Origin of the sequence: Flavobacterium aquaticum, assembly GCF_003259835.1 — a bacterium.
In the GTDB taxonomy this organism is placed as follows: domain Bacteria; phylum Bacteroidota; class Bacteroidia; order Flavobacteriales; family Flavobacteriaceae; genus Flavobacterium; species Flavobacterium aquaticum.
On sequence record NZ_QLMI01000006.1, the window covers coordinates 57,672 to 115,342 of the forward strand.

At 32.3% G+C, this 57,671-nt stretch carries 46 protein-coding genes and 1 tRNA gene (2 of these 47 cut by a window edge); 30 read left to right on the forward strand and 17 right to left on the reverse strand.

All coding sequences use genetic code 11. The features are described 5' to 3' along the window. From B0I03_RS10180 to B0I03_RS10205, 6 genes are all read right to left on the reverse strand, one after another. On the reverse strand, positions 1–661 hold the 5' portion of the coding sequence (locus tag B0I03_RS10180) for a glycoside hydrolase family 20 protein (protein WP_111567450.1). The gene continues 1,601 nt to the left of window position 1, outside the view; 661 of the gene's 2,262 nt are visible here — the first part of the coding sequence; its start codon is at positions 659–661; the stop codon falls past the left edge of the window. A gap of 81 nt (positions 662–742) precedes the next feature. Then, positions 743–3,322 carry a sodium-translocating pyrophosphatase gene (locus B0I03_RS10185; RefSeq protein WP_111567451.1) on the reverse strand — a complete coding sequence of 860 codons (2,580 nt, stop codon included), beginning with the start codon at positions 3,320–3,322 and terminating at the stop codon, positions 743–745. A gap of 114 nt (positions 3,323–3,436) precedes the next feature. After that, positions 3,437–3,967 carry an inorganic diphosphatase gene (locus tag B0I03_RS10190; RefSeq protein WP_073582210.1) on the reverse strand — a complete coding sequence of 177 codons (531 nt, stop codon included), beginning with the start codon at positions 3,965–3,967 and terminating at the stop codon, positions 3,437–3,439. Between the two features lie 92 nt (positions 3,968–4,059). Further along, the gene (locus B0I03_RS10195; protein WP_111567338.1) at positions 4,060–4,662 is read right to left on the reverse strand and encodes a DNA-3-methyladenine glycosylase family protein; all 603 of its coding nucleotides are present in this window, start codon (positions 4,660–4,662) and stop codon (positions 4,060–4,062) included. Then, complete coding sequence (locus B0I03_RS10200) at positions 4,662–7,145, reverse strand: DUF5686 and carboxypeptidase-like regulatory domain-containing protein (protein WP_111567452.1); 2,484 nt, start codon at positions 7,143–7,145, stop codon at positions 4,662–4,664. Before B0I03_RS10200 ends, B0I03_RS10195 begins: the two co-directional genes overlap by 1 nt. A gap of 60 nt (positions 7,146–7,205) precedes the next feature. After that, complete coding sequence (locus B0I03_RS10205) at positions 7,206–8,192, reverse strand: pyruvate dehydrogenase complex E1 component subunit beta (protein ID WP_317048054.1); 987 nt, start codon at positions 8,190–8,192, stop codon at positions 7,206–7,208. Between the two features lie 262 nt (positions 8,193–8,454). Between B0I03_RS10205 and B0I03_RS10210 the strand changes: the two genes are divergently transcribed. From B0I03_RS10210 to porT, 11 genes are all read left to right on the forward strand, one after another. Further along, a complete protein-coding gene (locus B0I03_RS10210; protein ID WP_111567340.1) occupies positions 8,455–9,201 on the forward strand; it encodes an electron transfer flavoprotein subunit beta/FixA family protein in 747 nt (248 codons plus the stop codon). Between the two features lie 25 nt (positions 9,202–9,226). After that, positions 9,227–10,195: an electron transfer flavoprotein subunit alpha/FixB family protein gene (locus B0I03_RS10215; RefSeq protein ID WP_111567341.1), complete on the forward strand. Its 969-nt coding sequence runs from the start codon at positions 9,227–9,229 to the stop codon at positions 10,193–10,195. 206 nt (positions 10,196–10,401) lie between these two features. After that, positions 10,402–11,025 carry a bifunctional nuclease family protein gene (locus tag B0I03_RS10220; protein WP_111567342.1) on the forward strand — a complete coding sequence of 208 codons (624 nt, stop codon included), beginning with the start codon at positions 10,402–10,404 and terminating at the stop codon, positions 11,023–11,025. A gap of 18 nt (positions 11,026–11,043) precedes the next feature. Continuing rightward, positions 11,044–12,303, forward strand: a complete 1,260-nt coding sequence (locus B0I03_RS10225; protein WP_111567343.1) for a nucleoside permease — start codon at positions 11,044–11,046, stop codon at positions 12,301–12,303. A 3-nt stretch (positions 12,304–12,306) separates the two neighbouring features. Further along, entirely contained in the window at positions 12,307–13,131 is an 825-nt protein-coding gene (locus B0I03_RS10230) for a thymidylate synthase (protein WP_111567344.1), read from the forward strand. 117 nt (positions 13,132–13,248) lie between these two features. After that, the gene (locus B0I03_RS10235; protein ID WP_111567345.1) at positions 13,249–13,584 is read left to right on the forward strand and encodes a hypothetical protein; all 336 of its coding nucleotides are present in this window, start codon (positions 13,249–13,251) and stop codon (positions 13,582–13,584) included. A 57-nt stretch (positions 13,585–13,641) separates the two neighbouring features. After that, entirely contained in the window at positions 13,642–14,163 is a 522-nt protein-coding gene (locus tag B0I03_RS10240) for a hypothetical protein (RefSeq protein WP_111567346.1), read from the forward strand. A 127-nt stretch (positions 14,164–14,290) separates the two neighbouring features. Beyond that, positions 14,291–15,244 (forward strand): Fic family protein, encoded by a 954-nt coding sequence (locus tag B0I03_RS10245; RefSeq protein WP_111567347.1) that lies wholly within the window; start codon positions 14,291–14,293, stop codon positions 15,242–15,244. A gap of 90 nt (positions 15,245–15,334) precedes the next feature. Next, the gene (locus tag B0I03_RS10250; protein WP_111567348.1) at positions 15,335–15,820 is read left to right on the forward strand and encodes a dihydrofolate reductase; all 486 of its coding nucleotides are present in this window, start codon (positions 15,335–15,337) and stop codon (positions 15,818–15,820) included. Between the two features lie 195 nt (positions 15,821–16,015). After that, on the forward strand, positions 16,016–16,747 hold the full coding sequence (ubiE, locus tag B0I03_RS10255; RefSeq protein WP_111567349.1) for a bifunctional demethylmenaquinone methyltransferase/2-methoxy-6-polyprenyl-1,4-benzoquinol methylase UbiE: 732 nt from the start codon (positions 16,016–16,018) through the stop codon (positions 16,745–16,747). A gap of 1 nt (position 16,748) precedes the next feature. Further along, positions 16,749–17,441 (forward strand): type IX secretion/gliding motility protein PorT/SprT, encoded by a 693-nt coding sequence (gene porT / locus B0I03_RS10260; RefSeq protein WP_111567350.1) that lies wholly within the window; start codon positions 16,749–16,751, stop codon positions 17,439–17,441. A 3-nt stretch (positions 17,442–17,444) separates the two neighbouring features. Here porT and B0I03_RS10265 read toward each other — a convergent pair whose 3' ends face one another. Next, on the reverse strand, positions 17,445–18,170 hold the full coding sequence (locus B0I03_RS10265) for a TrmH family RNA methyltransferase (RefSeq protein ID WP_111567351.1): 726 nt from the start codon (positions 18,168–18,170) through the stop codon (positions 17,445–17,447). Between the two features lie 36 nt (positions 18,171–18,206). Between B0I03_RS10265 and tamL the strand changes: the two genes are divergently transcribed. The 3 genes from tamL to accD all read left to right on the forward strand — a co-directional run bounded on the left by tamL (position 18,207) and on the right by accD (position 22,882). Continuing rightward, positions 18,207–20,756: a translocation and assembly module lipoprotein TamL gene (gene tamL / locus B0I03_RS10270; RefSeq protein WP_111567352.1), complete on the forward strand. Its 2,550-nt coding sequence runs from the start codon at positions 18,207–18,209 to the stop codon at positions 20,754–20,756. Between the two features lie 47 nt (positions 20,757–20,803). After that, the gene (gene fbaA, locus B0I03_RS10275; RefSeq protein ID WP_111567353.1) at positions 20,804–21,871 is read left to right on the forward strand and encodes a class II fructose-bisphosphate aldolase; all 1,068 of its coding nucleotides are present in this window, start codon (positions 20,804–20,806) and stop codon (positions 21,869–21,871) included. 156 nt (positions 21,872–22,027) lie between these two features. After that, positions 22,028–22,882 carry an acetyl-CoA carboxylase, carboxyltransferase subunit beta gene (accD, locus tag B0I03_RS10280; protein ID WP_111567354.1) on the forward strand — a complete coding sequence of 285 codons (855 nt, stop codon included), beginning with the start codon at positions 22,028–22,030 and terminating at the stop codon, positions 22,880–22,882. Between the two features lie 40 nt (positions 22,883–22,922). On the opposite strand, the gene B0I03_RS10285 is transcribed toward accD, so the two are convergent. Together B0I03_RS10285 and B0I03_RS10290 are read right to left on the reverse strand one after the other, a co-directional pair. Further along, on the reverse strand, positions 22,923–25,331 hold the full coding sequence (locus B0I03_RS10285; RefSeq protein ID WP_111567355.1) for a TonB-dependent receptor: 2,409 nt from the start codon (positions 25,329–25,331) through the stop codon (positions 22,923–22,925). 67 nt (positions 25,332–25,398) lie between these two features. Next, positions 25,399–26,649: an ABC transporter permease gene (locus tag B0I03_RS10290; protein WP_111567356.1), complete on the reverse strand. Its 1,251-nt coding sequence runs from the start codon at positions 26,647–26,649 to the stop codon at positions 25,399–25,401. A gap of 89 nt (positions 26,650–26,738) precedes the next feature. Here B0I03_RS10290 and B0I03_RS10295 point away from each other — a divergent pair, with 89 nt between their 5' ends. From B0I03_RS10295 to rodA, 7 genes are all read left to right on the forward strand, one after another. Further along, the gene (locus tag B0I03_RS10295) at positions 26,739–27,320 is read left to right on the forward strand and encodes a hypothetical protein (RefSeq protein ID WP_111567357.1); all 582 of its coding nucleotides are present in this window, start codon (positions 26,739–26,741) and stop codon (positions 27,318–27,320) included. A gap of 132 nt (positions 27,321–27,452) precedes the next feature. Continuing rightward, a complete protein-coding gene (gene purH, locus B0I03_RS10300; protein ID WP_111567358.1) occupies positions 27,453–28,985 on the forward strand; it encodes a bifunctional phosphoribosylaminoimidazolecarboxamide formyltransferase/IMP cyclohydrolase in 1,533 nt (510 codons plus the stop codon). A 144-nt stretch (positions 28,986–29,129) separates the two neighbouring features. Beyond that, complete coding sequence (locus B0I03_RS10305; RefSeq protein WP_026725280.1) at positions 29,130–30,158, forward strand: rod shape-determining protein; 1,029 nt, start codon at positions 29,130–29,132, stop codon at positions 30,156–30,158. A 10-nt stretch (positions 30,159–30,168) separates the two neighbouring features. Further along, positions 30,169–30,999 (forward strand): rod shape-determining protein MreC, encoded by an 831-nt coding sequence (gene mreC, locus B0I03_RS10310; protein ID WP_111567359.1) that lies wholly within the window; start codon positions 30,169–30,171, stop codon positions 30,997–30,999. A gap of 78 nt (positions 31,000–31,077) precedes the next feature. Then, a complete protein-coding gene (locus B0I03_RS10315) occupies positions 31,078–31,503 on the forward strand; it encodes a rod shape-determining protein MreD (RefSeq protein ID WP_317048053.1) in 426 nt (141 codons plus the stop codon). Beyond that, entirely contained in the window at positions 31,500–33,428 is a 1,929-nt protein-coding gene (gene mrdA / locus B0I03_RS10320) for a penicillin-binding protein 2 (RefSeq protein WP_111567361.1), read from the forward strand. Before B0I03_RS10315 ends, mrdA begins: the two co-directional genes overlap by 4 nt. After that, entirely contained in the window at positions 33,429–34,685 is a 1,257-nt protein-coding gene (gene rodA / locus B0I03_RS10325) for a rod shape-determining protein RodA (RefSeq protein WP_111567362.1), read from the forward strand. Here the strand turns inward: rodA and B0I03_RS10330 are convergent, their stop codons facing one another. Then, positions 34,686–35,477 (reverse strand): DNA/RNA non-specific endonuclease, encoded by a 792-nt coding sequence (locus B0I03_RS10330; RefSeq protein ID WP_111567363.1) that lies wholly within the window; start codon positions 35,475–35,477, stop codon positions 34,686–34,688. Between the two features lie 53 nt (positions 35,478–35,530). On the opposite strand from B0I03_RS10330, the gene B0I03_RS10335 reads away from it, so the two are divergent. Continuing rightward, positions 35,531–36,049 (forward strand): hypothetical protein, encoded by a 519-nt coding sequence (locus tag B0I03_RS10335; RefSeq protein ID WP_111567364.1) that lies wholly within the window; start codon positions 35,531–35,533, stop codon positions 36,047–36,049. 36 nt (positions 36,050–36,085) lie between these two features. Here B0I03_RS10335 and B0I03_RS10340 read toward each other — a convergent pair whose 3' ends face one another. Further along, positions 36,086–38,239 (reverse strand): carboxy terminal-processing peptidase, encoded by a 2,154-nt coding sequence (locus tag B0I03_RS10340; RefSeq protein WP_111567453.1) that lies wholly within the window; start codon positions 38,237–38,239, stop codon positions 36,086–36,088. 143 nt (positions 38,240–38,382) lie between these two features. Between B0I03_RS10340 and surE the strand changes: the two genes are divergently transcribed. The 3 genes from surE (at position 38,383) to B0I03_RS10355 (ending at position 42,366) form a co-directional block, all read left to right on the forward strand. Next, a complete protein-coding gene (surE, locus tag B0I03_RS10345) occupies positions 38,383–39,150 on the forward strand; it encodes a 5'/3'-nucleotidase SurE (RefSeq protein ID WP_111567365.1) in 768 nt (255 codons plus the stop codon). 17 nt (positions 39,151–39,167) lie between these two features. Next, positions 39,168–40,283 (forward strand): lipid-A-disaccharide synthase, encoded by a 1,116-nt coding sequence (gene lpxB, locus B0I03_RS10350; RefSeq protein WP_111567366.1) that lies wholly within the window; start codon positions 39,168–39,170, stop codon positions 40,281–40,283. 70 nt (positions 40,284–40,353) lie between these two features. Then, positions 40,354–42,366 (forward strand): ComEC/Rec2 family competence protein, encoded by a 2,013-nt coding sequence (locus B0I03_RS10355; protein WP_146603290.1) that lies wholly within the window; start codon positions 40,354–40,356, stop codon positions 42,364–42,366. Between the two features lie 2 nt (positions 42,367–42,368). Here B0I03_RS10355 and B0I03_RS10360 read toward each other — a convergent pair whose 3' ends face one another. From B0I03_RS10360 to B0I03_RS10380, 5 genes are all read right to left on the reverse strand, one after another. Continuing rightward, the gene (locus B0I03_RS10360) at positions 42,369–42,836 is read right to left on the reverse strand and encodes a thioredoxin family protein (protein WP_111567368.1); all 468 of its coding nucleotides are present in this window, start codon (positions 42,834–42,836) and stop codon (positions 42,369–42,371) included. Positions 42,837–42,886: 50 nt separating this feature from the next. After that, positions 42,887–44,368, reverse strand: a complete 1,482-nt coding sequence (locus tag B0I03_RS10365) for a peptide MFS transporter (RefSeq protein WP_111567369.1) — start codon at positions 44,366–44,368, stop codon at positions 42,887–42,889. A 1-nt stretch (position 44,369) separates the two neighbouring features. Then, entirely contained in the window at positions 44,370–46,028 is a 1,659-nt protein-coding gene (locus tag B0I03_RS10370) for a peptide MFS transporter (RefSeq protein ID WP_111567370.1), read from the reverse strand. Positions 46,029–46,108: 80 nt separating this feature from the next. Further along, positions 46,109–47,620 (reverse strand): peptide MFS transporter, encoded by a 1,512-nt coding sequence (locus B0I03_RS10375; protein ID WP_111567371.1) that lies wholly within the window; start codon positions 47,618–47,620, stop codon positions 46,109–46,111. A 26-nt stretch (positions 47,621–47,646) separates the two neighbouring features. Beyond that, positions 47,647–49,818, reverse strand: a complete 2,172-nt coding sequence (locus tag B0I03_RS10380) for a S9 family peptidase (protein WP_111567372.1) — start codon at positions 49,816–49,818, stop codon at positions 47,647–47,649. Between the two features lie 135 nt (positions 49,819–49,953). Between B0I03_RS10380 and B0I03_RS10385 the strand changes: the two genes are divergently transcribed. The 3 genes from B0I03_RS10385 to B0I03_RS10395 are packed head-to-tail and all read left to right on the forward strand — an operon-like array spanning position 49,954 to position 56,569. Beyond that, complete coding sequence (locus tag B0I03_RS10385) at positions 49,954–54,294, forward strand: PAS domain S-box protein (RefSeq protein ID WP_111567373.1); 4,341 nt, start codon at positions 49,954–49,956, stop codon at positions 54,292–54,294. 44 nt (positions 54,295–54,338) lie between these two features. Next, a complete protein-coding gene (locus B0I03_RS10390; RefSeq protein ID WP_111567374.1) occupies positions 54,339–55,655 on the forward strand; it encodes a hydroxymethylglutaryl-CoA reductase, degradative in 1,317 nt (438 codons plus the stop codon). Continuing rightward, positions 55,655–56,569 (forward strand): GYDIA family GHMP kinase, encoded by a 915-nt coding sequence (locus B0I03_RS10395; RefSeq protein WP_111567375.1) that lies wholly within the window; start codon positions 55,655–55,657, stop codon positions 56,567–56,569. Before B0I03_RS10390 ends, B0I03_RS10395 begins: the two co-directional genes overlap by 1 nt. A 53-nt stretch (positions 56,570–56,622) precedes the next feature. On the opposite strand, the gene B0I03_RS10400 is transcribed toward B0I03_RS10395, so the two are convergent. Continuing rightward, positions 56,623–56,695: transfer RNA gene (locus B0I03_RS10400), tRNA-Phe, on the reverse strand. A 122-nt stretch (positions 56,696–56,817) separates the two neighbouring features. Between B0I03_RS10400 and B0I03_RS10405 the strand changes: the two genes are divergently transcribed. Then, the gene (locus tag B0I03_RS10405) at positions 56,818–57,552 is read left to right on the forward strand and encodes a type III pantothenate kinase (protein WP_111567376.1); all 735 of its coding nucleotides are present in this window, start codon (positions 56,818–56,820) and stop codon (positions 57,550–57,552) included. Next, positions 57,545–57,671: the beginning of an outer membrane protein transport protein gene (locus B0I03_RS10410; RefSeq protein ID WP_111567377.1), read on the forward strand. It continues 1,130 nt past the right edge of the window; only the first 127 of its 1,257 coding nucleotides appear in the window; the start codon lies at positions 57,545–57,547; its stop codon lies off the right edge, out of view. Before B0I03_RS10405 ends, B0I03_RS10410 begins: the two co-directional genes overlap by 8 nt.

Here is a 57,671-nt window from a genome sequence, read left to right on the forward strand (position 1 = left end):
CAGTATAATGTCCAATCATGGAGCCGTTTCGCCAAGCGCCGACTTCGGTTAATTTGGGATATTTTTTGATTTCAATGCGCCAACCTTGATCATCGGTTAAATGCCAATGAAAGGTGTTCATTTTGTACATCGCTAAATAATCAATGTATTTTTTGATGAAATCTTTTGGAAAGAAATGACGACAAACGTCGAGATGCATGCCGCGCCATTGGAATTTGGGTTCGTCAGTTATACTTAAACAAGGTATTTTAATTTCGAGTGATTTCTCTAATGGAAGTAATTGAATTAATGTTTGAATACCGTAGAAAGTTCCGTGAGTTTCAGTTGCTTTTATAACCACTTCATTCTTTGAAATTGATAAATTATACCATTCCTTAAAAGACTTTTTCTCTTCAATAATTTTAGTTAAAAATACAATTTTAGATTTTGATTTAGAAGAAGTTGTAATTTCTAAATTTAAACCTAATTGTTGCTTTATGATTTGTTGTAAATACTTTGCTTCAAAAGAATTTTTATCGGCTTGAATCACTGTTTTCGAGTTCATAACAAAAGAACCAGAATGATATTCAATGTTTTGCGGCTTCGGAATTAAATTAAGATTCTGTTGTGCTACGCTAATTACAGAAATAAGCAACAACAAAGTCAGTATTTTGTATTTCATTGGAGTTGTGTTTGTTTCGCTAAAATTAAATAAAAAAACCGCACATTGCTGTACGGTTTTCATTATTTATGTTGAAAAAGATTATTTTCCTAGTTCAGCAATTTTTGCTTCTACTTCTAAATCGTCTCCTTCGAAAACTTTTTCTTCAGTAGTTTCTTTACCATCTACCATTTTAGTTAAAGTAACGGTTGCTTTTACTTTTCCGTTAGCATCTTTTACTTTTTTAACTTCCATGTTGATGATTTCTTGGTGCTCGTCGTGGTTGCAGTTTGGTCCGTGAACATGTTTTTCTTTACCAATGAATTTTCCGTTTTCGTCATACATTGACATGCATTTTTCTTTACATTCTTCAGAACAACCATTCTCTTCACACATTTTAGCGCATTCCTCTTTTGTCATGTCAGCACATTTAGACATGTCGCATTTTCCTTTGTCGCAACACATCATTTCTGTTTTTGCACAACAAGCACCTTTTTCAGTTGTAGCACCGTGACCTCCTAAGATTGGAGCGATTACTAAACCAATCAAACACGTTAATTTAATCAAGATGTTCATTGATGGTCCAGAAGTATCTTTAAATGGATCTCCAACTGTATCTCCAGTTACCGCTGCTTTGTGCGCATCAGAACCTTTGTATGTCATTTCTCCATTAATCATAACTCCAGCTTCGAAAGATTTTTTAGCATTATCCCAAGCACCACCAGCATTATTTTGGAAAACTGCCCAAAGTACACCTGAAACCGTAACTCCCGCCATATAACCACCTAACATTTCAGCGATTAATTGGTTGTTATCTGCGTAAACTAATTTACCTAATAATACAATTGCAATTGGGAAACCGATTGTTAAAATTCCTGGCAACATCATTTCGCGTAAAGCTGCTTTTGTAGAAATTTCAACACATTTTCCGTATTCTGGTTTGCCAGTTCCTTCCATAATTCCTGGAATTTCTTTAAACTGACGACGTACTTCATATACCATGTCCATTGCTGCTTTACCAACAGAATTCATTGCTAATGCAGAGAAAACTACAGGAATCATACCTCCAACGAATAACATTGCTAATACAGGAGCTTTGAAGATGTTGATACCATCAATACCTGTGAAAGTTACATAAGCAGCAAATAAAGCTAACGAAGTTAATGCAGCCGAAGCGATTGCGAAACCTTTTCCAGTTGCAGCAGTTGTGTTACCAACTGAATCTAAAATATCGGTTCTTGTACGAACTTCTTTTGGTAATTCACTCATTTCAGCGATTCCTCCTGCGTTATCTGAAATTGGTCCGAACGCGTCGATTGCTAATTGCATTGCTGTTGTTGCCATCATTGCAGAAGCGGCTAAAGCAACACCATAAAATCCTGCTAAAGCATATGTTGACCAAATTGCAGCTCCGAATAATAATACGGTTGGGAAAGTTGAAATCATACCCGTAGCTAAACCAGCGATTACGTTAGTTCCTGCTCCAGTTGAAGATTTTTGTACAATTGCTAATACTGGTTTTGTACCTAATCCTGTGTAATATTCTGTAACTGATGAAATAGCTCCACCAACAAATAATCCGATTAAAGTAGCGTAGAAAACACGCATTGCTGAAATTTCTTGTGCACCTTCTCCGAAGAATTCCATTGTCATTACTTCAGGAAGCATGAATTTCACTAAAAAGAAACAAGAAACGGCTGTTAAAGCGATAGAAACCCAGTTTCCAATGTTTAATGCTTTTTGTACTTGAGCTTCTTTAGCATCGTCACTTGAAATTTTGACTAACATTGTTCCAATGATAGAAAATAAAATTCCGAAACCAGCGATTGCCATTGGTAATAAAATTGGTCCAATTCCGCCAAAAGCGTCATCGATTTTACCACCCATATCTTTAATTACGTAATTTCCTAAAACCATTGCCGCTAAAACGGTTGCTACATACGAACCAAACAAATCGGCACCCATTCCGGCAACGTCTCCAACGTTATCACCAACGTTATCTGCAATAGTAGCAGGATTACGTGGATCGTCTTCTGGAATTCCAGCTTCTACTTTTCCTACTAAGTCAGCACCTACATCGGCAGCTTTAGTGTAAATTCCTCCACCAACACGAGCGAACAATGCGATAGATTCAGCACCTAATGAAAAACCAGCTAAAGTTTCAAGAACGATAGTCATGTCATCTGTTGATGTCCATTCTCCATTCATGAAAAATCTAAAAAATATGATAAAGAATCCTGTTAATCCTAAAACAGCTAAACCTGCAACACCTAATCCCATTACCGTTCCACCACCAAAAGAAACTTTTAATGCTTGTGGTAAACTTGTACGAGCGGCTTGCGTAGTTCTAACATTAGTTTTAGTTGCGATTTTCATTCCAATATTACCTGCATAAGCAGAAAATATAGCTCCGAAAATAAATGCGATTACGATTAACCAATGTGTTGTTGGAACAATAAATGAAATTCCCGCAAGAACCGCACTCGCTCCAAGAACGAAAAACGTTAATAATTTGTATTCTGCTTTTAAAAATGCTAAGGCTCCTTCGTAGATGTAATCTGAAATTTCTTTCATTTTTCCATCTCCGGCGTCTTGTTTAAGAACCCAAGCGCGTTTGGCAGCCATAAATGCCAATCCTAATAGTGCCATGACTATAGGAACATAAATCATCATTGATTCCATAAAATATAATTTAGTTTTGGTGTTTGTTAATTTTATGGTAATATTAAGAAAATAAAACAAAAAAGGCAATATTTTATTAAAAATACTGCCTTTTATTTATTTCAAAAAAAGAAATTATTTAATGCTAAATAATCCTTCTGGTTTATTTTCTAATTCTTCGAAACGCTTAGTACACTTCACTAAAATTTCTTTTGCTTCGTTAACATCTCCCCAACCTTCAACATCTACTTTTTTGTTTTCTAAATCTTTATACACTTGGAAGAAGTGTTCGATTTCTTTAATTAAGTGCGGATTTACATCACTTAAATCGTTTAATTTGTTCCAAATTGGGTCAGAAACGGGTACGCAAATTACTTTTTCATCTGGTCCTTTGTCGTCTGCCATATGGAAAACACCGATTGGCTTTACTTCCATTACACAACCTGGAAAAGTTGGCTCGTTTACTAAAACTAATACATCTAATGGATCTCCATCTAATGCTAATGTTTCTGGAATAAATCCGTAATCTGCTGGATACATCATTGACGAAAATAACATTCTGTCAAAACGCATTCTTTTTAATTCAAAATCGTACTCGTATTTGTTTCTACTTCCTCTTGGAATCTCAATCAATACATCAAATGTAGTAATTTTATCTGCTGTCATTTTTCTTATATTTTAAAGCGGGTGCAAAGTTACCACTATAAAACATTAGAAACAAAAGAGTTTTGCAAAAAAAGTATAGATTTTACAAAGATTTAATATGTGATTTTTCTTCCTCTTTTTTCAAGGTAATAGTGCCAAAGAAAATAAGTTGCTACTGAGCGATAAGGCTTCCATTTTTGAGCATAGATTTCCATTTCTTCTTTAGTATGAATATCTAACAACTCTTTCATGGTATTTACCACTGCAATATCACCAAGCGGAATAATATCCAACGAATTCAGGCAAAACATCAAATAAATATCAATTGTCCAATTACCGATTCCTTTGATTTTAATAAGTTCTTCTCGAACAACTTCAGAATCTTTGAAAGCCAAACTCTCTAAATCTAATTCTTTTGATAAAATAGCTTCTGAAAGCGCTTTTATGTATTTCGTTTTTTGACGACTCACTCCACAGGCACGAAAATCTTCATCTGAAAAAACAAATAGATTTTCAGTTGAAAAATCAGGAATCGCGTTTTTTAGCTTATTAAAAGTAGCTTTTGCAGAATCTATAGAAACTTGTTGTTCTAAAATTAAGAGTACTAATGTCTCAAATCCCTGAGCTCTTTTAGGCTGCACAGGAATTCCATATTGCTGGCTTATTTGTTTAAAAATAGTATCTTTTTTATATAAATATGCAATTGCCTCTTCCATTAAAAATAGAAACCAAATGAAGCTCTTATAGCAAATTTTCTAGCATCTGGCATTTCTAAGTAACTTCCTCTCCAAGCAAAATCAATACGCATCACTTTGAAAATATTTCCAACTCCTGCGTGGTATTCCCAATAGATATCTTCTGGAGCAACATAAGTTAACCCTGATGCATTTAACATTACATTTTCATCAGAAACTCTACCGTAAACGCCTTTGATACCAATAATTTCGCGAAGGTTTAGTTTTCTTAAAAGCGGCACTCTCGAAAACAATCTTCCGTTAAAATGATGTTCTAAATGTAACGAAGCATATTCATCTGCCACAAAATCGTAGTAATCTAACAAATTATATGTATTTTCGATTACAAACCATGACTGATTTCCAGGGATAACACCCATTAAACCAAGTGGCACTTCTCCGAAAATTTTACCCGTTTCAAAAGTGGTAAACAATCTACCAAAACCACCTATTAAAGCTGGTTGACGGTAATAAAGTTGTAATTTTTGATAATTAAAATCACTATTTAAAACTCCTTTTAAGCCCTGACTATAACTCAGAAAAACTCGAGCATAATTGAAATCTACGTCCATACGATCAACACCATAACCTACGGTTTTTCGTTTTGGAGTATATTCTGCAACTAAATTTATTTCTGATTGTTTTACTTCATTTTTTATTTCGGTTTGTGTTAAATCGGTGTAATAATCCAAACTAAATTCGTTTGAAGCCGATTTTAATGTTCTATAAGTTAGATTCGTTTGAAAAGTAAAATTCTTTGCTGGTTCAATTTCAAATCCTAAAGTTGTAAGATTTACAGAAGTTAATTGATTATTTACACCACTTGCAAATAATGCTGATGAGGCAAAACTTCGCCCTAAAACATCATTTGAAGTTGTTAAACTAACTCCCATTTGTTCTACATCGCGACGATTTCCTACTGATAAAATCAACCTTTTTTTAGGATTTACCATCCATCTACCCGAAATTCCGTATTTGAATTGATTATCTCTAAATCCGTAAGCCGTGTAGCCTTGAATACGCCACTTATCATGAGAACCAAAATAAGTTCTACCACCAACTCTTATTCTTTGACCTTCAACATCATTATATCCGAAGGTCGAAAAAATAGGTCCGTAATCCATTTTCCATTTAGGAATTTCGATATATCCACTTCCTAAAATTGAGGCAAGACTGTAAATTCGTTTAAAACGCGGTACTTCTTTTAAAGTATCGAGCATTTTATAAATGCCAGCTTCGTTTTTATTTAAAGCTTCAAATCGATTATCTTCCCAATACTCATCGGGTTTATTAAACACCGCATTATCGTAAAAATTAACCTCTTCTTTGTAAAATTTATCGTCTTTTTTAATGTCAAATTTATGATTTCTGGCAAGCGTTGTTCGTTTTCCGTAAACCCCTCTTGATTCTTCTTTTTTAGAAAAACTAAAATCAGACATCATATAATCTCTTTTCAACAAAAAAACAGAATCGTTCAATACTTCGTATTCTTGCTCAATATAAATTTCTTTTACCCAGTTGATATTAGCACTTTTACTGGCTTCTAAATTAATTTTTTTGATAGCAAAAGTGGTGTCGTTTACCCAAAAATCACCTTTAAAAGTCAATTCGTTTTTACGTCTTGGATAGTACACAATATTATAACACCATTTATTATCGATGTACATACTATCGTTTAATACATAATTATAAACATTGATTCCTGTTCTTGACAATGGACTTACGAAGTCTTTATCGAAAAATTTTAAGTAATTATCATAGATATCAAAATCGGCATATAAATCTTTGATGAATGTATTCACTCCATCTCCAGAACCAAATCCAGAGTTTTTATTAGCTTTTGTGATTTCTTTTGTTTTTTTCGCTTCATTATCACCATAAACTTCACTTAGTGTTTCATTTATAAAAATTGGCAAATAGGTTTTTCCAGAAATACTTGAAGTATCAATTTGATCAAAAACAAACTCCATTCCTTTAAACACTTTGCTGTTCATGAAAGCGGAATCTATCGTATTTAAATCAAATTCAACCTTTTCGTATTTGTCATACTCATATTGCTTGAACATTTTGAGTCCGTTTTTTCTTCTACGTTCCCAAATTTTTCGTAAAATATCAATTGCCGGATTGTTCTTTTTAGAAGTTTTTCCTGTATAAATTACAACTTCTTTAAGCTCGGTTCCCGACTTTAATTGAATTTTTAAACCTGAATTTAAACCAGGTTTTAATGATATTTCTTTCTTTTCAAATCCCACATAAGAAACCACTAAAGTGGAATAATTTTCTTTAGATTCGAAATAGAAATTTCCATTTTCATCGGTAATAACTCCTTCTTTTGAGTTTTTAAATATAACATTTGCAAAAGCTATAGGCTCACCAAATTCGTCAGTTACATTTCCACCAACCTTAGTTTGCCCAATAACTATTGAGCTCAGAAATAAAAAGAATAGTACTATTTTTGTCTTCATAGGAAAAAAAAACTTCATCAGAAAGTTACTGATGAAGCTTCAAATATAATAAGTTAATTGTTATTTATACATAACTTTTTTAACAGCTTTAATTACATCTTCAGAATTTGGCAACCATTCTTTTAATAAAGTTGGCGAATATGGAGCTGGTGCATCCGCAGTTGTAATTCTCTGAACTGGCGCATCTAAGTAATCAAATGCTCTTTCTTGAACCATATAAGTAATCTCAGAAGCAACTGAAGCAAATGGCCACGCTTCTTCTAAAACTACTAATCTATTTGTTTTTTTAACCGAATTAATAATGGCATCATAATCCATAGGACGAACCGTTCTCAAATCGATGATTTCGCAAGAAATATTTTCTTTTGCTAATTCTTCAGCAGCTAAATGTGCTTCTTTAATAATTTTTCCAAAAGAAACAATCGTTACATCTGAACCTTCTCTTTTGATATCGGCAACTCCTAATGGAATCGTGTATTCTCCTTCTGGCACTTCTCCTTTATCTCCATACATTTGTTCTGATTCCATGAAAATAACTGGATCATTATCACGAATAGCTGATTTCAACAACCCTTTAGCATCATAAACGGTTGATGGAACTACTACTTTTAAACCTGGAGTGTTAGCAAACCAGTTTTCAAAAGCTTGAGAGTGCGTAGCACCTAACTGACCAGCAGAAGCTGTTGGACCTCTAAATACCATTGGCATTGGAAATTGTCCAGCCGACATTTGACGCATTTTTGCTGCGTTGTTGATAATTTGGTCAATTCCTACTAATGAAAAGTTGAAAGTCATGAATTCTACAATAGGACGATTTCCGTTCATAGCCGAACCTACAGCAATTCCTGCAAATCCTAACTCTGCGATTGGTGTATCAATTACACGTTTTGGTCCAAATTCATCTAGCATACCTTTTGAAGCTTTGTAAGCTCCATTGTATTCTGCTACTTCTTCACCCATTAAATATATTGATTCGTCGCGACGCATTTCTTCGCTCATCGCTTCACAAATAGCTTCTCTAAATTGTATCGTTCTCATGAAAGTAATTTCTTTGAATTATGATTGGCAAAAGTAAGAAAAATAAAATTATTCCAATTCGATTACAAAAAAAATGGTATCACTTTCTACTAAAACGTTTTAGCGTTAAAAATATTCAATCAAAACACAAAACACAACTCTTAAATTAAACTATTCCTAAAAAAAAGCTAATTTATCTAAGAAAAACATATTTATTATGCGTGCATAGTTTTTATTTAGAAATTATTTTGTATTTTTGGGACTGAAATATTCACTAACAAAATACATAAAAATGAAAATATTAGTTTGCATCAGTCACGTACCTGATACTACTTCAAAGATTAATTTTGTCAATGGTGACAGCGAGTTTGACACGAATGGTGTTCAGTTTGTAATTAATCCTAATGATGAATTTGGTTTAACAAGAGCCATTTGGTTTAAAGAGCAACAAGGAGCAAATGTTACAGTTGTAAATGTTGGTGGCGCTGACGCTGAAGCAACTTTAAGAAAAGCATTAGCTATTGGTGCAGACGAAGCAATTCGTATTAACGCAAATCCAACAGACGGAATGTTTGTTGCAAAACAATTAGCTGAAGTTGTTAAAAACGGAGGTTATGATTTAGTAATTGCTGGAAAAGAATCGTTAGACTATAATGGTGGAATGGTTCCAGGGATGGTTGCTGGATTATTAGGTTTCAATTTCGTAAACGCTTGTGTGGGTATCGACGTAAATGGAAACGAAGCAAAAGTAACTAGAGAAATTGATGGTGGAAAAGAAATCGTTTCTGCAGGTTTACCATTAATTATTGGTGGTCAAAAAGGTTTAGTAGAAGAAAAAGATTTACGTATTCCAAACATGAGAGGTATCATGATGGCAAGAACTAAAGCCTTAACTTTAGTAGAACCAACTGGCGATGCAACTGCAACTAAAGCTGTTAAATTTGAAAAACCAGCTGCAAAATCAGCAGTTAAATTAGTAAGTGCTGATAATTTAGATGAGTTAATTAACTTATTACATAACGAAGCGAAAGTTATCTAATTTCAAACCTAAAAATTAAAGAATCATGTCGATATTAATATATGCTGAATCAGCAGAAGGAAAAATTAAAAAAGTAGCATTTGAATTAGCTTCTTACGCAAAAAAGGTAGCTGCTTCAATGGGAACAACAGTTACTGCTGTAACTATTAACAACTCTGACAATAGTGCTTTAGCGGCTTACGGAGTAGACAAAGTATTAAACGTTTCTAACGATAAATTAAACAACTTTAGCGCAAAAGCGTATGCTGATGTAATTGCTCAAGCAGCTAAAAAAGAAGGAACTCAAATTGTATTGGTTTCTTCAACTACAGATAGTTTGTATTTAGCTCCTCTTGTAGCGGTAGCTTTAGAAGCAGGTTATGCTTCAAATGTTGTAGCGTTACCAGAAAGTACTTCGCCTTTCCAAGTAAAAAGAACTGCTTTCTCAAACAAAGCATTCAACATTACTGAAATTTCAACTCCAGTAAAAGTATTAGGAATTGCTAAAAATTCTTTCGGATTAGTAGAAAATGCTGCTGCTATGACTGAAGAAAGCTTCGCACCATCATTAAACGATGCTGATTTCGGAATCAAAGTTGAAAACGTAGAAAAAGTAACTGGAAAAGTAACTATCGCTGATGCTGAAATCGTAGTTTCTGCAGGTCGTGGAATGAAAGGTCCAGAAAACTGGGGAATGATTGAAGAATTAGCTTCTGTTTTAGGTGCAGCAACTGCATGTTCTAAACCAGTTTCTGACATCGGATGGAGACCTCACAGTGAGCACGTTGGACAAACTGGAAAACCAGTAGCTTCTAACTTATATATTGCTGTTGGTATTTCTGGAGCAATCCAACACATTGCAGGTATTAACTCATCAAAAGTAAAAGTAGTTATCAACACAGATCCAGAAGCGCCTTTCTTTAAAGTAGCTGATTATGGTGTTGTAGGTGATGCTTTCACTGTAGTGCCTCAATTAATTGAAAAATTAAAAGCATTTAAAGCAAGCAACTCGTAACAAAATAGTTGTTTAAAAAATATATTAAATTAAAATTAGAGTTATCTTTGTTTAGATAGCTCTTTTTTTTATTTTTGGAGCGACCCGAGTGGTAACGAATTGACGAAGTAATGGCTAACCGTTTTTCCGTTAGCCATTTTCTGACTTTGTGATGATGTTTAAAAATCCAAATCAGGCATCAAAGAAATGATAATTTACAATTTGAAATGAGTTTAGTAAAATTAACTATAAAAGGTATTTCCTACAGCCAAACGCAAAACGGAGCTTATGCCTTAATCTTAAATGAAGTGGATGGTGATCGAAAACTACCTATTGTTATTGGTGCTTTTGAAGCGCAATCCATAGCAATTGCTTTAGAAAAAGAAATCAAGCCACCTCGCCCACTTACACACGATTTATTTAAAAGTTTTGCCGACCGATTTGACATCGTGGTAAAACAAGTGATTATCCACAAGTTAGTCGATGGTGTTTTTTACTCAAGCATTATTTGCGAAAGAGACAAAATCGAGGAAATCATCGATGCCAGAACTTCGGATGCTATTGCATTAGCTTTACGTTTTAATGCTCCTATTTTTACTTACAAAAACATCTTGGACAAAGCCGGAATTTACTTAAGCATTAATCCTTCTGAAAATGCAGAAAATCAGGAAAACGATGACATTCTTTCTACTCCTGAAACTTTTGGACAAGAAGATGTAGTGGTTCCTGCGGATAGTTATTCAGGATATTCGTTAAAAGAATTATACGAAAAATTAGACGAAGCTGTGCAAAACGAAGACTACGAAAAAGCAGCAAAAATTAGAGATGAAATCTCAAAAAAAGAATCTTAATACTTTAACAATAACAGTATGAATGTAAAATTCAGATTAACGATAATGAACTTTTTCCAGTTCTTCGTTTGGGGAGCTTGGCTTATCACAGTAGCAAATTATTGGTTCGGAACCAAAAATTGGGATGGAGCACAATTCGGAGCTATTTTTTCTACTATGGGAATTGCTTCGATTTTTATGCCAACCCTTTGCGGAATTGTTGCCGACCGATGGATAAACGCTGAAAAACTATACGGAGCTCTTCATATTTTAGGTGGTTTAACACTTTTATATGTTCCACAAGTTAGCAATCCATCTGATTTCTTTTGGGTGATTTTAGTGGCGATGATTTTCTATATGCCAACTATTGCACTTTCAAATTCAGTTGCTTACAACGCTTTGAAAAAAGGAGGTTTAGATGTGGTGAAAGATTTTCCACCTATTCGCGTTTGGGGAACTATTGGTTTTATTGTAGCCATGTGGATTACCAACTTAACCGGAAATAAAGCTTCTGAAAATCAGTTTTACATTGCTGCGATTGCTGCTATTTTCTTAGGATTATATTCCTTTACATTACCAAAATGTGAACCAGAAGGAAATACTACAGAAAACAAGTCTTTCATGGAACTTATGGGATTAAGTTCGTTTAAATTATTTGCCGATTATAAATTAGCCTTATTCTTTGTATTCAGTATGTTCCTTGGAGCTGCTTTACAATTAACGAATGATTATGGTGATGTGTTTTTAGATGATTTTAAACACGATCCAGTTTATGCTAATTCATTAGTAGTAAAATATTCGACTTTAATTATGTCGATTTCTCAAATTTCGGAAACCTTATTTATTTTAGCGATTCCGTTTTTCTTAAAACGTTTTGGTATTAAACAAGTAATGTTGTTTAGTATGATTGCATGGGTTTTACGTTTCGGATTATTCGCTTACGGAAATCCTGGTGATGGATTATGGATGATTATTTTATCATGTGTGGTTTACGGAATGGCATTTGACTTCTTTAATATTTCAGGTTCGTTATTCGTAGAAACCTCAACCGATTCTAAAATTCGTTCATCTGCACAAGGATTATTCATGATGATGACGAATGGATTTGGTGCGGTTTTAGGAAGTGTTGTCAGCGGACAAATCATCAGCATGTATTTCACCGATGCTGCAACAGGAGAAAAAGACTGGCACAACATCTGGTTAACTTTTGCTGCTTATGCTGCAGTAATCGCAATCGCATTTGCCATTTTATTCAAACACAAACACAATCCAAAAGACGTAGCTAACATTTCACATTAAGCCATGAAACAATATCACGATTTAGTAAAACACGTATTAGAAAACGGCAACCAAAAAGGCGACCGAACAGGAACTGGAACATTAAGTGTTTTTGGTTACCAAATGCGTTTTGATTTAAGCGAAGGTTTCCCAATGGTAACCACTAAGAAATTACACTTAAAATCGATTATTTACGAATTGTTGTGGTTTTTAAATGGTGACACGAATATCAAATATTTACAAGAAAACGGAGTGAAAATTTGGGACGAATGGGCAGATGAAAATGGCGATTTAGGTCCCGTTTACGGACACCAATGGCGCAATTGGAACAACGAAGAAATTGACCAAATTACCGAATTAATCGAAACGCTAAAAACCAATCCAAACAGCAGAAGAATGTTGGTTTCCGCTTGGAATCCTAGTGTTTTGCCGGATACTTCGGTTTCGTTTGCGGAAAATGTTGCCAATGGAAAAGCCGCTTTGCCTCCATGTCATGCCTTTTTTCAGTTTTATGTTGCCGATGGAAAATTAAGTTGCCAGTTGTACCAACGCAGTGCTGATATTTTCTTAGGCGTTCCATTTAATATTGCGTCTTATGCTTTGTTTACGATGATGATTGCGCAAGTTTGCGATTTACAAGTAGGTGAATTCATTCACACTTTTGGAGATGCGCATATTTATAATAATCACATGGAACAGTTAGAATTACAACTATCACGCGAATGCCGACCTTTACCAACGATGAAATTGAACCCAGAAATTAAAAATATTTTCGATTTCAAGTTTGAAGATTTTACGTTAGAAGGGTATGATCCGCATCCACATATTAAAGGTGTTGTGGCGGTTTAAAAAATCAATAAACACAATTGAGTAGTGGCAATCTACCAAAATTTGGATGTATGTGCGATATAACATTTCAAATATAAACGAGTTAATGATGAGTCTAACAGAACTCTATAATTAAAAATGACTTCAAGATATATTTATTTTATTAGTAAAAGCTCAACTGTTATCTACAAACTATGTATCGGAAAAGGTACAGCTAAAGAAAGATTAAAAGAATGTGAGCTTGAAATTGTAAGTATGTTACTTGCGCCTGTTCCAGAAAAGCTTTTACCCTTAAAAGAAAGAATTAAAAAGAATTTATTTTATTCAGGATTTAGAAGTTCTAATGAAAAAGGCACAGCTTCTTTGACTAAATCTTTATATGGGAAACGAAATACAACAGCTTCAAAATTCATTAAAGACATATATAATTTACATACAGAAGTAAAATCATTTATTGATTATCCCGAGGAATAGTCAATCCAAACACCAGCCTATAACAACCGTTTGACGGAACTTAGAAAAAACTAATAAATGGATAATAATATTAAATACAGAACATATAGAACTAGTATAAATATCTTTTTATTTTCTTATTACGGTAATTCAAAAGTTTATGAAATTCCAAATGGAAAAAGCACAATTTTACCAGGAATTAAATATTCGATTTTGACAATTTTATTTGGTTGGTGGGGATTTGAATTACCATGGAAAGGGTATCAAAAAATCAAATATTCGTTAACAGTTTTACACATAAACTTTCACGGTGGAGACGATTACACCAAAGCTTTTTCTGAAATGGATTATGAAGAAAAAACTATTTGGGTATATAATAATCTAAAGCGAGAACTTTTTGAAAAGACAAATATTGAAACTATCGACATAATTATTGACTTACAAAATGAATATTTACAATCTGAATCAAACATAACTATTGAAAGCAACATTATCTTCTTAACTCATAAATTAAAAAAATTGAATATTATCAATTTAAGAAACTCTGATTTGGAAGAAATAATAAATAAAACAAAACAATTTGAATACAGAGCTAAATAGAAAATAATCAATTTGCAAGACACACTTTGTTAAGACTCATAACGTTTTTCGTAAAATTCCTCAACAACCCCACAAAATACCGAATTAAATCATTACTTTTGATACTATCAAATGATAGTATCAAAACATGAAACCACCATACGAAATAACTTCTCAAATCTTAAAATACATTGCTTCCATTTCAGAAAAAATTGGAGAAGTTAATGCCAAATATTTAGTTAAAAGCAACCCTAGTTTACGAAAACAAAATCAGATAAAAACGATACATTCTTCGTTAAGCATTGAGGGAAATACTTTATCAGAAGAACAAATTACTGCAATCTTAGAAAACAAAAGAGTTGTTGGACCTCAAAAAGATATCGTAGAAGTGCTGAATGCTCTAGAAGTGTACAAAAACATAAGTAGTCTAAAACATCATTCCGAGAAAGATTTTTTAAAAGCACATAAAATGCTAATGAAAGATCTTATTGAAAATTCTGGGAAATATAGAACAAAAGGTGTCGGAATTGTAAAAGGTTCAAAAGTGGAACATGTGGCACCTCCTTTTGAAAATGTTCCTTTTCTAATGAAGGATTTATTTCAATATCTAAAGGATAAATCAGAAATTTCATTAATAAAAAGTTGTGTTTTTCATTACGAAATGGAGTTTATTCACCCCTTTATGGATGGAAACGGAAGAATGGGAAGAGTATGGCAAACCTTAATTTTAATGGAAGAATATCCTGTATTTGAATTTTTACCTTTTGAAACTTTAATTTCCAAAAATCAAACCGCCTATTACCATGCGCTGTCTGCTTCTGACAAGGAAGGAAAATCCACAAAATTCATTGAGTACATGCTCAGTATTATTGACCAATCTTTAGATGAACTTTTGAAAAACACTACAAAAAAACTTTCTAATGAAGATAGAATTCAAATTTTCATCGAAAATCATGTTGAAGAATTTACAAGAAAAGATTATCTCAATTATTTCAAAGATGTATCAACAGCAACAGCTAGTAGAGATTTGAAAAAAGCAGTTGAAATGGGAATTATTTTCAAGAATGGAGATAAAAAAACAACAACATATAAAAAAATTTAATACTTGAACAACCTGTGAATTTGTTGGTATATAAATAACACTACGAATAATTCCCCACAAAACACTACCTTAGCGTTTCAAATAATTTCTATGTTAACCATAATCGCAGCAGCATCCGAAAACAATGCTTTAGGAAAAGACAATCAATTGATTTGGCATTTGCCAGATGATTTTAAGCGTTTCAAAACCATTACATCAGGACATTATATTGTGATGGGAAGAAAGACTTTTGAAAGTTTTCCAAAACCGTTACCAAATCGTACACATATTATTATTACGCGACAAAAGGATTATGAAGTTCCAGAAGGTTGTATAATAGCGAGCAGTTTACAAAAAGCGATAGATTTGTGTCCAAAAAATGAAGAAGTTTTCATCATTGGAGGTGGCGAAATTTACAATCAATCCATAGAAACTGCCGATAAAATCGATTTAACTCGCGTGCATACTACCATTGAAGCGGATACTTTTTTCCCAGAAATTGATACTGATAAATGGAAATTAGTCTTTGAAGAATTTCATTCTAAAGACGAAAAACACGATTACGATTTTACTTTTTTAACGTACGTTAGAAAATAGTTTTTTTAGAACGCGGATGACGCAGATTTGACAGATTTCAACGGATTTTTTAATTTTCTTAAATCAGTGTTCCTAAAAATAGGCTCTTAAATCAAAATTGACATTGAATTTGAATTTTGAAGTTGCTATTGAAATTGAATTTTGCAATTGTATTTGATTTTTTATCAGTACTTTTGTGTTCCAAAAAATTGCAAAATGTCAAAAAATATTACGCCATATCAAGATTCTGAATTAGGAAAAAAAGAACAGGTTGCTCAAATGTTTGATACCATTTCTGAAAACTATGATGGTTTAAACCGAGTTATTTCTTTTGGAACTGATGCCAAGTGGAAGAAAAAAATCTTAAAAATGGTGGCGGCAAAACAACCAAAATCTATTTTAGATATTGCTACTGGAACAGGTGATTTAGCTATTTTATTTGCCAATACTTCTGCAACCGAAATCATTGGTTTAGATATTTCTCAAGGTATGTTAGACATTGGGAAGAAAAAAATTGCAGCGCAAAATTTAGACGCAAAAATTAAAATGGTTTTAGGAGATGGTGAAAACATTCCGTATCCTGATAATTATTTTGATGCGATTACAGTTGCGTATGGTGTTCGTAATTTTGAAAATTTAGAAAAAGGCTTAACAGACATTTTAAGAACACTAAAACCGGGCGGACAATTGATTATTTTAGAAACTTCGGTTCCTACGCAATTTCCTTTTAAACAAGGATATTATGTGTATACCAATTTCATAATGCCAACTATTGGAAAATTATTTTCAAAAGATAAAAAAGCGTACCAATATCTATCAACTTCAGCACAAAATTTCCCTTTTGGAGAAGCCTTAAACAATATTTTGAGAAAAATTGGGTTTATAGACGTGAAGCACTTACCTCAAACATTTGGAGTAGCTACTATTTATCAAGCATCTAAAAAATAATATGAAGAAGTTACTGTTTTTATTACTTTTTTCACCCCTACTTTTTGCTCAGGAAGGCATGTTTAGTAAAGATCCTATTATCAATAAGGAAAACTGGAACAAACAGCGCGTTCACTGGGGCTATTACCTTGGATTCAACAGCTTAGATTTTAAAATTGACTACACTAACGTTACCGAAGATATTGAAGTAGGAACTACAACAGGTTTTAATGTAGGTTTAATTGGAAATTTAAGATTAGCAGAATATTTTGATTTACGTTTTGAACCCGGATTAATTATTACCCAACGTAATTTAACCTTTCCTAACATTACCGATACTGGAGACCGTTTAAGAGAAGTGAAATCTACTTATGTTTTCTTTCCATTACTTTTAAAATATTCGGCTTTACGAACGGGAAATGTTAGACCTTATTTGCTTGGAGGTGTTTCTACCGCTTTAAATCTTAGTAGTAATGCAGCTTCTCCAGATGACAATTTCAACAATCGTTTTAGAATGACTAAATGGTCAAATTTTTACGAAGTTGGTTTTGGAATTGATTTGTATTTAGAATATTTCATTTTTTCACCGTCTATCAGAGGTGTTTTTGGTATGAACGATGAGTTAATTCGCGACAACGACCCAAATAGTCCTTGGACAGGAAATGTACAAGAAATGAAAACTCGTGGTTTCTTCATCAATTTTTCATTCCACTAAGAATTAACTTCGTTTAAATTCGCTCAAAATAATAGCGGTTGCAGTTGCTACATTTAAACTTTCTGTAACTTGAAGATTTCCAAAACGCGGAATGGCAATTCGTTCCGAAACTAATTTTTCAACTGAAGGCGAAATTCCATTAGCTTCATTTCCCATGATGATGACACCTTCTTTTGGCAATTTTTCTTGGTAAATATTTTTCCCATCCATGAAAGTTCCAAAAACCGGTAATTTAGTTTGTGATAAAAACAATTCTAAATTTCCATATACCACATTTACTCTACTAATAGAACCCATTGTTGCCTGAACCACTTTAGGATTATAAATATCCACCGATTCATCTGTACAAAACAACGTTTCAATACCAAACCAATCACACAAACGAATAATCGTACCCAAATTCCCTGGATCGCGAACATCATCTAAGGCAACGATTAATCCTTTTTCAATCATTTCTTTTGCTTTCGGAATTTTAAAAACTGCTAAACAAGTATTAGGAGTTGTTAAAGCGCTAATTTTTTTTAATTCGGCTTCAGAAATGGCATGAACTTTGTTTTTTGAAACTGTAAGAAAATCTTGCTTTGTAGTAAACAAATCTTGCAATTCAAAGTTAGAATTTAACAATTCTTGAACTACCTTTACGCCTTCGGCAAAGAAAAGTTGTTCTTGTTTTCTATATTTTTTTTGTTGTAAACTCGTTATTAGTTTAATTTGGTTTTTACTAACCATAAAAATTGTATTTTTGACTAACTTTTAAAAAGTGCTTTGAGAAATAATTTATCAAAAATAACATTATTATTTGTAATCGGAACAATAATTTATTCGTGTTCGTTAGTTAAACGTGTACCCGAAAGTGAAAAATTATTGACTAAAAACGAGATTTACATTAATGATAAAATCAATAAAGAAGAACGAATTAATAATTTATTAGTTCAGCAACCCAATACTAGATTTTTAAATTATCCTTTCGGGCTAACACTTTACAATCTTGCTAAGCCAAATCCAGATTCCTCTTATAAAGCTTGGTTGAACCGAAAACCAAATCGCATCAAAAGATTAAACCGATTTTTATCTGCCAAACAAGTAAACCGATTGGGAAAATCATTTTTTGTTAGTGGTTTGTCTAATTTCATGAAAGAAACTGGAGAAGCTCCCGTAATTATTGACGAAAAAAAAGCGGAACGCTCTAAAGAAAGATTGAGTGGGTTTTATTACAACAATGGTTTTATTAGAAATAAAGTAACCATGTCTATCGATTCGGTTGGCGATAGAAAAGGAAAAATAGTGTACAAAGTTGACACTGGAAAACCTTATTTTATTGATTCTATTTTTAAATTTATTGAAACTCCTGTTGTTGATAGCTTATATTCACTTGAAGAAAAAAAGAGTTTTATCAGGAAAGGTGACCAATATAATTTTACCAATTTTGATATCGAACGTAAAAGAATCACACAATATCTAAGAAATAATGGTGTATATCATTTTCAGGAAAGTAATGTAAAATATGACGCCATTTACAATGATTCTACTCAAAAAATGAATGTCAACATAAAAATTGATGATAGACTAGTAAAAAAAGGAGATACATTAGTAAAAAAACCTTTTTCGGTTTATAAAATTAGTCAGGTTAATATTTTTACAAATAATACTTCAAAAAAAGAGCGAAATCAGTTTAATGATAGTGTAACATATAGAAATTTCAACATTTACAGTGCTGGAAAATTAAAATACAAACCAAAAGCTATCACAAACGCTATTTTCATAGAAAAAGGAAAACTTTTTAGTGATAATGATAGAACGTTAACTTCTAAATCGTTAAGTAATTTAAAAGTATTTAACTATCCAAACATCGAATATGTTGAAGATCCGAGCGACAGCACTAACTCTTCGCTAATTGCTAACATTTATTTGATGAGTAAGCCAAAATACATTTGGCAACCTTCTGTAGATGTTACTACTTCTGATATTCAACAATTTGGAATTAGCGGAAGAATGGCTTTTACTTGGCGAAATTTATTTAAAAGAGCAGAAACATTTGAACTTTCGGCAAGAGGAAACATTGGTTCTTCTAAAGATTTAGCAAATCCAAACAATGTATTTTTTAATATTTCAGAATATGGTGTGGAAGCAAAATTGAGTTTTCCAAGAATTGTTTTTCCAATTGATACCAGAAGAATTATTAAAAAAGAAATGCTTCCAACCACTACAGCTACAATTGGTTTAACAAGTCAGCGAAATATCGGTTTAGACAAAGAAAATTTAACAGGTGTTTTCAATTACAATTGGACTCCAAAACAAAACAATACCATTCGTTTCGATTTACTAAATATTCAATTTATTAAAAACTTAAATCCTGAAAATTATTTTAATGTTTATACTTCTTCTTACAACACATTAAACGATTTAGCTCAGGATTACAACGTTGACCCAGCTAACCTTGAAAACGGAAATTTAACAACATCTGGAGCTGTAAATTTCATTAATGATGTTGAAAACGGAAGCACTTCATTGAATCCAAACGACCAAGATTATAAAATCATACGAAGTATTGGAGAAAGAAGAGAGCGTTTAATTGAAAACAACTTAATTGTTTCTTCGGGAATTACATTTTTTAGAAATACGAAAGCAAATCTACTAGACAACAACTTTTACTCAATTAGAACAAAAATTGAATCTTCCGGAAATGTATTATCGTTATTAGCGGGAACAAAAAACGAAGATTTGAATCAAAATGGCAACAAAACCATGTTCGGAATTGAATATTCGCAATACATAAAAGGAGAAGTCGATTTTATCAAGCATTGGGATTTTGGCAAGAAAAACACCTTAGCGATGCGCGCATTTGCTGGTTTAGCTGTTCCTTATGGAAATGCACAATCGATTCCTTTTTCACGAAGTTATTTTTCTGGTGGTTCTAATGATAACAGAGGTTGGCAAGCTTATAGCCTTGGACCTGGACGAAGCGGAGGAATTAATGATTTTAACGAAGCCAACTTTAAATTAGCCTACAGTTTAGAATACCGATTTAGAGTGGGAGGAAATTTCTACAGTGCCGTTTTTGCTGATATTGGAAATATTTGGAATGTATTTGACAATATTACAGATGAAGACTATACTTTTAACGGATTTAGCTCTTTTGAAGATTTAGCTTTTGGCTCTGGAATAGGTTTACGATACGATTTTGACTTCTTTGTTTTCCGTTTCGATTTAGGTTACAAAGCCTACGACCCAGGAAGAGAAGTGGGCGACCGATGGATGAAAGGAGTCAACTTTAGCAAAACAGTGCTAAATTTTGGTATTAATTATCCGTTCTAATTTTTTAAATTATTATTTTTGCACAACTATACTAAAAACATACAACTATGAGTCACAATATTAAACCTGGTGTTGCTACCGGAGATCAAGTTCAAGAAATCTTTAACTATGCAAAACAAAAAGGGTTTGCATTACCTGCTGTTAATGTTGTAGGATCTAGTACAATTAATGGGGTTTTAGAAACTGCGGCAAAATTAAATGCACCCGTTATCATTCAGTTTTCTAATGGTGGAGCACAATTTAATGCTGGAAAAGGATTATCAAACGAAAATCAAAAATCCGCCATTTTAGGTGCTGTTGCTGGAGCAAAACACATTCATACATTAGCAGAAGCTTATGGTGCAACTGTTATTTTACATACTGACCACTGTGCAAAAAATCTTTTACCATGGATTGATGGTTTATTAGATGCTTCTGAAAAACATTTTGCTGAAACTGGAAAACCATTATACAGCTCTCACATGATTGATTTATCTGAAGAACCAATCGAAGAGAACATAGAAATTTCTAAAAAATATTTAGAAAGAATGAGTAAAATGGGCATGACATTAGAAATCGAATTAGGAATTACAGGTGGTGAAGAAGATGGCGTTGACAATTCTGATGTAGATAGTTCAAAATTATACACGCAACCAAGTGAAGTGGCTTATGCTTACGAAGAATTAATGAAAGTAAGTCCAAGATTTACAATTGCTGCTTCTTTTGGAAATGTACATGGCGTTTACAAACCAGGAAATGTGAAATTGACTCCAAAAATCCTTAAAAATTCACAAGAATACGTTCAAAATAAATTCAACACTGGAAATAACCCAGTTGATTTTGTTTTTCACGGAGGTTCAGGTTCTACTTTAGAAGAAATCAGAGAAGCTATTTCTTACGGAGTAATTAAAATGAACATTGATACCGATTTACAATTTGCTTTTACAGAAGGAATTCGCGATTATATGACGTCTAAAATTGATTATTTAAGAACTCAAATCGGAAGTCCAGACGGAGCTGATAGTCCAAATAAAAAACATTACGATCCAAGAAAATGGGTTCGTGAAGGAGAAGTAACGTTCAACACAAGATTAGAACAAGCTTTTGCCGATTTAAATAATGTAAACACTTTATAGGCTGGAAGCTCGATGCTGGAAGCTGGAAGCTGGAAGTTTTCCTTAATTCTGCATCAATCTTCTCACTAGAATTTTAGAAAGAAAAAAATATTAATTGAAATTAGATAAAGTTAAGGTCTTCCTTCCAACTTCTAACTTCTAACTTCTAACTTAATTATGGCTTGGTTTAAAAGAAAAGAAAAAGGAATTACAACCGCAACTGAGGACAAAAAAGATGTTCCTAAAGGTTTATGGTACAAATCACCAACAGGAAAAATTGTTGATCAAGATGAATTGGCAAGAAACTTATGGGTAAGTCCAGAAGACGATTATCACGTAAGAATTGGTAGTAAAGAATATTTCGAAATTTTATTCGACAATAACGAATTCAAAGAATTAGATGCGAATTTAACTTCAAAAGATCCATTAAAATTTGAAGACACTAAAAAATATAGTGATCGTTTAAAAGATGTAATGGATAAAACGAAATTAAAAGATGCTATTCGTACAGGAGTTGGAAAATCTAAAGGAAAAGATTTAGTTGTTTCTTGTATGGATTTTGCTTTCATTGGTGGTTCTATGGGAGCTGTTGTAGGTGAAAAAATTGCAAGAGCAATTGATTATTCTATCAAACATAAAATCCCATTTGTAATGATTTCAAAATCAGGTGGAGCTCGTATGATGGAAGCTGCAATGTCTTTAATGCAATTAGCAAAAACATCTGCAAAATTAGCACAATTGGCAGAAGAACAAATTCCTTACATTTCTTTATGTACTGACCCAACAACGGGCGGAACAACTGCTTCTTATGCAATGCTTGGTGATATCAATATTGGAGAACCAGGAGCTTTAATTGGTTTCGCAGGACCGCGTATTGTAAGAGACACCACAGGTAAAGATTTACCAGAAGGTTTTCAAACATCAGAATTCTTATTAGAGCATGGTTTCTTAGATTTCATTGCTCACAGAAAAGAATTGAAAAACAAAATTAACTTGTATTTGGATTTGATTCAAAATCAACCAATCAGATAAAAACAAAAATCCCGATATCACTATCGGGATTTTTTTTTGTTTAAAACTTAGCTCGCAAAGCCAAAATAAAATTCTTTCCTGGCGCTACAATTCCTGAACTGTAAGGACGATAGCGTTGGTCTGTGATATTTTCTAAACCTGCGGTTACTGTAAAATTCTCAGTAAGTTTGTACATCGATTTTAAGTTTAATGTGTACCAACTTGGAGAATATGGATTTCCATTGCTGTCAATTGCATAAATTTCTGGTTTACCTTTTTCTTCTTCGGCTAAATTATCATACGAAACTTCATCGCTGAATTGTGCATTAAATTGTAAATCTAACTTAGAATTGGCATATCCCAAACGACCAATTCCAAAAAATGGCGCCGCATGACGAGAAGGACTTTTCTCTCCATTATCCAATTCTTCTTCTCCTTTTTGAAAATTCAAATCGCCATGAAAATAAAACCCACTTGCTGATTTCACTTCAATTCCAGCTTGAATTCCGTACACTTTTGCATTTGCTGCATTTTGAATGGCTTGCACATTACTTAATTCGCCATCGTATAAAATTTCAGTTGCACCATTCAAAGTAAAATCTCTTCTTACCATAGCATTTTCGAGCAAAGTATAATAAGTAGAAACATCTACTTTTACATTCTTTCCAAATAATTTCGCCACATTCAAATCTACATTATAAGCATATTCCGCTTTTAAATCTGGATTTGGAACTACAACCGAACCTGGTTCAGAATCAAATACTTTTCCTAAATCATCCACATTGGGAGAACGGAAAGCAGTTGCTACATTAGAACTAATTACCCATTTCGCTGTTGGACGATACACCAAACCGAAACTTCCAGTTAAAGCGCCGTCGTTAATTTTTGCTTCAGTAAAAGGAAACGGATAAAAAGTAGTATCAAACTCCGCATCCAATACAAATTGATTGTATCTTAATCCCGCTTGAAGCAACATTTTTTCAGAAAATTTATATTGGTCGTTGATATAAATTCCATAAGAATTCCATTTAGCTTGTGGATAACGAGCTGGTCCTGCTTGACTTATTCCAGTAACAATATTCTCATCAATTCCTTCCGAATTTACATCATTCGTTACGAATTCAACTCCGTAAAAAACCGCATTTTTAGCACTTGTTTTCTTGGTGAAATCCGCATTTACTGAAATAGCATTTACTTTTTCAATTCGCGTAGCACGATTTGGGTTGTTCATGTTACGACTAATTCTACTTTCCTCAAAAAACTGATGCGCCACTCGAATGGAAAGTTCATCGTACAATTTAGTAGCTTGCATATTCGAAATCGACAAATTGTTCATTATCCATTTTTGAGGACCGTAATCGAATTCACCATATCGAGGTAAGCCGGAACTATTATATCTAATATGTCTGTCGTAGCGCGAATAACTAGAGGTTTCCGAAAAATGAAAACCATATTGAAAATCCCATTTTTCATTAGGTTGAAAACGTACTTTTTGCATCAAATTGATTTGAGAATAAGCCGTTGGTTTCTGTATCAAAGGATCATCATTCGTCACAACGACATCTACTCCATTTTGTCTTTGTACATAAAAAGGACGTAAATATTCATCTGGACCACGACTTCCCATTTTCAAATCGCCAAAATCATTAGAACTGATACTGGTTACCGATGCCCATTTTTTCCAACCTACATTCACATCAAAATGACCTGTTTTTTCGTTATTTGCTGATGAATATCTTGTAAAAGCACTTCCGGTTACAAATGGTTTTTCTTCTGTTGTGAATTGTGGCGTTAACGTTTGAAAACTCATTACGCCACCAATAGCATCACTTCCGTAAATAACAGAGCTTGGTCCGAACAATACTTCCGATTTTTCAATAGCAAATGGATCTAACGAAATAACATTTTGAATATTTCCACCTCTAAAAATAGCGGTATTCATTCGCACACCATCAATAGCATAAAGCAAACGATTGGTCGCAAAACCACGAATCATAGGACTTCCTCCGCCCTGCTGACTTTTTTGCATGAACACTTTCCCGGAAACCGTTAATAAATCGGCTGCCGTTTGTGGATTTTGCAATTGAATATCTTTTTTGGAAATTGAGGTGATTTTTACTGGAATATCTCGAGTATGTTGCTTCCATCGATTAGCAGAAACTATAATTTCATCCATTGCTAATAATGAAGGCGCTAAACTTAACTGAAAAGAAGCTAATTCCAATTGGTTATAACTCACAATTTGAGTTTCATATCCAAAAGATTGAATGATGATTTTATTAAACCCAACAAAATCAGAAACATCAGCCTGACCTTTATTATTAGTAACAACGTAAACTTTTTTATCCTCAGAAGCCAGCGTAACCGATTCTAAAGGGTCACCCGATTCTTTGTCTTTTATGGTTATAGTTTGAGAAAATGTTATAGTGGTAAAACCGAAAAATAGGATTCCTAATAATTGCTTTAGCATTATTTCGAACTGTTTTAATAATTAATGTGAACAAATTTACAAAATGATTGTCACTTATTGCCACAAATTACATGCCACTTCTAATAGCTTCTACAGGATCTAACTTAGAAGCTGAAATTGCAGGAATAATTCCAGAAATTAAACCGATAAATGCTGCTAATCCTGAACCTAACAACATATTGGAAGCACTTAACACAAATTCGAAATCCAAAGCACTTGACAATATTAAAGCAATAATCCATACTAAAAACATACCGACTATTCCTCCAATTAAAGACAAAATAATAGCCTCAAACAAAAATTGAAATAAGATGAATTTATTTTTAGCACCTAATGCTTTTTGAATTCCGATTAAGTTGGTTCGTTCTTTTACTGATACGAACATAATATTAGCTATACCAAATCCTCCCACTAAAAGCGAAAACGCACTGATAATCCATCCAATCATGTTCATTTGTCCTACAATGTTATCAATAAAATCGGTAAAACCAGACAACACATTCATAAAGAAATTATCAATTTCACCTGTTTTTACGCCTCTAAAACTTCTTAATTTTTGCGACAATTCGGCTTTGAATTCTTCAATATCAATCCCTTTTTCAGGTTTAATCAACATAGCTGGAGTTAAAGCTTTACTATTATCACCATACATTTTTCTTAAGAAATTCACAGGAAAAAATACAGCAACGTCGTTACTATCTCCAAACATACCTTGACCTTGCTTTTTCAAAACACCAATAACGGTAAAACGCTGACCATACAAACGAATTTTTTTGCCGATAGGATCACTATTTTCAAATAAACCAGTTGCCACTTCACTTCCTATTACAATAACTGGACTACCAGAGTTGGATTCCGATTCGGTAAACAAACGACCTTTCTCAATTTTAACGGGTTCAATATCAAAAAATTCTTCGGTAGAAGGTTTAACTCGAATAGAATTAACCGTTTTTGAATCGTATTTGATGCTTTCGTTACGTGTAAATAAATTGAAAGATATTTTATCTATTCCATTAACATTACGTCTTAGATATTCGTATTCCTCATAAGTTACATCAGGAAATTGTTCGCGTTTCCAACGAGGTACTTCAGACGGGCCAAATGAAAAACGCATTAAATACACAGTATTCATATCCATATCACTCAAATCTTCCTTGATTTTTTTATCCATAGAATCTACCGCAGCCAACACCGCAATAATGGAAAAAATACCAATGGTAACGCCTAACAACGATAAAAGCGTACGCAATTTATTGTTGCGCAACGCATTGATGGCAAAACTGAAACTTTCTGAAAGTAATCGTAAATATAAAAGCATAATACTGAGCTATTACTAATAAGTAGAGCAATGAGAGAAAATGTTACAGTTGGAGGGAATTTATTTATATTTGAGTTTTTAAAACCAATATGAAAAAAATTATCATAATCCTGATTTTAATTTCAGAAATTACTTTTGCTCAGTCATCATTATTTGAAAATGATAGCATTCTGATTTGGAATGAAAACAGAAAAATAACTTGGACCGATTTTAAATCTCAAAATAAAGTCCATAGTTACGAGAATGCATCTACTGTAATGGCTCCAGGTTTGATAGCATATCCGAAAAACATTGAAGCATCAAAAATCAAAGAAGTTAAGATAATCGCTACTGTCAACAAAAACCAATCTTGGTATAAAATTAAAGAAGATTACATATTAAATCATGAACAAATGCATTTTAATATTACTGAAATTTACGCAAGAAAATTCAGAAAAGAATTAGCCAAAATTGAAGAAACTGGTGCTAAAATTAGTCCAAATATCTTTTTATCATTATTCAACAAAATTGATGAAGAACACTGGAATTTCCAATCTCAATATGAAGATGAAACTCAAAGAGGAACTAATTTCAATCAACAAAAAAATTGGAATGAAAAAATTCAAAAATTATTAAACGATTTAGATGATTTTAAACTGGATGTAAAAATTGAAGAATTGTTAGAAAATTAATTCTCACGCTCGTGCTCACAAAGAAAAAATATAAAACAATAAAGTTTGACTATTTTAAGAAGTATAACTACTTTTGCACCACGAAAACAACAACATTTATCTGAGACTATTCAGATACAACAACACAACACCATGAACACAACAAAAAAAATTGCTTCGGCATTGATTTCTGTATTTGACAAAAACGGTTTAGAACCTATTGTTAAAGCCCTTCACCAAAACAATGTAACCATTTATTCTACCGGCGGAACCGAAACTTTTATTAAAGATTTAGGTATTCCAGTAGTAGCAGTAGAAGATATTACAGCTTTCCCTGAAATTCTAGGTGGAAGAGTTAAAACCTTACATCCAAAAATCTTCGGTGGTATTTTAAACCGTCAAGATCATGCTGGTGATGTGGAGCAAATGAAAGAATTCAACATTCCGCAAATCGATTTAGTGATTGTGGATTTGTATCCGTTTGAAAAAACCGTTGCTTCAGGAGCTAGCGAACAAGATATTATCGAAAAAATCGATATTGGTGGAATTTCGTTAATTAGAGCAGCTGCTAAAAACTTCAAAGACACGGTAATTGTTCCTTCAGTTGAACAATACGTACCATTTTTGAATTTCTATACCGAAAACAACGGAGCTACAACATTAGAAAACAGAAAATTATTAGCTTCAAGAGCTTTTAATGTTTCTTCACATTATGATTCGGCGATTTTCAACTACTTCAACCAAGTGTTTGAAGAACCAGTTTTAAAAATCAGCGAGCAAAACGGAAATGTATTGCGTTATGGTGAAAATCCACACCAAAAAGGATTTTTCTATGGTGATTTCGATAAAATGTTTACCAAAGTTCACGGAAAAGAATTGTCATACAACAATTTATTAGATGTTGATGCAGCTGTGAATTTAATGAACGAATTCAAAAACGACAATCCAACTTTTGCGATTTTAAAACACAACAACGCTTGTGGTTTAGCTACAAGAAGCACAATGAAAGAAGCATATTTAGATGCTTTAGCAGGTGATCCAACATCTGCTTTTGGAGGTGTTTTAATTGCGAATGGAAAAATTGATGTCGCTACAGCGAATGAAATTAACCAATTGTTCTGCGAAGTAGTAATTGCTCCGTCTTATGACCAAGAAGCAATTGATATTTTAGAAGAAAAGAAAAACAGAATTATCTTAATTTTGAACGACGTTGAATTACCTCAAACAACTGTAAGAACTTGTTTAAATGGAGTTTTAGTTCAAGATAAAGACAACGTTACCGATTCAAAAGACCATTTAAAAACGGTTACAACGGCTGTTCCAACAGCAGAAGAAATAGAAGATTTATTGTTTGCTTCAAAAATTTGTAAACACACAAAATCAAACACAATTGTATTTGCAAAAAACAAACAATTATTTGCTTCTGGTACGGGACAAACTTCAAGAGTAGATGCTTTACGTCATGCTATTGAAAAAGCAACTTCATTTGAATTTGATTTAACCGGTGCAGTTATGGCAAGTGATGCGTTCTTCCCATTCCCAGACTGTGTTGAAATCGCAAACAAAGCTGGAATTACAGCGGTGATTCAACCAGGAGGTTCAATAAAAGACGAATTAAGCATCAACTATTGCAACGATAATAACATGGCAATGGTGTTCACTGGAATTCGTCATTTCAAACATTAAAATTTCACTTACAAAACATATTTTGGAAGCGCATTAAAATATTTTTTTTAATGCGCTTTTTATTTGTATTTATTCCAGATTATTTTTATAATTTTGCGAGTTGAATACTATTATACAAAAAAACGCTAAACCCTTATCAAACTTATGGGATTTTTTGATTTCATGACCGAGGATATCGCAATCGACCTTGGTACCGCAAATACTCTAATCATTCACAACGATAAAGTCGTGATTGACAGTCCATCTATCGTTGCAAGAGACCGAATTACTGGCAAAATTATTGCTGTAGGTAAAGAGGCCAACATGATGCAAGGTAAAACTCATGAAAACATCAAGACCATTCGTCCTTTGAAAGATGGGGTTATTGCTGATTTTGATGCATCGGAACAAATGATAAAAATGTTTATCAAAAGTATTCCAGCGCTAAAAAAGAAATTGTTTACGCCAGCGCTTCGTATGGTAATTTGTATTCCTTCGGGAATTACAGAAGTGGAAATGCGTGCGGTAAAAGAATCGGCTGAGCGTGTTAATGGTAAAGAAGTATATTTGATTCATGAACCTATGGCGGCTGCAATTGGTATCGGTTTAGATATTATGCAACCAAAAGGAAACATGATTGTAGATATCGGAGGTGGTACAACAGAAATTGCAGTTATCGCATTAGGCGGAATTGTTTGTGATAAATCGGTTAAAATTGCCGGAGACGTTTTCACAAATGATATCATTTATTACATGAGAACGCAACACAATTTATTTGTTGGAGAAACTACCGCTGAAAAAGTAAAAATTCAAATTGGTGCTGCTACTGAAGATTTAGATAGTCCACCAGAAGATATGGCAGTTGACGGAAGAGACTTATTAACCGGAAAACCAAAACGTGTTGATGTATCATACCGAGAAATTGCAAAAGCATTAGACAAATCGATTCAACGTATTGAAGATGCGGTAATGGAAACCTTATCACAAACGCCACCTGAATTATCTGCCGATATTTACAACACAGGTATTTACCTAGCAGGTGGAGGTTCGATGTTAAGAGGTTTAGACAAACGAATTTCGATGAAAACAGATTTACCTGTTTACATCGCAGAAGATCCTTTAAGAGCCGTTGTAAGAGGAACGGGAATGACCTTAAAGAACATCAACAAATACAAAGGAATCCTGATTAAATAAAAAATAGTCCATGCAGCAAATAATTAATTTTATCATAAAAAACAGCCATCGTTTGCTGTTTTTGCTGCTTTTGGGCATCTCATTTTCTTTGGTTGTAAAATCGCACTCCTATCACCGAAGCGAGTATGTAAATTCGGCTAACGCTGTTACTGGTGCATACTATGAAAAAGTGAATGAAGTAAATGAATATTTTAGTTTAAAGCAAAAAAATAAAGATTTAGCTTCTGAAAATGCTTTACTTAAGGAATTGCTTTTTAACAAAAAAGACACCATTTTAACTTCTAAAACATTATTTAGAAACGACCTTAACAATTACAATGTTGTGGTAGCAAAAGTGGTAAAAAACAGTTTCAATACAAGAGAAAACTACATTACCATTAACTCAGGAAAGAATTCAAAAATTGAAGTAGACATGGGAGTGGTTAATGATAAAGGAATTGTTGGAATTATAGAAAAAACATCTCCAAATTATTCTACCATTCAAAGTGTTTTGAATACTAAATCGAAGATTAATGCTAAAATTAAGAATTCAAACCATTTTGGTTCGTTAATTTGGGATGGAAGAAATGTAGGTTTTGCCCAACTAATTGACGTTCCTCGATTAGCCTCATTAAGACATGGAGATTCTATTGTAACAGGTGGTAATTCAGATATTTTCCCTGAGAACATACCGATTGGAAAAATTGATAAAATCTTTATTGATAAAAAGACAAATTATTACACAATAAATATTCGTTTGTTTAATGACATGACATCTCTAGGCTATGTTTATGTGATTGAAAACAAAAGAAAAAAAGAAAAAAGACAACTCGAAACAGCAACCACAGCACCAAAAAAATAAGTGAACAATAGCGTTTTAAATAGCATCCGATTTGTAGTTTTTTTACTCTTACAGCTTTTAATATTTAATAATATTAATATGTTTGGGTATTTAAACCCGTATCCGTATGTTTTGTTTATTTTATTATATCCTGTAAATAGCAACAAGAGTGTTTTGCTTTTAGGAAGTTTTGCTATGGGAATTCTTTTGGATATGTTTTGTAATTCGGGTGGAATTCACACGATGGCTTCTTTAGTTTTGGCTTACATAAGACCATCGTTATTTAAATTCGCTTTTGGATTAAGTTATGAATATCAAACGGTAAAAATTGCTGATAAAATTTCGCCAGAGCGCATTACTTTATTATTATTAGCCATTTTTATTCATCATTTTACCTTATTCTTTTTTGAATATTTTAGATTCGATTTATTATTTACGATATTGACGCGTACACTTTTCAGTACTATTTTTACGTTTACTATATGTTTACTAATTCTATATATAATTAAGCCAAGTAAGCGATGAGAAAAGCTTTATTACCCGCCGTAATTATAATTACTTCGGTTATCCTGATTGCTCGAATATTTTACCTTCAGGTAATTGATGAAAATTTAAAACTACAATCCGAAAACAATGCCATTAAAAAAGTATTTGATTTTCCGGAGCGAGGTTACATATATGATAGAAATGGTAAATTATTAGTTGCCAATCAACCATCATATGATATCATGGTGGTACCAAGAGAAATTAAAGACATCGATACTACCGAATTTTGTTCACTTTTACACATCACTAAAGCCGATTTTATCAAAAAAGTAGAAAAAGCAAGAGTGTATAGCCCAATGTTACCTTCTGTTTTTTTATCTCAATTGAACAAAGCTGAATACGCGGCATTTCAGGAAAAAGAAAGAAAATTTGAAGGTTTTTATACGCAGAAACGTTCTTTACGTGATTATCAAGTTAAAGAAGGTGCTAATATTTTTGGATTCATAACACAAGTAAATGAAGCTATTCTGAAAAAAAACAAATACTACAACAGTGGTGATTTGATTGGAAAACAAGGAGTTGAACAACAATACGAAGAAATTTTAAGAGGAGTAAAAGGAGTAAAATATTTACTTCGTGACAAACACAACAAAATTATTGGTCCATACAAAGAAGGAAAGTTTGATACCATTGCACAACAAGGCAAGGACCTTACACTAACCATAGATCATGCACTGCAACAATATGGTACAGAGTTAATGATTAACAAAAGAGGTGGAATTGTTGCAATTGAACCTAAAACTGGAGAAATTTTAGCCTTGGTTTCTGCCCCAACATACGATCCTGCACTATTGGTGGGAAGACAACGTTCAAAAAACTACACAACACTTTATAACGACTCCATTGCAAAACCTTTATATGACAGAGGACTTCAAGCTGCGTATCCTCCTGGCTCTCCATTTAAAATTATAACAGGATTAATTGGCTTACAGGAAGAAGTTATTGACGAACAAACTACCTTTTATTGTAATCATGGAGCAAACTTTGGTCGTTTCATGAAATGCCACTGTGGTCTTCACACCTTACAATTAAATAACGGAACCTATAAATCATGTAATAGTTATTTTGGTCACACTTACAAAAGAACTATAGAAAAATACAAAGATTCTTATTATAGTGTTGACAATTGGGCAAACCACGTAAAAAGTTTTGGTTTGGGTCAATTCTTAGGAACTGATATGCCTATTGGAGCAAAAGGTTTAGTTCCCGATTCTAAATTATACAAAAGAGCTTATAACGGTGCAAAAATTAGAAGTTCATACATTATTTCAAATTCAATTGGTCAAGGTGAAGTTTTAACATCACCAATTCAATTAGCAAACATGATGGCTGCTGTTGCAAATGAAGGATACTACTTTACACCTCATATCGTTAAGAAAATTAAAGGTCAAAATTTAGATAAAAAATTCACAACAAAGCATTATACAACAATTGACAAACAATATTTCCAACCTATAATTCAAGGAATGGAAGATGTGTATAATTTTGGTACCGCTTCTGGATTAAGGGTAGAAGGAATAAAAATTTGTGGTAAAACAGGAACAGCTGAAAATAAAATTAGAGTAGCTGGGAAAACATACCAATTAAAAGACCACTCTATTTTTGTGGCTTTCGCTCCAAGAGAAAATCCAAAAATTGCTTTAGCTGTTTTTATTGAAAATGGCTATTGGGGAAGTCGTTGGGCCGGACCGATTGCGACCTTAATGATTGAAAAATATTTAAACGGGAAAATTAGTCGAAAAGATTTAGAAGATAGAATGCTAAACGGTAGCATTGAGGACGAATATAGAAAAATTGAAAATATTATTTTCCAGAGAAAAGTAGATCCAACAAGAGTTCAAGATTCATTAAACAAAATTAATGTTGAAATTAGCGAAGCCAAAAAAGAAGAAGAGGAAAACTAAATGAAAAATCAAAGCGTAGGAAATAGAATCGATTACATCAGCATTTTGCTTTACATAGCATTAGTAATAATGGGCTGGATGACTATTTATTCCGCATCATTACCCTTAGAAGAAACTTCTATTTTTGACATTTCACAAATCTATGGTCGTCAAATGCTTTTTATTGGGTTAACCATCCCTTTGATACTGATAATTTTATTCAGTGATGCCAAGATTTTTGAACGCCTTTCATTTGTATTCTATGGCATTGGAATCATACTATTACTCGGTTTATTTGTTTTTGGAGTTACCAAGAAAGGTCAAACCAACTGGTATCAATTTGGAGGATTTGGATTTCAACCTTCCGAATTTGTTAAAACAGCGACTGCTTTATTATTGGCAAAATATTTAAGTTACTCCCAAATTAACTTAAAATACACTAAACATCAAATAATTGGTTTAGCAATCGTTTTTATACCTGTTTTGTTAATCCTAATGCAACCCGATGCTGGTAGTGCCATGATTTTCATATCACTAATCTTTGTTTTAAATCGTGAAGGATTGCCAAGTTGGTACTTTTTTTCGGGTATAATTGCCATTGCATTGTTCTTTCTATCATTAGTAATTCAACCCATTTATTTAATTGGAATTGTATTTGTAATAATGGTAATTCATTACATATTTAATAGAAAAATTTCTAGAAATCCTATTGTTTACGGATTACTTTACTTAGTTATGGCGGGATTTGCTTTTTCTGTAAGTTATGTATATGATAGTGTTTTAGAACCGCATCAAAAAGACCGTATAAACGTTTTAATTGGTGATGATGTCGACATGAAACGAGAAGGTTACAACCTAAATCAGTCGATGATTGCCATAGGTTCTGGTGGTTTAATAGGTAAAGGATATTTAGAAGGAACACAAACAAAAGGAGGCTTCGTTCCTGAACAACATACCGATTACATTTTTACAACTGTAGGTGAAGAATGGGGTTTTATAGGAAGCACCGTTGTTATCTTACTATTCGTTGCTTTATTTTTAAGAATAATTTATTTAGCAGAAAACCAAAAAACTAAATTCAGTAGGGTTTATGGATATTGCGTAGCAACATATCTGTTTACGCATTTCTTTGTAAATATTGCCATGTTGATTAAATTATTCCCAACAATTGGAGTACCTCTACCCTTTTTCTCTTACGGAGGTTCGAGTTTATGGGCATTTACTATTCTACTTTTTATTTTTATAAAGCTAGATGCCAATAAAGTTAATGAGTGGTAATTAAAAACTCCAATCCTTATAATCTGATTTCGATTCTAATTGATTTTCGATTGCATCTTCTAAATTAGGATAAAAATCAATACCTGTCATCTTTTCTATTTCGTCAACAGAAACGACAAACTCATATAAAGGCTGCTTCGAATTTTCATGAGGAACAAGAAAACCAATCATTTTAGAACCATCTTTAGACAATAGTACTTTGTAGAAATATTTAGGTACCGAAACACTTTCTTTACCAATAGTTTCTAAATTATCACTCAAAACACCGCCTGTTACTACATATAATCCATCATTTTTTGTTGCCCAATATCTTACTTTTTCCTCTAAACGATTCCAAACTCCCGAATTAAACTCATGTTCTTGCGGACTAATATTAGAAGTAAAAAAAGTTTCTGTATAATCATCAAATGATATTTTTCTATCTCCCGCTGGACACAAATGCCCTTTATCGTAACCTGACTTTTTATAATTTCTCCAATCAGCAGATTCTGTTTTTACTATTGGATCTTGTTCAAAAAAAGGTCGTTCAAAATTAGTATTTACTATATCATCGTTATCTAAATAATAGGCAACCCATTCACTTTGTTCATGCTCTTCAGAATATGAAAAAGAATACGAATTGCGACTGTAAACATCACTTGTAGTTGAAGTTGGCAAAAAATCAAAATTATCTGAAAGAGCATTATTCTGATTTAGGTTCTGATTAACATCAATATTTTTTTCATTAATATCATTAAACTCTCTACATGAAAATAAGGAAACAATTATAAGGAGATAAATAAATCTATTCATACTTTGGCTTGAATTTTGTTACATTTGTAAAGATAATTTTAAAATCCAAAATCATGAAAATTAAATTTTTAATTTTAGTAGGTTTATTTAGTTTACAAGCCACATTAGCCCAAGAAACTGTAATTGACAGTGTAAAAGTAAAGCAAGAGAAAATGCTTCTTGAACAACAAAAAGCCGAAAAAGAAAGAATCAAAGCAGAAGAAAAAATAATTAAAGAGCAACAAAAGGCTGAAAAAGAGCGTCAAAAAGCTTTAAAAGATGCTGAAAAAGCAAAAAAAGAAGCTGAAAAAGCTCAGAAAAAAGCTGAAAAGGAACTAAAACAAGCTGAAAAAGCGGTAGCCCAAAGGGAAAAAGCTAAAAACAATATCGAAAAAGCTAAATCTAAAATTGATAACAACAAAAAAGATTTAGAAAAAGATAAAGAAAAATTTGAAAAACTTAGAAGAAAAGGCAAACTAACTCCAGAAGACGAATTAAAATGGAGAGAGAAAATTCTTAAAAAGGAAAACAAAGCTTTAGAACTACAATTAGATTTAGAAAAAGCAGAAAACAAATTGAAAAAACTAGAATAAAAAAACCCGATTCTCACGAATCGGGTTTTTTTATGATTAATTCAAACTCAATTTCTGAGTTAATCCTTTTCCTTTAGTTAATAATTTCATATCAGAAATAACATTTAAAGTTTCTTCAATGTAAATATCTTTTTGCATGTCTTCGTGCCAACGCTCTCTTTTTTGTTTTAGTAAAGTATCTTTTTCAAACAAAGCAACTTCGTCTGGCAAAGAGGTAAACACAAAATTATTTTTATAATCAGTAATTGCTTTAAACTTCTTAATTTTTGCATCGGTTGTTTCAATTTCTCTGTTGAATTCATTTAAATTCAAGCTGAAATCGTTTTCATCTTTACGTTCAAAAATCCATTTTGCATTTTCATCAATAAGATTAAAAGTAGGATTAGATGCAATTCTTCTCTTACTATTTGCAATTACATTATCATAGTTAATGTTAAGTGGTTGATATTTTGCAGGTGCAATTTTATCCCACGGCAAAGCACTTTCTTCATCACGCTCTCCCATATCTAAATAGGCAAAACGATCTGGAAATACAATATCACTTTTTACACCTTCGCGTTGTGTTGAACCTCCATTAATTCTATAAAACTTCTGAATAGTTGTTTTTAATGCACCTAAGTCACCATAAGAATTTCCTCTGATAAATTGATTCAAATCAATCATATTTTGAACCGTTCCTTTTCCATAAGAATGTTTACTTCCTACAACAATACCGCGTTTATAATCTTGAATAGCTGCAGCAAAAATTTCAGATGCTGATGCCGAAAAATTATTAATCATTACAACAAGTGGCCCATCATATTGTACTCTTTTGTCAGGATCTGGCAGAATTTCCGGATTTTTTTTAGGCGCTTTTACTTGAACAACCGGTCCTTCGGGAATAAACAACCCAACCATTTTAACAACCGTTTCTAAAGAACCACCGCCATTATCGCGTAAATCCATGATAAGTCCATCAATGTTTTGTGCTTTCAATTTTTCAATTTCAGCCGCAACATCTTTAAAAGCGTCACGATTTTCTTTATTTTCAAAACTAATATAAAATTTAGGTAAATAAATAATCCCAAATTTCTTTCCATCTTTCTCTACAATACTCGATTTAGCAAAGGTTTCTTCTGTTTCTACTTCATCTCTAATTATCGTAATCACTTTTATAGTACCATCAACTTTTTTAACTGTTAAACGTACTTCAGTTCCTTTTGGACCTTTAATTTTCTTCACTACATCATCTAAACGCATTCCAGCAATGTCAAGAGGTTCTTCTTTACCTTGACCTACTTTTAAAATTAAATCGCCAGCTTCTAATTCTTTTCCTCTCCAAGCCGGACCACCTGAAATTAATTCCGATACTTCAACTCCAGATTCTTTCTTTTGTAATCGAGCTCCAATTCCTTGGAAGGTTCCGCTCATACTTACATCAAATTTTTCTTTATCATCTGGTGAAAAATAGAATGTATGTGGATCAAAACGTTCTACAATTGAATTTAGAAATATTGCAAACCAATCATCTCTTTCCAATTCTTTCTCAATAAAATCAAAATATTCATTTAATGATTTCAATGAATTTTCACGAGCTTCTTTTTCAATAGTTTCAAAAGATTTTACTTTGTAATTAGCGTCATCTTTCTTTTTATCTTCTTCAAGTTTTTGCTTATCTGTAATCGAAGAAAGAGCAGATAATTTCAATTGCTTTCTCCATCTGTCTACTAATTCAGATTTGTTTTTACTGAAAGGTAATTTTTCGTAATCTACATTGATTCTCTCTTTTGCATTAAAATCAAAAGGTTTCTCTAAGATAGACTCATAAATTTCTCTAGATTCTTTCATTCTTTTTAACAAACGAGCATTTGTTAAGTTAAAGAAAGTTAAATCTTTATTTTTAATCATGTCATCAATTTGAGTTTCATATTTACTGAACTCATCAATGTCACTTTGAAGAAAAAATCGTTTTGTAGGATCAATATTATTTAAATATTTACTGTACACTTTTTTAGAAAAATCATCGTTTAACTCAACCGGACTATAATGTCCTTTTTCTAAAACAAAAGACAACAACTCCAATAAAAGTTTGTCTTTCTCTGGATCCTCTTTTTTTTCTCTAGGAATAAAACTCCACAGTATTGCTGATAAAGCAGTTACCAACAATATAACCTTATAATTTCTTTTCATAAATTCCACTATTCGTTTCATTGAAAAATTTTCAACTAAATTACACAAAAAATCATGCCATAAGCATGCAAAATACTATAATTTTTTGTTAAACCAACAAAAATTGTCATTCAAAAAAAAGGTTTCGGCATAAATTATTTAATTTAGCAAAAAATGTATGAAGAATGTCAAAACCACTTATATTAGTAACCAACGACGATAGTATTGTTGCGCCAGGAATTCGCGCTTTAATTGAAGTTATGAAAGAACTTGGCGATGTGGTAGTTGTAGCTCCTGATAGCCCGCAAAGCGCCATGGGTCACGCCATCACAATCAACAACACATTAAAACTAGAAAAAGTACATTTAGACAAAGACCTTGAACAAGAATACAGTTGCAGCGGAACACCCGTAGATTGTGTAAAAATTGCTGTAAACGAAATTCTAAAAAGAAAACCCGATTTATGTGTTTCAGGAATTAATCATGGTTCAAATTCATCGATTAATGTAATTTATTCAGGAACGATGAGTGCCGCAGTTGAAGCTGGAATCGAAGGAATTCCCGCTATCGGATTTTCGTTGTTAGATTATAGTTGGGATGCCGATTTTAATCAAATCAAAGCTCACGTTAAGCAAATTGCTTCCGAAGTTTTAAAAAACGGTTTGCCCGAAGGTGTGATTTTGAATGTGAATTTCCCAAAATTAAGCAAAGAAGATATCAAAGGAGTGAAAATTTGTCGCCAAGCGAAAGCCATGTGGCAAGAAGAATTTGACAAAAGAACCAATCCACAAGGAAAAGAATATTATTGGTTAACTGGAAAATTTGTCAATTTAGATAAAGGAACTGACACCGATGAATGGGCCTTAGAAAACGGCTACATTTCGATTGTGCCCGTGCAATTTGATTTAACTGCACATCACGCAATGCATCAATTAAATTCTTGGGAATTATAAATTTAGACGATTAGAAAATGAAATATTATATCATAGCAGGAGAAGCTTCGGGCGATTTACATGGTTCTAACTTAATGAAGGCTTTGTATGAAAAAGATCCATCAGCCGAAATTCGTTTTTGGGGTGGCGATTTGATGCAAAATGTAGGCGGAACTTTAGTAAAACATTATCGCGAATTGGCTTTTATGGGATTTATTGAAGTCATAATGAACTTAAAAACGATTTTGAATAACATCAAAATCTGTAAAAAAGACATTGAAACGTTCAAACCTGATGCAATTATTTTTATTGATTATCCTGGATTTAACATGCGAATTGCGACTTGGGCAAAAGAGCGAAATATTCCAACGCATTATTACATTTCGCCACAAATTTGGGCTTGGAAAGAAAATCGTATCAAAGCTATTAAGCGCGATGTAGATTTTATGTATGTAATTCTTCCGTTTGAGAAAGATTTCTACGAGAAAAAACACCATTTCCCAGTTCATTTCGTCGGACATCCATTAATTGATGCAATTGCTAGTAGAACAGAGGTTTCAGACGAAATTTTTAGAAAAGAAAACCAATTATCTGAAAAACCAATAATTGCACTTTTACCCGGAAGTAGAAAGCAAGAAATTGCTAAAATGCTTTCGATTATGCTCTCGGTAACCAACGATTTTCCTGATTATCAATTTGTGATTGCTGGTGCTCCAAGTCAGGAATATGAGTTTTACAAAACGTTTTTAACGAATGAAAATGTGAAATTTATTTCGAATAAAACTTATGATTTATTGAGCCATTCACACGCTGCTTTAGTAACTTCTGGAACGGCTACTTTAGAAACCGCTTTATTCAATGTTCCTGAGGTGGTTTGTTATAAAGGAAGCTACATTTCGTACCAAATTGCCAAACGCATCATCACTTTAAAATACATTTCACTTGTAAATTTAATCATGGATAAAGAAGTGGTTAAAGAGTTAATTCAGGAAGAATTGAATACAAAAAACCTAAAAATTGAATTAGAAAAAATTCTAAATCCAGAAAACAGAACCGTTTTACTAAAAAATTATGCCGATTTAAAACAAAATTTAGGTGGCGAAGGCGCGAGTAAAAAAACGGCAGCATTAATTGTAAATTCTTTAAAAAAGTAAGATATTTTTTAATATATTTGGCTTAATATTGTCTCAAACATAAAACTTAAATACTGTAAAACAATTTTGTTTGAAAGTATTTAAATTCCCCCTACTTACGGTAACAATTAGCTTTGCGATAGGAATTATCGTTAGCTATCTTATGCAATTTACTTTTGAGAAAATAGTTTTTTCGATTGTAGGTTGCCTAACTTTATTTGTGTTTTTATTTTGGAGAAGTAAAAAAGTATTACTTCAAAATATTGCTTTTGGAATTACCACTTACCTACTCGCTTTTACTTTAGGAATGATGAATTTTTACATTCATTCCGATTTGAATTCAAAAAATCATTACTCTAAAAAATCATTTGAAGAAACGAATTCGATACGAGCCATCGTTACCACAACTTTAAAACCGAATACGAAGTATAACAAATATTTCATTTCACTTTCACATTTTAATGATTCGATTACTTCTGGAAAACTATTGCTTTATGTTCCAAAATCAAATATTAAAACCTTACATTCTGGTGATGAAATTTGGTTAAACAGTGCAATCTATCCAGTTCCAAAAGCTTTCAATCCGTACCAATTTGATTATTCGAAATATTTGGAAAAGCAGAACGTATTTCATCAAATTTATACGCAAGAAAATCAAATTAAAATCATTCAAAGACACAAAACACTTGATTTTAACATAGAAAATTTAAGAAACAATCTCAGTAAAAGTTTTGATATTCATCATTTCGAACCCAAAACAAAAGCCATAATTGATGCTTTAATTTTAGGACAACGATTAGAATTAGACAAGGAAACCATTACCGATTATTCCAATGCAGGCGTGATTCACATTCTAGCGATTTCGGGATTGCACATTTCTATTATTTACTTTTTTATTGTGTTCCTATTGAAACCACTAAAAAGAATTCGTTTTGGAGCGGAAATTCAATTATTAATCGTCTTAGCGATTTTATGGTTATTTGCCTTGCTTACAGGTTTACCAGCATCGGTAACTAGAGCGGTGACTTTGTTTAGTTTTATTAGTATCGGAAATTATTTCAATCAACCGAAAGCAATTTATAATGCTTTAGCTATTTCCGCTTTTTTAATTTTATTGATGAAACCGAATGCGATTTTTGATATTGGATTTCAATTGAGTTATGTAGCCGTTTTATCGATAGTTTTGTTTCAACCTTTTTACAAAAAATTCTATTTTTCCGAAAATAAAATTGCGGTTTACTTTACCGATACCGTTTTGGTTTCTTTAGCAGCGCAAATTGGTGTTTTACCTTTGAGTTTGTATTATTTTAATCAATTGCCTTTATTATTTTTGCTTGCAAACTTGGTTATTATTCCGCTTTCGAGTTTGGTTTTGATTGCTGGAATCGTGATTTTACCTCTCAATTACATTCTGCCTTCGTTTGCGATTTTTTTAGGTAAAATTTTAGAATTCAGTATTCAATTTATGAACAATTACATTCATTGGATTGCCCAATTTAAAAGCGGAATTATCACGAATATTTCGTTTTCAGGTTGGTTGACTTTTTCGATGTATTTGGTCATAATTGGTTTTATTTATTGGTTTTATCACTCTAAAGCTAAAAATGTAAAATATATTTTAGGAACACTTTTACTCTTTCAATTGAGTTACATCAGCATAAAATGGAATGAAAACAACAGTAGTGAATTAGTAATTTTCAATGAAAAAACAACGCTAATTGGCATCAAAAATCAAAACAAGGTAATAGCTTTTAGTGATATTCCAGAGAATCATTACACTACTTTAAATCATTACATTAGAGGAACATTTTCAGATTCGTTACGAATTTTTCCAATCCGAAACGCAATTTCATTTCAAAATAAAAGAATTTTAATAATTGATAGTTTGGGTATTTATAAAACTTCGATTCGACCTGAAATTATTGTTTTAACTCAGAATCCAAAAATCAATCTAACTCGATTGATTCAAGAAATGAAACCAAAAGAAATTATTGCAGATAAAAGTAACTACAAAAACAATATTAAATTTTGGGAAGCCACTTGTAAAAAAGAAAAAATCCCTTTTCATGCTATTGCCGAAAAGGGATTCTATAGATTGAAGTAAAATTACTTTTTCTTAATAATTTGGTTAGCACCATCAAGCCAAACTTGAGGACCACCTGCAACATATCCTGAACTTCCTAAAGCCGTCAAATTTATTTTAGCTTCAGCGGTTTTAACAGCACTTACAAACCAAACAGTAGGATAACCGTTAACTTGCAACTGTTTTTGTAGTTGAGCATTTTGCATTTTTACAACATCAGTTTGATTGTTTTTTCTTGGAAAATCTAATTCAACCAAAACTACGTTTTCTTTTGCCCATTTAATAAATTCTGGTGTTTTGAAAACTTCTTTTTGCAAACGAATACACCATCCACACCAATCAGAACCTGTAAAAAACAAGAACATAGGTTTGTTCTCTTTGATTGAAATGTCGGTAGCTTTTGACATATCGGTATGCCATGTTAACTCTTCTTGCGCTTGGATTGACATACTAGTCAAAGTTAAAAACGCTATTAGTAAAATCTTTTTCATATTGTAAATTTATAAAACAAATGTAACAAATTAAATGCCAAAAATAATTGTTACTTAACTTCTTGCATCAATTTCCTAACGATTGGCGAAATAGCAATTAAAACCGCTCCAGCAACTAAAGCATAAATTGCTAATTGTTGGTAACCATCGGTGTAGGCAATTAATTTTTCTGCTTTGGTAGCATTTTCATTTGCGCTTGACATACCAGCACCTAAAATTCCTGCTACATATTGACCGTAAGCGCTAGCTAAAAACCACATTCCCATCATAACACCTTGTAATTTTAAAGGAGAAAGTTTGGTCATAATCGATAATCCAATTGGTGATAAACAAAGCTCTCCAAAAGTGATGATAAAATAAGCTAAAGTGAATATTTCTAGCGAAGTCATTCCGTCAATATTTGCAAAAAATCTTGTAAAATAGAACGTGTAAAAAGCTAAGGCTAAGAATAAAAATCCTAATCCGAATTTCACCACTGTATTCGGTTCAGCTTTTCTTGAATTTAACCAAACCCAAACCAATCCTAAAAGGGGTGCAAAAATGATTACGAATAATGAATTTGCAGCGTTATTTACACCGTTAGGATCTAAATTAACACCTAGAAAATCATTGTCTAAATTATTAGCGGCAAATAAACTTAATGAACCGCCACTTTGCTCAAAAAACGCCCAAAACAAAATTGAAAACACAATAAAAACCATTGCCGCAATCAACTTTTTGTTTTCTTGAAGCGTGAAATTTCGCATTTCATAACCCAAATACAACAGAGTAACAGGACCGATGGTATACATAAAATAATCGGTATATTCAGGATTGGAAACCATTGTCATAATTAATGGAATAGCCACTAAAGTTCCTATATATGTAGCATATTCATATAATTTTCTTTTCGAATCTTTTAAATGCAATAAGGGAGAAAGTCCAATTGTAGCTAAACTTTTTTGCGTAAATAAGAAAGTTATCAAACTAATTGTCATTACAATTCCGGCTAAGCCAAAAGCTAAATTCCAAGAATAATTTTTCCCGATGTAAATACAAGCGTAACCTCCTAAAAGTGCACCAATATTAATTCCAGAATAAAACAATGAAAAACCAGCATCTCTTCTCGAATCATTCCCTTTATATAAAGTTCCTACCATGGTAGAAATGTTCGGTTTAAAAAATCCTGTTCCAATAACGGTAAAAGCAATTCCAAGAAAGAAAAATTGTTTCGGATCGATTGCTAAAATGGCACTTCCAACAATCATCATAATTCCACCCCAAAACAAGGATTTTCTATATCCTAGAATTTTATCGGCAAACAAACCTCCTACAAAAGTGAAAGCATAAACAAAAGCTTGGGTTGCTCCATATTGTAAATTAGCTACATCTTCTTTCATGAACAATTGATGTACCATGAAAAAAGTTAACATTCCGCGCATTCCGTAGAAACAAAAACGTTCCCACATTTCGCTAAAGAACAAATACCAAAGTTGTTTTGGATATTTTCCTTCGAAATTTTGAATTTCTTCTATAGTTTGAGTTGCTTTCATCCTAGTGAATTCCTTTTTCTTGCATTACTTTGTTAAGTTGTTTCAATAAAATAAACATCAATAAAGTAGCAAACATTAATAATCCGAAATTAACCCAAAAGAAGTCTTGTTTGTTGTCGTAGGTATCCCAAAGACTTGCTAACACACCACTTAATTTATTTCCGATGGAAGTGGATAAGAACCAACCACCCATCATTAAAGAAGTGATGTTCGTTGGACTTAATTTAGAAACTACAGATAATCCCATCGGACTCAAAAATAATTCTCCGATTGTGATAACTCCATAATTGGCAACTAACCACCAAACACTTACTTTTTCTGTTCCGTTTGCTCCCATATTTACGGCAGCAATCATTACTAAAACAGATAAAGCTGAAATTAATAATCCGAATGCTATTTTTGTTGGCGTTGAAGGCTCTTTCTTTCTACTTCTTAAAAAGGTGAAGAATGCCACAACTAATGGTGTTAAAATAATAACCCAACCTGGATTGATCGACTGACTTAAATTGGTTGCCCAAAGCGAAACTTTTGAACCTTCTTCTGGTAATTTATCTTTAGCTACGTTTCTGAAATAAACTGGATAATCAACTGTTTTTTGAACTTCTCCATCTACTTTTTGAATGCGGAAACTCGCATCGTATAATTCAACAGTGTCTTTTTTGTATTCTACTTCTTTAGCTAATTTTAATCCATTAAAAACGGTTTGAGTGGTTCCTGTTATTTCTCTATCGGTATAACGGTCTGCCCAAGTTGTTAAAGCCGAACCATTCAATTTGAATACAGCCCAAAATAAAATTACAACTGCAAAAATGGTTAACAAAGCACCGATTGGTCTTTTGTCTTCCACTTTGGCTTTGAAATATAAACTTCCGTAGAAGAAAATTACTGGAATACATGCAAAAATAAAAGCATCCGTACTATCCGAACCAAAAATATAACCACTAGGATTTGCTTCTGAAGTTACTCCTTTTAATAACCAACCAATTACCCCAAAAACTGCAGATGGTACTAAAATAAACATTACAATTTTCCAGAAAGGCATATCGCCAGCCTGTACTCCTTTTTTCTCGGTTTTATCGCCATAATGTTTTGTTCCTAATAAGAAAACAATAACTCCTACAAACATTCCGACTCCAGCTGCCATGAAAGCATATTGCCAACCTAATAAAATTTGTAAAGCAGCTCCAAAGAAGTTACAAATGAACGCTCCAACGTTAATTCCCATGTAGAAAATGTTGTAACCTTCGTCTTTTTTATCTTTATATTGATCTTCGGTATAGAAATTACCTAAAAGAGTTGAGATATTTGGTTTGAAAAAACCGTTACCCACGATAACCAATGTCATGGCTATGTAAAGCATTGTAATATCATGAATTCCCATCATGAAATAACCAGCTCCCATCATGATTCCACCGATAACGATAGATTTTTTGTAGCCCCAATATCTATCCGCAACTAAACCTCCAATGAAAGGAGTTAAAAATACCAAAGCGATAAAAGTTCCGTATAAATCGGATGCTTCTTTCTCGGTCATAGCGAATCCAGCTTCAACATCTTTAAGATATAAGGTAAAAATACCAATCATTAAATAGTAACCGAAACGTTCCCACATTTCAGATAAAAACAAGTAAGGCAATGCTTTAGGATGACTTTTCCACATAATTTATTGTATTAAAAAAACAAACCTACAAGGGTTTCTTGTAGGTTTGAAAGATATAAAAAATATTTTATTTTATTTTACTACTTATTCGTTTTAGCTTCAACATGGTCATTATGCATTCTTTTTTCTAACCAAGAACTTAATACGAAAAGAATGGCAGCAGCTGCACCTGACATGATGATGAACAAAATGAAGAACTCATATAAATTCGTAATTTGGAAACCTAAGAATGAAGTTGCTCCTCCAGTCCCATCTTCACCACCCGGAATTAAAGCACTTAATGTTCCTGCAAATTTATTCGCCGCAGCATTTGCTAAGAACCAAGTTCCCATCATTAAAGACGACAAACGTAAAGGTGCTAATTTAGAAACCATTGATAATCCGATAGGTGACAAACATAATTCCCCAATAGTATGAATTACATAAAGACCAATTAACCACCACATTGACACTTTCTCACCTAATCCTAAACCTTTAACAGCAATAGCAATAACTACATATCCTAAAGCTACTAAACCAAGTCCAATTGCCATTTTCTTAGGAGAAGACGGTTCTAATTTTCTAGCATATAAGAATCCCCAAACAATTGTCATAATTGGAGCTAATGAAATAACCGCTAATGGATTTACCGATTGAAAATAAGACGCTGGCATTTCCCATCCAAAAATTGTTCTTTCTGTTTGTCTGTCTGCAAATAAAGTTAATGAAGCTCCAGCTTGTTCAAAAGCACCCCAGAAGAAAATAACGAAAAACGCTAAAAGGAAAATTACTGTAATTCTTTGTGTTTCAATTTTAGTTAAACTTTTATCACTAAAAATTAAAATTGGCATAGCTACCATTGCTCCATAAATGAAATAACTGATAATATCTACATCACTTTTAAACATTTGTTTAAAGTTCAACATAAAGAAAATAATTCCTATTGAACCAATGATCATAGCGATACTTTTAACATCTAACTTTTTAACTGGTAATCCAATTGCATTCCCTTCTTCAGAAATTAGATACTTTTTTTGACCTAAAATGAACGCTACTAAACCTATTAGCATTCCAATACCAGCCGCTAAAAATCCCCATTTAAAATCCATTGAACCACAAACTAAAGGAGAAAAGAAAGCTCCTAAATTGATTCCCATATAGAAAATGGTGAAAGCACTATCAATTCTTCTGTCATTTGCTGGATATAATTGTCCTACCATTGTTGAGATATTTGGTTTAAAAAAACCATTACCAATGATAATTGCTGTTAACCCCATCCACATAAGAGAAACACCACCATTTGCTCCAACCGAAGCACTGAAGAACATGAAGAACTGACCAATTGCCATTAAAAGTCCTCCAATAACAATACTTCTTCTATTCCCTAAAAATTTGTCACACAAATAACCTCCTAAAAGAGGTGTTAAGTACACCAATCCTGTATAACTTCCGTAAATTTCAGAAGCATCGGCATCTTTCATTAATAATACTTTAGTCATGAATAGAATGAAAATGGCTCTCATTCCATAATAACTGAATCGCTCCCACATTTCTGTGAAGAATAAAAAGTACAACCCTTTAGGATGTCCTGTTTTTACAGCATTGTTTTCCATATAATTTGTTTTAGTTTATTGGTTTATTATAATTTTTCTTTGATGAAATTCGTCATTTTAGTGTACAATTGTAAGCGAGTTTTTCCGCCGTAAATTCCGTGGTTTTTATCTGGATAAATTGCCCAATCAAATTGTTTATTTGCTTGAACTAATGCTTCAACCATTTTCATTGTATTTTGAACATGAACGTTATCATCAGCAGTTCCGTGAATTAACAAGAAGTTTCCTTTTAATTTACTTACGTGATTGATTGGTGAATTGTTATCATAACCACTTGCGTTTTCTTGTGGAGTTTGCATGTAACGCTCTGTATAAATACTGTCATAATATCTCCAAGAAGTTACTGGAGCTACTGCGATTGCCATTTTAAAAACATCGGCACCTTGGAACAAACAGTTAGACGACATGAATCCGCCATAACTCCATCCAAAAATTCCGATTCTTGAAGCGTCAACGTAGTTGTATTTTCCAATTACTTTAGCAGCATCGATTTGGTCTTCTACTTCAAATTTTCCTAATTCTTTTTGTGTGCATTTTTTAAAAGCAGCTCCTTTGAAACCTGTTCCTCTTCCATCAACACAAGCTACGATGTAACCTTGTTGTGCTAACATCATAAACCAATAATCATCTGTGCTATTCCAAGCGTTATCTACTTGTTGCGAACCTGGTCCTGAATACTGATACATGAAAACTGGGTATTTTTTATTTGGATCGAAATTTTTCGGTTTAATCATCCAAGCATTTAATTGGTGCCCTTTTTCAGTAGTTAAGACGAAAAACTCTTTAGGAGTTACATCGTATTTTGCTAATTTTTGTTCAACAGCTTCATTAGAAACAATAGTTTTAACAACCGCTCCAGTTTTTGAATCGTTTAAAGTGTATGTTGGTGCTGAAGTTGCGCTTGAATACGTATTGATGAAGTATTGGAAATTCGGGCTAAAAGTTGCCGAATTTGTTCCTGTTTTAGAAGATAATCTTACTTTAGACTTCCCATCAACTTTGATAGCGTAAACATCTCTATTGATAGAACCATTTTCAACCGACTGATAATAAACCATTCCAGATTTTTCATCAAAACCGTAATAGTTTGTTACTTCCCATTTTCCAGAAGTAATTTGTTTTTTCAATTTACCTGATTTATCATAGTGGTAAATATGATTGAATCCGTCTTTTTCTGATGTCCAAATAAAACTGTTGTCTTTTAAAAACGTTAAGTTATCGGTAACATCAATGTAAGCAGCATCTTTTTCGTTTAAAACAATTTTTGTAGTTCCAGCATTAGCATCAACAAAATGTAAATCTAGATTGTTTTGATGACGATTCATAACTTGAACACTTAAAGTAGCTGCGTCATTCGTCCATTTGATTCTTGGAATATAAAAATCTTTGTAATTTCCTAAATTGATTTTCTTAGTTGTTCCTGATTTTAAATCGAAAATATGTAACGAAACAATTGCATTTTTTTCACCCGCTTTTGGATATTTGAAAACGGTTTGTGTTGGATACAAACCTTCATTGTACATGTCCATTGAAAATTCTGGAACTTCCGTTTCATCAAATTTGATATAAGCGATTTTTGTACCCGTTACATTCCAATCATACGCTTTTACGAATGCAAATTCTTCTTCATACACCCAATCCGTAATACCATTGATGATTTTATTTTTTTGTCCGTCTTGCGTAATTTGAATTTTTACTCCTGATGACAAATCATGAACATATAGGTTGTTTTCAAATGCGTAAGCAACTTTGGTTCCATCAGCACTAAATGTTGGCTCTTGAATAGCATTAGCCGTAAAACTACTTACCGTTTTTGAAGGAATATCATAAATAAAATATTCAGCTGTGAAAGAATGACGGAAAATAGGATTTGATTTGGTTGCTATTAAAATCTTTTTCTCGTTTTTATCAAAAGAATAACTATCGATTGATGTTACTTCTGAATGGTTTTTAGTATCAAAAAGAGTACTTACTTTTTCTAAAGTGGCAAAATCGTACAAATCGATTTGATAACTTTTAGAATTTCTATCGAAATTTAAAACCGTATATTGGTTAGTGTTCTTCATGGCGCTCAAAGCATCCATCCCTTTGGTTCTGAAGGCTCCGCCCCAAATTTCTTCTAACGTAATTTTTTGTTGCGCTACAACTGATAATGAGCTTGCTACAAAAAGTAAAATCGCTAAACTGTATTTTTTCATAATATTATGTTCTTAAAAAACTTCCAATTTTAGTGAAAATATATGAATTAACCATAATTTTAACTTGATTTAATAAACTTTTTGATTTTATAAAATATTTAATTACATTTATATTTGAAACGGTAACATCGCTAAATGGCAGTAACTCTACAAAATGGATTCTTTTTTTTATCCAACATCTCGGCTGTTGTCAGTCTATATGTTTTTATTTATTTAATTTTATTACTAACCGTTTTTGGGTTGTTTTTTAACTTTCAATTAAAATCGTCTAACATTGATTTTAGAACGTTACGAAATACCGTAAATCATCATTCTAACGCTCAATATCGCTATTATTTTTTATACTTAGGATTAATTTTTCCTGTTGCCGAGCTTTTTAATTTAATTTTTAACGAATCTAAAAGTGTAAACTCGTATTTCGAATTTCTCACAGGTGCTTTTTGTGTCTTTATCTTCATTATAACATCAAAGAAAGAAGTTGCTAAATACAGCTTTATTATATTTCGTACCTGTTTTTTTTTACTTCTTGCATCAACAGTTTTTAGCTTTTTTACAGAAAGCATAACCTTCTTGTTGTTTTCAAAACACCTCCTTTTACTGTTTTTTGCATTTGCCATTTTTAAGAGATTTACAACCTATCTTATTTTTATTGGCATTAACTTTCTTTTATTATTTTTCCTAACGTTATTTAAAAACGAAGAAACAACAACTATCGTTACTCTTGTTAATGCACTCTTTATAATTTTAGTAATTCACTTAGGTCAGATAATACGAAATATTAAAGCTAATGAAAGACTAATTTTTACACAAGACATTATAAACAACACCAACTCCATAATTATTGCAGCTGATAATTTAGGAAATGTTCAATACTGTAATGATTCTATAACTAAAATTTTAGGTTACACTCCAGAAGAAGTTCTAGGAAAAGCGTTTTGGTCTTTAACAGAAGATACCGAATTTGAAGCTGGTGACTATTCTAATAAATTTAAACCTAACTCGGTTTATTTTAGAAAATTAAAATGCAAAAACGGAGAATACAAGTTTATTCAATGGACCGATTTTAAACAAACCAACAACACTTACGTAGCAACTGGACAAGATGTTACTTCAAAAATTAGCTTAGAAACTAAATATGCCAATTTAATTCAAAATGCTAAAGATATTATCTATGAAAGTGATCGATATGGTAATATTATTTATGCTAATAAATTTTCAATTCAAACTTTAGGCTACCGATTAGAAGAGCTTTTAGGAAGACACTTTAGTGATTTTATTAGAGACGATTTCAAAAGCACTGTATCAAAATTTTATATCGATTCTATCTCAGAAACAGATGAGTTTGACATTTTAGAATTTCCGATAATTAAAAAGAATGGCGAAGAAATTTGGGTTTCGCAAAAAGTAACCATAAAAAGAGACGAAAATGATATGGTCTCTGGTTTTTCATGTATTATTAGAGATATTACAGCTACAAAACTTTTAGAATTAGAGGAACACAAACGAATAGAAGAAATAAGCAGATTAAACAACGTTTCTAACAAACTATCTACCTTAAACTTCTTAACATTTCCAAATTTAGAAGCTTTAATTCAACATATTTGTAAAGAAACTGCTATCGGATTAAAAATTGACCGAGTGGCGCTTTGGAATTATGAACAAGACCAAATTGATTTAAAAAACATTTATGTACATAGCGAAGACAAACATTATGCAGATTTGTCAATTCCTAAGAAAAATATTAGCAACTACATTTCAAATATTGAATCGCAACCAATAATTATTGCTTCAAATGTGTTTAAAGATGAATCTCTTAAAGAATTTACAATTGAATATTTCCCTAAGTACAATATTAAATCATTACTAGACATTCCTATTTACATTGGTGGAGAGCTAAATAATATTTTGTGTTTAGAAGCTACTCACGAGTTCAGATACTGGACAAATGAAGACATTAACTTTTGTAAAACCGTTGCCGAAATTATAGCGTTAGCAATAGAAACTACAAGGAGAAAAAACGCTGAAAATCAAATTATTTATAAAAACGAAATCTTAACAGCAATTGCAAACGTAACTAGCAACTTACTAATTCACAAAGACAAAGATGATATTTTTGATGTTTCAATTGAACAAATAGGTAAAGTATTAAAAGTAGATCGTTTGTATTATTTTGAAAATGACATCAAAACGAATTTGATGAGTCAACGCTTTGAATGGGTTTCTGAAACAGATTTAGCAGAGATAGACAATCCATTGTTACAAAATATCCCACACGAGGAATTTGCAGATTTCATGCAAATCATATTAAACAAAAAACCGTACCTAAATTTAACCAAGAATGTTCCTGAAAGCAATTTTAAAGATTTATTAATTGATCAAAACATTGTTTCAATTTTAATAATTCCTCTTTTTGACAAGGAAACTTTCATCGGTTTCATTGGATTTGATGATTGTAAAAACGAACGTATTTGGACAGATGAAGAAATTAATATCCTACTTACACTTGCAAACAATATTGCTTCTACAATCATAAGAATCAACAACGAAAAAGCAATTGCAGAAAGTGAAGAAAAATTTAGATTATTAGCCAATAATATTCCTGCTTCTGTTTTCTTAGTTAAATATGACACTGCTCGAACAAAAGTTTATCTAAATGATGAAATTGAAAAATTAACAGGATACCATCGCGATGATTTTATGAGCAATAAAATTTCGTTACTCGATTTGTATCATCCTGACGAGAAAGAAGAATTAAGACTCATCATTGACGAAGCTTTACACAATAGAAAACCCTATAAAGCAACGTGTAGAATTAGACGAAAAGACGGAAATTATGTTTGGATTGAAGAATATGGCGAAGGAATTATCATCAACAATGAGATTGCTTACATTGAAGGCGTATTAATTGATATCACAGAAAGAAAAGTAGCCGAAGAAGCCGTTATTGCAAAAGAATTAGCCGAATCTTCTAACAAAGCAAAATCAGAATTCTTGGCAAATATGAGCCATGAAATTAGAACGCCTTTAAATGGAATTATTGGGTTTAGCAATTTGCTTTTAAACTCCGATTTAACTGAAATTCAAAAACAACATTTAGAAACGGTTAATCAATCAGCTTCCACACTTCTTGATGTAGTAAATGATATTTTAGACATTTCTAAAATTGAAGCTGGAAAATTAATCATCGACAAAGAAAAAACAAGCTTACACACCATCATCAATCAATGTATTGATATGATGAAATTTATGGCGCATCAAAAAAACTTGGAACTTATTGTTAATATTCACGAAGAAGTACACTGCGCTATTTGGGTTGATGAAATGCGGCTAAAACAAATTCTACAAAACTTATTAAACAATGCGATTAAATTTACTCAAAAAGGACAAATCGAATTAGAAGTTTCTGCAACAAACTTAAACGAAAACACTTCAAAAATTAAATTTAGCATTAAAGACACCGGAATAGGAATTAAAAAAGAGAATAAGAAAAAAATCCTTGAAGCTTTTACTCAAGAAGACAATTCTACAACTCGAAATTATGGCGGAACTGGGCTTGGGTTAACCATCACCAACAGTCTTTTAAAATTAATGAACAGCAAATTAGAAATTGAAAGCGAACTTAATGTTGGATCAACTTTTAGCTTTGAATTGCTATTAAAATCTGAATTATGCAACAATCATTTATCTGTTAACAATCATAATTTTAAAAAAGCCTTAATTATTGAAGACAATAAACTTGTTTCTTCAATAATTAAAAACATGTTACAATGTTATAATATTGATGCAGAATCATACGAAAATAGTATCGAAACTATTTCAAAATTTATCCTAGAAAATCAAATTGATTTATTGCTTTTAGATTTAGAATATTTGTCAGAAGAAATAACAACTAAAATCATAAATGAATTAAGTAATTTACCAAATCTTTCGGTAATTGTGATGCAAAACTCTAATTCAAAATTTAATGAAACTAGTAGTTACAAAAACGCTCAAAGCATTATAAAACCAATAAAACACGAAGCTTTACAAAACTTTATTAACCAAAATTACTCCGAAACCAAACAACCAATAAAAAAAACCAAGGAAGAAATTTCGTTGCAATCGCCTAGCATCTTAATAGTTGACGACAACAAAATTAATATGCTATTAACCAAAACTTTAATCAGAAACAAAGTACCAAACAGCATCATTTACGAAGCAAAAAATGGTCAAGAAGCGGTTGATTTAGCATTAGAACACAATCCTGACATTATTTTCATGGATATCCAAATGCCAATTATGAATGGATACGAAGCGGCAACAGAAATTAGAAAAACAAATCCAAATACAATAATTATTGCCATTACTGCTGGAATTATTACAGGCGAGAAAGAAAAATGTTTAGAAGTTGGGATGAATGATTTTATCATTAAACCAATTGATAAAATTTTATTTGAAACCACTTTATTTAAATGGATAAATAGTCTTCCTAATTAATCCAATTAGTATCTTTGCCTTCTATTTGAAAAAAATTCACTGCTATGAATCAAAATGTTAAAGGCTTTTCAAAATTATCCAAAGAAGAAAAAATAAATTGGATTACAAATACCTATTTCGTAAATCCAGAAGAAGCAAAAGAAAGCATCACCAAATATTGGAATTCGGACGAAAACTTACAAAAGCTTCACGACGAATTCATCGAAAACACCTTAACTAATTTTTATCTTCCTTACGGAGTAGCACCAAACTTTACCATCAACGGAAAAAGCTATACAATTCCAATGGCCATTGAAGAAAGTTCGGTTGTTGCAGCGGCATCAAAAGCAGCAAAATTTTGGGGCGAAAGAGGCGGTTTTAAAGCTACCATTATCAATACTGAAAAAATTGGTCAAGTTCACTTTCTTTTCAATGGAAATTCAGAAAAATTAACTGCTTTTTTCAATAAAATAAAACCAACTTTCTTCGATGACACACAAGAAATCACCAAAAACATGCAAAAGCGTGGTGGCGGAATTTTAGACATCGAACTAAGAGATAAAACCCATGAAATTCCAAATTATTATCAACTTCATGCTACTTTTAATACTAAAGATAGCATGGGAGCGAATTTCATTAATACGTGTTTAGAGCAATTTGCTAAAACATTAGAAAATCAAGCTCAGGAATATTTGGATTTTACTTCGGAAGAAAAAAACATTCAAATTGTAATGAGTATTCTAAGCAATTTTGTACCAAATTGTGTTGTTCGTGTTGAAGTTTCTTGTCCGATAAACCAACTTTCAGATGATAAAAATATCGATTCAGTTGAATTTGCTCAAAAATTTGCAACCGCTGTACGAATTGCCGAAGTAGAACCTTTCCGTGCCGTGACGCACAACAAAGGCATCATGAACGGAATCGACGCCGTAGTGTTAGCAACAGGAAACGACTTCAGAGCCGTGGAAGCAGGAATTCATGCCTACGCAAGTAAATCTGGACAATATTCGAGTTTATCGCATGTAAAAATTGAAAACGATATTTTCACTTTTTGGATGGAAATTCCGTTAGCGTTGGGAACAGTTGGAGGTTTAACTTCATTACATCCATTAGTAAAATTCTCAATGGAATTGTTAGGAAAACCTTCTGCGGAAGAATTAATGCAAATTGTAGCAGCCGCTGGATTAGCTCAAAATTTTGCAGCACTTCGTTCTTTAACCACAACGGGAATCCAACAAGGACACATGAAAATGCATTTGATGAATATCTTAAACCAACATCAAGCTACCAAAGAAGAGAAACAAAAAGTCTTAGATTATTTCAAAGACACAACCGTTTCGCATAGTTTAGTAGTTGACTATTTGGAAAAAATTAGAAGTTAATGGAAACCCAAACTTTTTACAGTAACGGAAAATTACTCATTACAGGCGAATACGTTGTTTTAGACGGTGCGAAAGCTTTAGCATTGCCTACAAAATTCGGACAAAGCTTAATCGTAAAATCAGGAACTAACAACCAAATTAAATGGACAAGTTTTGATTCGGATAAAAGTATTTGGTTTGAAGACTTAATTTCGTTTGAAGAAATAAAAAATAAAATCACAAACGATAAAAATTCAGCTGTAAAAAACACTTTAATTGAAATTTTACATCAAGCTTTTATTCAAAATCCAACATTTTTAGAAAAAGAAGGCTACGAAATTGAAACACACTTAACTTTTCCAAGACTTTGGGGTTTAGGCACTTCTTCTACTCTAATAAACAGCATTGGCGATTGGCTAAACATTGACGCATTTGAATTATTACAAAAAAGTTTTGGTGGAAGCGGTTATGACATTGCTTGTGCGAAATCAAATTCGCCAATTGTATATCATTTAGAAAATGAAACACCTCATTTCAAAGCGATTCATTTCAATCCATCATTCAAAGAAAACATTCATTTTGTGTATTTGAATCAGAAGCAAAGCAGCAAGCTGGCAATTGCGAATTATATGTCGAAACACCATCATGTAAATGCCGTAATTTCAAAAATCAACACCATAACTTACGACACCATAGATTGCAAAGAAGGAAAAGAATTTGCCAAACAAATGGAAAAGCATGAAATTATAATGAGTGATGTTCTAGAAATTGAAACCATTCAAGAAAAACTTTTCCCAGATTTTAAAGGCATTATAAAAAGCTTAGGCGCTTGGGGTGGCGATTTTGTTATGGCAATTTCTAAAGAAAACCCTACAGCGTATTTCAAAGAAAAAGGCTATCCTGTTGTACTTTCATATGAAGAGATGATTTTATAATCCTATTTAAAACCGATATAAAACAAAAAAACCACTCATTTGAGTGGTTTTTGTGGTACCTCCAGGGATCGAACCAGGGACACATGGATTTTCAGTCCATTGCTCTACCATCTGAGCTAAGGTACCTTTACAATTTAGAGCATTACTGCTTGTTGATTGCGGGTGCAAATATAGAACGATTTTTATATTTTCCAAAACAAATAATAAAAAAAATCAATTTGTATATTTGCACTTCATAAAACAAAACCATGCTTTTAACAATCGATGTTGGAAATTCAAGAATTAAAGTTGCTGTATTTGAACACAATAAGCAAGTTGACTTTTTTATTTTTGAAACAAATGAAGCGCTAAAAAATTTTAAAAATATTTTTAAAAAATATTCCAATCTTCAAAAAATCATCCTTTCTTCGGTTGGAAAATTAGATGAAGAAGTGGTGAATTTCATCAAAAGTCAGTTCCAAACAGAAATCATTGAGCATAAATCGAAGTTTCCTTTTACCAATTTATACGCCACACCAGAAACTTTAGGAATTGACCGAATGGTTTTAGCTGCTGGAGCTACATTAATGTACCCAAACCAAAATCGATTGATTATTGATACTGGAACTTGCATAACTTATGACTTTGTGAATGCTGAAAATGAATATTTAGGAGGTGCTATTTCTCCAGGAATTAAAATTAGGTACAAGAGTTTAAACAATTACACTTCAAAATTGCCTTTATTAAGCATTAGTGAAGATTTTGAAATTATAGGAAATAGTACAGAAAGCGCAATTCACAGCGGCGTTATTAATGGAGTAATCTTTGAAATCGAAGGGTTTATTTCACAATATTCTCTTAAAAATCAAGATTTAACAATAATTTTAACAGGAGGAGACGCAGAATTTTTGGCTAAAAGATTAAAAAGCACCATATTTGCCAATTCAAATTTCTTACTAGAGAGTTTGAACTTATTATCACTATACACAGAAAAAAATGATTAAAAAGCTTATAGTATTTGCTAGTATTATTGTTTCATTAAACTCATGGGCACAAGATAACACAGCGTCACCCTATTCATATTACGGATTAGGAGAAGTAAAATTTAGAGGTACTCAAGACG

Coding starts and splice junctions, on each gene's coding strand:
- B0I03_RS10185 (WP_111567451.1), bottom strand. CDS start 3,322: ATGGAATCAATGATGATTTATGTTCCTATAGTCATGGCACTATTAGGA.
- B0I03_RS10190 (WP_073582210.1), bottom strand. CDS start 3,967: ATGACAGCAGATAAAATTACTACATTTGATGTATTGATTGAGATTCCA.
- B0I03_RS10195 (WP_111567338.1), bottom strand. CDS start 4,662: ATGGAAGAGGCAATTGCATATTTATATAAAAAAGATACTATTTTTAAA.
- B0I03_RS10200 (WP_111567452.1), bottom strand. CDS start 7,145: ATGAAGACAAAAATAGTACTATTCTTTTTATTTCTGAGCTCAATAGTT.
- B0I03_RS10210 (WP_111567340.1), top strand. CDS start 8,455: ATGAAAATATTAGTTTGCATCAGTCACGTACCTGATACTACTTCAAAG.
- B0I03_RS10215 (WP_111567341.1), top strand. CDS start 9,227: ATGTCGATATTAATATATGCTGAATCAGCAGAAGGAAAAATTAAAAAA.
- B0I03_RS10220 (WP_111567342.1), top strand. CDS start 10,402: ATGAGTTTAGTAAAATTAACTATAAAAGGTATTTCCTACAGCCAAACG.
- B0I03_RS10225 (WP_111567343.1), top strand. CDS start 11,044: ATGAATGTAAAATTCAGATTAACGATAATGAACTTTTTCCAGTTCTTC.
- B0I03_RS10230 (WP_111567344.1), top strand. CDS start 12,307: ATGAAACAATATCACGATTTAGTAAAACACGTATTAGAAAACGGCAAC.
- B0I03_RS10235 (WP_111567345.1), top strand. CDS start 13,249: ATGACTTCAAGATATATTTATTTTATTAGTAAAAGCTCAACTGTTATC.
- B0I03_RS10240 (WP_111567346.1), top strand. CDS start 13,642: ATGGATAATAATATTAAATACAGAACATATAGAACTAGTATAAATATC.
- B0I03_RS10245 (WP_111567347.1), top strand. CDS start 14,291: ATGAAACCACCATACGAAATAACTTCTCAAATCTTAAAATACATTGCT.
- B0I03_RS10250 (WP_111567348.1), top strand. CDS start 15,335: ATGTTAACCATAATCGCAGCAGCATCCGAAAACAATGCTTTAGGAAAA.
- ubiE (WP_111567349.1), top strand. CDS start 16,016: ATGTCAAAAAATATTACGCCATATCAAGATTCTGAATTAGGAAAAAAA.
- porT (WP_111567350.1), top strand. CDS start 16,749: ATGAAGAAGTTACTGTTTTTATTACTTTTTTCACCCCTACTTTTTGCT.
- B0I03_RS10265 (WP_111567351.1), bottom strand. CDS start 18,170: ATGGTTAGTAAAAACCAAATTAAACTAATAACGAGTTTACAACAAAAA.
- fbaA (WP_111567353.1), top strand. CDS start 20,804: ATGAGTCACAATATTAAACCTGGTGTTGCTACCGGAGATCAAGTTCAA.
- accD (WP_111567354.1), top strand. CDS start 22,028: ATGGCTTGGTTTAAAAGAAAAGAAAAAGGAATTACAACCGCAACTGAG.
- B0I03_RS10285 (WP_111567355.1), bottom strand. CDS start 25,331: ATGCTAAAGCAATTATTAGGAATCCTATTTTTCGGTTTTACCACTATA.
- B0I03_RS10290 (WP_111567356.1), bottom strand. CDS start 26,649: ATGCTTTTATATTTACGATTACTTTCAGAAAGTTTCAGTTTTGCCATC.
- B0I03_RS10295 (WP_111567357.1), top strand. CDS start 26,739: ATGAAAAAAATTATCATAATCCTGATTTTAATTTCAGAAATTACTTTT.
- purH (WP_111567358.1), top strand. CDS start 27,453: ATGAACACAACAAAAAAAATTGCTTCGGCATTGATTTCTGTATTTGAC.
- B0I03_RS10305 (WP_026725280.1), top strand. CDS start 29,130: ATGGGATTTTTTGATTTCATGACCGAGGATATCGCAATCGACCTTGGT.
- mreC (WP_111567359.1), top strand. CDS start 30,169: ATGCAGCAAATAATTAATTTTATCATAAAAAACAGCCATCGTTTGCTG.
- B0I03_RS10315 (WP_317048053.1), top strand. CDS start 31,078: ATGTTTGGGTATTTAAACCCGTATCCGTATGTTTTGTTTATTTTATTA.
- mrdA (WP_111567361.1), top strand. CDS start 31,500: ATGAGAAAAGCTTTATTACCCGCCGTAATTATAATTACTTCGGTTATC.
- rodA (WP_111567362.1), top strand. CDS start 33,429: ATGAAAAATCAAAGCGTAGGAAATAGAATCGATTACATCAGCATTTTG.
- B0I03_RS10330 (WP_111567363.1), bottom strand. CDS start 35,477: ATGAATAGATTTATTTATCTCCTTATAATTGTTTCCTTATTTTCATGT.
- B0I03_RS10335 (WP_111567364.1), top strand. CDS start 35,531: ATGAAAATTAAATTTTTAATTTTAGTAGGTTTATTTAGTTTACAAGCC.
- B0I03_RS10340 (WP_111567453.1), bottom strand. CDS start 38,239: ATGAAACGAATAGTGGAATTTATGAAAAGAAATTATAAGGTTATATTG.
- surE (WP_111567365.1), top strand. CDS start 38,383: ATGTCAAAACCACTTATATTAGTAACCAACGACGATAGTATTGTTGCG.
- lpxB (WP_111567366.1), top strand. CDS start 39,168: ATGAAATATTATATCATAGCAGGAGAAGCTTCGGGCGATTTACATGGT.
- B0I03_RS10360 (WP_111567368.1), bottom strand. CDS start 42,836: ATGAAAAAGATTTTACTAATAGCGTTTTTAACTTTGACTAGTATGTCA.
- B0I03_RS10365 (WP_111567369.1), bottom strand. CDS start 44,368: ATGAAAGCAACTCAAACTATAGAAGAAATTCAAAATTTCGAAGGAAAA.
- B0I03_RS10370 (WP_111567370.1), bottom strand. CDS start 46,028: ATGTGGAAAAGTCATCCTAAAGCATTGCCTTACTTGTTTTTATCTGAA.
- B0I03_RS10375 (WP_111567371.1), bottom strand. CDS start 47,620: ATGGAAAACAATGCTGTAAAAACAGGACATCCTAAAGGGTTGTACTTT.
- B0I03_RS10380 (WP_111567372.1), bottom strand. CDS start 49,818: ATGAAAAAATACAGTTTAGCGATTTTACTTTTTGTAGCAAGCTCATTA.
- B0I03_RS10385 (WP_111567373.1), top strand. CDS start 49,954: ATGGCAGTAACTCTACAAAATGGATTCTTTTTTTTATCCAACATCTCG.
- B0I03_RS10390 (WP_111567374.1), top strand. CDS start 54,339: ATGAATCAAAATGTTAAAGGCTTTTCAAAATTATCCAAAGAAGAAAAA.
- B0I03_RS10395 (WP_111567375.1), top strand. CDS start 55,655: ATGGAAACCCAAACTTTTTACAGTAACGGAAAATTACTCATTACAGGC.
- B0I03_RS10405 (WP_111567376.1), top strand. CDS start 56,818: ATGCTTTTAACAATCGATGTTGGAAATTCAAGAATTAAAGTTGCTGTA.